Here is a 57,671-nt window from a genome sequence, read left to right on the forward strand (position 1 = left end):
GGCGGCAAGGGCATCATCCTCGGGCCGCGCAACTTCGCCGGCCGCAGCTGGCAGGCCGCACCGATCGCCATCACGGTGGAAGGTGCCAACATCATGACCCGCTCGCTGCTGATCTTCGGCCAGGGCGCCATCCTCTGCCACCCGTGGGTGCTGAAGGAAATGAAGGCCGCGCAGGACGAAGACCGCAAGGCCGGCCTGCGTGAATTCGACCAAGCACTGTTCGGCCATGTCCGCTTCGGCATTTCCAACGCCGTGCGCTCGCTGTGGTTCGGCCTGACCGGTGCGCGCTTCGGCGCCGCCCCGGGCGACGCCTACACCCGCCGCTACTTCCGCAAGCTGGACCGTTATTCGGCCAACCTGGCGCTGATGGCCGACATCTCGATGATGACCCTGGGCGGCAAGCTCAAGTTCAAGGAATCGCTGTCCGGCCGCCTGGGTGATGTGCTCAGCCACATCTACATGACCAGCGCCATGCTCAAGCGTTACCACGACGAAGGCGCACCGCAGGCCGACCAGCCGCTGCTGGCCTGGGCCTTCCACGACAGCGTGCACAAGATCGAGGAATCGCTGTCGGCGGCACTGCGCAACTTCCCGATCCGTCCGATCGGCTGGCTGATGTGGGCGCTGATCTTCCCGTTCGGCCGTCGCGCCGAAGCCCCGGGTGATCGCCTGAGCCGTCGCGTTGCGGCAACGCTGATGGCACCGGGCGAAGCGCGTGACCGTCTGGCCCAGGGCGTGTTCCTGACCCCGTGCGCGAACAACCCGGGTGGCCGCATCAACAGCTACCTGTCCAAGGCGATCATGGCCGAGCCGGTGGAGCGCAAGTTCCTGAAGGCGCTGAAGACCAAGGGTATCGAAGCGCTGACCTTCGCCATCCAGCTGGACGAAGCGGTGGCGGAAGGTGTGATCACCCAGGACGAGCGCAAGCTGCTGGAAGAGCTGCGCGAGATCACCATGGACACCATCACCGTGGACGACTTCGAGCCGCACGAACTGCGTTCGGCCGGCTACTACGACCTGCCGGGCAAGCAGCGCCCGCAGCCGCAGCAGGCCGCGTAAGCCACTACCCAGCAACAACAACGGCGGGCCTGGTGCCCGCCGTTTTCATATCAGGACGCCCTACCCCATGACCGCGCCTTTGTTGTCGCTCTACCGTCGCTGCACCCGCTGGCCCGCCGGCAACTGGCTGTTCTCCCGTGCGGTGTGCTTCAAGGCGCCCTATTTCGCCAGCATCTCGCCGCGGATCACCGTGCTGGAACCGGGCCGCTGCGAAGGCGTGATCCGCCAGCACCGCCGCATCAGCAACCACATCGGCACCGTGCATGCGATCGCCATGTGCAACCTGGCCGAACTGGTCGGCGGGGTCATGGTCGATGCCAGCCTGCCTGCCGACATGCGCTGGATCCCCAAGGGCATGGAAGTGAAGTACCAGGCCAAGGCGCTGGGCGTGCTGACGGCGGTGGCCACACCGGAGCTACCCATCATCAGCGCCGAGCACGGCTATGACCTGCCGGTGCGCGTGCGCGTCAGCGATGCGGCCGGGGTGGAAGTGTTCCAGGCAGTGATCGCCATGTGGGTCTCACCACGCCCACGTCGTACGGATCGCTAGGGCATGCAGATCGCCGAATGGCTGTTGCGCATTGGCGGCCTGCACTGCCTGGCCTTTGCCGTATTCCACCTGGCGTTCTGGCGTTTGTTCCACTGGAAGCATGAACTGGCAAAGCTCGGCACCGCCAACCGCGCGATCATGCAGATCCTCAACCTGCGCCTTGTCTATGTCTTTCTGGGAATGGGCCTGCTGTCGCTGACGTTCACCCGCGAACTGCTCGATACCCGGCTGGGGCACGTGGTGTTGGCTTTCATTGCCTTGTTCTGGCTGGGCCGCAGCGTCGAGCAGCTGGTTTTCCTGCGCATCAATGACTGGCGTGTGCACCTGCTGACCGCCTTGTTCGTGCTTGGTGCGGGGCTGTACGCAGTACCGTTGTGGCTGGGATTCTCGCTCTACATCAGCCGCTGATTACCGCCAATGCCACTGTAGTGCCGAGCCATGCTCGGCAGGGGCTCTACAGGTGATCTGTCGGGAACGCTCTTGCCGAGCTGGCTCGGCACTACCGGTGATCTATCGGTAAGGCTTCTGCCGAGCATGGCTCGGCACTACCGGTGATCTATCGGCAAGGCCTCTGCCGAGCATGGCTTGGCACTACCGGTGATCTATCGGCGAGGCCTCTGCCGAGCATGGCTCGGCACTACAGCGTGCGTAGCAGCAGCGCTGCGATTGCGGGTACCGCCTGCACGTAGAAGATGCGCGGGCTGACGCTATAGGCCCCGTAGGCGCCGGCCACCACTACGCAGAGCAGCGAGAAGGTCACCAGCACCGGCTGTGCCAGTACCAGCCCGGCGATGATGCCGGCTGCCAGGAAGCCGTTGTACAGCCCCTGGTTGGCCGCCAGCACCCGCGTGGCCTGCGCCTTTTCCGGCGTATTGCGGAAGGTCTTCAGACCCAGCGGCCGGGTCCACAGGAACATCTCCAGCACCAGGAAATACACATGCAGCGCCGCCACCAGCGCGGTCACCAGCACGCCGCAGAAAGCCAGTACGTTCATCGGAAAATCGTCCTGTAGACAGGTAGCGGCCAGCCGCCGCCGGGAATAACTCAGCGATCCTGCGGCAGCTTCTTCTCTTCCCGCAAGACGCCCAGCGCTGACAACGTCATCAGCACCGCAACCGCTGCGCCGCCCACGAACACCGCCTGTGACCCCAGCAGCGACAAGCCCTTGTGCACCCAGGCGAAGGTCAGGTCGCCACCGCGGTACACCACCGTGTCGATCGCCGCACCGGCCTTGTAACGCCACTGCCGGTCCACCCGCGTATAGATGGTCTCGCGCGCCGGCTTGCCCAGCGAGAACTCGCTGGCACGCGTCAGCACCTGGATCACCGCCACCATCACCGGCAAGGGCGAGGCCGCCGCTATCGAGAAGCCGATGATGATCGCAATGCCCGGTATCAGCAGCGCCGGTGCCACGCCATAGCGCGACAGCAACCAGCGCGTCAGGCCCAGCTGGATGATCAGGGTCAGCGCGTTCACCGCCAGGTCGATGCGCGAATAGAACGCCGTGCTGGCCGCGGGGTCGGTGATCAGCCGCCGCACGATGGCCGCCTGCTCGTTGTACAGCATGGTGCCCACGCCCACGCCGAACAGCACCATCAAGGCCAGCCAGCGCAGCAAGGGCTCGCGCGCAATGAGCTTCAAACCATCGAACACGCTGCCGCCCATCGGCTGCTCGCCGTCCGCCAGTTGCTGCTCACGCTCACGCTGCACTGCCCACGGCCGCAGCCGCCAGATGCAGAACAGACAGATCGACAGGAAACCGGCCGAAACCAGCATCAGGTTGGCGATACCCATCCGCTGCACCAGCGAACTGGTGATGATCGGCCCGAGGAAGGCACCCACCGTGCCGGCCGCGCCGATGTAGCCGTAGAAGGCACGCGCCTGCGCGTTGGAGAACACGTCGGCCATGAAGCTCCAGAACACCGCCACCGCAAACAGGTTGAATACGGTCGTCCAGAAGAAGAATGCCGCACCCCGCCCCGGCACGCCCGCATTGAACATCCCGTAGAACACGAACAGGGTGACGATGAAAAAGCCATAGACCAGCGGCAGGAACACCCGCCGCGGATAGCGGCTGACCAGCCAGCCGTACAGCGGCTGCAGCACCAGCATGATCACGAACACGCAGGAGAACAGGAACTGCAGGGTGAAATCCTTCAGCGGCATGCCATGGCCAGCGAACCAGGCAATCAATGCCGGCGGGAACAGCGCCTCCATGTCCGCCGACGCCGCCATCGCCTCGCGCACCGGACGCAGCACGTAGTAGCCGCTGAGCAGGCAGAAGAAGTACAGGAACGACCACCACAGCGGCGGCGAGCCACGCAGGGCCTGCAGCAGCCGCGACAGCGGCCCGGAACTGTTGGCAGCAGTCATGCGGCACCCCGGAGCAACGGGCAGCAGGAAGACGGCGGCATCTGGAACTCCCGGGGGCGACAAAGCGCGTACGGTATCTAATGCACTGCAACATCGCCAGTGCGCCAAGGCTTACTCGGATACAACGTGCCGTTCTATCCTGAGTGACCTGGGAGGGGGAACGCTGTGAAGGAATTCGACTACATCATTGTCGGCGCAGGTTCGGCCGGCTGCGTACTGGCCAACCGGCTCAGCGCCGACCCGCAGCGTCGGGTGCTGCTGATCGAGGCCGGGCCGCGCGACTGGCACCCCTTCATCCACATGCCGGCCGGCATCGCCCGGCTGGTCAACAACCGCCGCCTCAACTGGAGCTACGACACCGAGCCGGAGCCGGCGCTGGGCAACCGCCGCCTGTGGTGGCCGCGCGGCAAGGTATTGGGCGGCTCCAGCTCGATCAACGCCATGTGCTACGTGCGCGGCGTGGCCGGTGACTACGACCGCTGGGCGCAGGCCGGTGCCAGCGGTTGGCACTGGGACAACGTGCTGCCCTGGTTCCGCCACAGCGAGGGCAACGCACGTGGCGCCGACGCCCTGCACGGTGCCGACGGCCCGCTGCAGGTCGCCGACCTGCGCCACGTCAATCCGCTGAGCGAAGCCTTCATCGCCGCCGGCCTGCAAGCTGGCCATGTCCACAACACGGACTTCAACGGTCCCCGCCACGAAGGCGTCGGCCTGTACCAGGTCACCCAGAAGAACGGCGCGCGTTGCTCCTCAGCGGCCGCCTACCTGGCGCCAGTGCGCACGCGCAGCAACCTGCAGGTACTCACCGGCGCACTGGTGGAACGGCTGCAGATCGACGCAGGGCGCGTTACCGGCGTACAGCTGCGCGTGGGTGGGCAGCGCCAGCAACTGCATGCCGCCGCCGAGGTGCTGCTGAGCGCCGGTGCGATCAACTCACCGCAACTGCTGATGCTGTCCGGCATTGGCCCGGCCGCTACGCTGCGCGCGCACGGCATCGGCGTGCAGCTGGACCAGCCCGGCGTCGGCGCCAACCTGCAGGACCACCTGGATATCTGCACCCTGTACCGCAGCGTGCCCGGCGTCAGCTACGACCGCGCCAGCGAAGTGATGATCGGCCTGAATTACTTCCTGCGCGGCCATCGCGGTGCCGGCAGCAGCAATGTCGCCGAGGCCGGCGGCTTCGTTCGCTCGCGTTTCGCACCGGACGAGCGCGCCGACATCCAGTTCCATTTCGTCCCGGCAATGCTGGACAACCACGGCCGCAACCGCCTGCCCGGCGATGGCTACACCCTGCACGCCTGCTACCTGCACCCCCGCAGCCGCGGCCACATCACCCTGGCCAGCGCCGACCCGGCCGCACCTGCGCGCATCCACGCCAATTACCTGAGCGATGCCGAAGGCTTCGATCTGAAGATGATGGTCGAGGCGGCGCGGCTGAGCCGCGACATCCTGCAGCAGCCGGCCTTCGCGCCGTGGCGGAAATCACCGCTGTTCCCTGCCGACGAGCAGCTGGACGATGCCGGGCTGGAAGCCTTCATCCGCGCCAAGGCCGAGACCATCTACCACCCGGTCGGCACCTGCCGCATGGGCAGCGATGACGCCGCCGTGGTCGATCCGCAGCTGCGCGTGCGCGGCATCGATGGCTTGCGGGTGATCGATGCTTCGGTGATGCCGACCCTGGTCAGCGGCAACACCAATGCGCCAACCATCATGATTGCCGAGCGGGCTGCGCAACTGATCCATCCGGGCACGACGCGGCCGCACTGAACCCCTGGACATGCCGGATCCTGCGATGCTGGCCGATGTGTGTCAGCCCGCCAGCCACCAGCTCCACGGGCTCCAAGACGCCCTCGGCCAGAATCGCACGCCGCCCGGTCTGACCAAGCACGCCATCCATCACAGAAAAGGCCTGATATATCAAAGCGATGCCCATTCATTCTGCTGCCGTTTGTGCAATGGAGAAAAGCGGCGCTAGAATCACCGCCAGCAGTAGCAAACGGGCACCGATCACGATGAAAGACAAGAGCAAGCGCCGGCACATCCGCCCGGTGGCATCGGGATTGCTGGGGGTATTGATGCCCTTCGCATTGTCGTCTACCGCGCAGACACCGACGCATGCCAGCCTGCCTACCGTGCAGGCGGCTACGGCATTGCCGGTGAACCTGGAAAATGCCCCGCAGCAGTCACCCACCCAGCCCATGCCCTACCGCGTCGCACTGCGGCCGGACCAGGTGCAGCCTTTGCCCGCCGATTTCAATGTCGCGGCGATCGAATCGCTGGCCGAGCAGCTGACCTACGGCAACCGCGTCCCCGGCATGGCCATGGCCATCGTCCAGAACGGCCGCATTCTTTCCGCGCGCGGTTACGGCGTTACCGATATCAGCAACCCGCAGCAGGTGGACGCACATACGGTGTTCCGCCTGGCCTCGCTGTCCAAGGCCTTCGCCGGCACCATGGCCGGCCTGCTGGTCAACGATGGCACGCTGCGTTGGGACAGCAAGGTCATCGATTACGTGCCGGGCTTCCGCCTGGCTACGCCGGAGGCAACCAACAAGTTGACCGTGGCCGACGTGCTCAGCCAACGCGTTGGCCTGACCAGCAATGCCTATGACCGCGATGTCGAGGCCAATGCCGACTACTACACGCTGACCCAGAAGCTGGCCACCGCGCCGCTCAGGTGCGCACCGGGCGAATGCTATTCCTACCAGAACGTTGCTTTCAGCCTGGTGGGTGACGTGGTGTTCGCAGCCTCCGGCAACTTCTACGAGCAGGCGGTGGAGAAGCGCATCCTCAAGCCGCTGGGCATGAATGACGCCAGCCTGGGGCTGGCCGGCATCCAGGCCAGCTCACGCTGGGCCCGCCCGCACGTGCGTAGCCGCAATGGCTGGGTATCGCTGACGCCCAAGCCCACCTACTACCGCGTCGCACCGGCCGCTGGCGTCAACGCCAGCGCCAGCGACATGGCGCAATGGCTGTTGGCACACACCGGGCACCGCCCGGATGTGTTGCCGGCGCCGCTGCTGGCCACACTGCACGCGCCGCTGGTCAACACCCCTGGCGAAATGCGTTCGGGCTGGCGCCACCAGCGACTGGATTCGGCGGGCTATGCGCTGGGCTGGCGCGTGTTTGATTATTCGGGCCATCAAGTGGTCTTCCACGCGGGTGCTGTCCAGGGCTACCGCGGCCTGGTCGCACTGCTACCCGAGCGCGACCTGGGCATCGCCATCATGTGGAACGGCGAGAGCACCCTGCCCAGTGGCATGATGCCGACCATCCTGGATCGGGCCATCGGCCTGCCTGCACAACGTTGGTTGGATGTGGACACCGATTTCGGCAGCGACAACCTGATGGCCGAGGACGCTGCGCCTGCACGTGGCGGCAAGAAGGGCGCCTCGTCCGACCGTGCGGTGGCCTCACCACGCTGAGCTGACGGTCCCGTATCCGCACTACCCGGAAGGCGGCCAATGGCCGCCTTTCTTTTCGACAACCTGCAACCGGCCACTACAACGGCGGAGCAGGCGCGTGCATGGGTGCGCCAAGCGCACCGTGGCCCCCCCCTCCCAACCTTCCCCTTGTCTGCGGCAAAGGGAGGGCCAGTACGTCGCCGTCGGCCAACCCTGTAGTGCCCAGCCATGCTCGGCAGAACTGTCCGCAACATCGCAACGACGGAAGGCACCAATGCAGGCGTAGCACCAGCCGCGAAGCAGACGCCGCAACCGCCCCTCCCAACCTCCACGTGTCTGCGGCAAAGGGAGGGCAAGTGCGCCGGCATCAGCTAACCCTGTAGTGCCGAGCCATGCTCGGCAGAATTGTCGGCAACATCGCAACGACGGAAGGCACCGATGCAGGCGTAGCGCCAGCCGCCAAACAGACAGCGCAACCGCCCCCTCCCAACCTCCGCGTGCCTGCGGCAAAGGGAGGGCCAGTACATCGACGTCGCCACATTTATAGTGCGGAGCCATGCCCAGCAGAATTGTCCGGCAACATCGCAATGGCGGAATAGCTTCGATGCCGGCATGGCGCCAGTCGCGAAGCGGACGACGCAACCTTCCCCTCCCCGCCTGGGCCGCATGAAAGCGAGCGCAGGACGCCACCGCTACCAGCACGCGGGAAGGACAATGGACACGACGCATCCGCTCGGCGACCACCTCTCACCAACCTCGCGGCCAACGCCGCTCCCATCCGGGTAACGCGCATAAAAAAACTCCCTCCCCGCTGGGCAGTCGGGGAAGGAGTTTCAGGTGTTACCTAGCGCTGGATCAGATCAGCGGCGCCGGGGTTGCCGGCAGAGCAACCGGAGCGGCCTTCTTCTTGCGAGCGGCCGGCTTCTTCTTGGCAGCAACCTTCTTGGTTGCCGGCTTCTTGGCAGCAACCTTCTTGGCGGCCTTCTTTACGGTCTTCTTGGCAGCTGCCTTCTTGGCAACCTTCTTCACGGCCTTCTTGGCAGTTGCCTTCTTGGCAACCTTCTTGGCGGCCTTCTTTACGGTCTTCTTGGCCGCTGCCTTCTTGGCAACCTTCTTTACGGCCTTCTTCGCGGTCTTCTTGGCAGCTACCTTCTTGGCAACCTTCTTCACTGCCTTCTTCGCGGTCTTCTTCACTGCCTTCTTGGCAGCTGCCTTCTTCACGGTCTTCTTGACGGCGGCCTTCTTGGCAACCTTCTTCACTGCCTTCTTGGCGGTTGCCTTCTTGGCGACCTTCTTCACAGCAGCTTTCTTGGCAACTTTCTTGACCGCCTTCTTGGCGGCCGGCTTTTTAGCGGCTTTCTTCGTGGCCATGGGATGTTTCCTCGTCAGTGATCTATGGAATTGAAATGCCCAGTTGAAACAAATCCGCGGTGGGCTGCGGAGGACCGACGACGCGTCCTAGCGCATCGTGACGGATACAGAAACACCCGCAACGGGTCCCGCTGCGGGTGCCGGTTTGAAGTCGGGGGGGTGTTTCGCGGAAGGAAGCGAGTCCTGCTCCACCATCAAGAAGATCCTGGCGGACGTCCAAGTTGTGCTTCGCGTCTGAATGTTGATCCGGCTCACTCGCTTCCGCAGGAAAGGTCTGCTGGGCGAAACCTAATCACGGTTTTTTTTACTGTCAACTACTCCGACGAAAAATTTTTCGTCCCTCCGGCCGGCGGACATGCCTGCCCCTGCCCGCCATGAGCAATTGCCATGTGCATCGAACACGCCCACAACCCCAACAAAAAAAACACGAATGCAAAAAATCCCCGGTAAAAGCGCACTATTTTTTTTTTGCATGCGTGCCTCGCACGCGCATGGACATCGTTCTCCGGCAGCATCCAATGCCAACCACAGGCGCCACCGGCATCGACAACCGCCCCTGAATTTTTTTTCCTGGCGGTGAAGCTTTGACCAGCAACAGCATCGATTTGCGCAAACTTTTTAGCACCCAGGCACCGTGTACAACCGCACCGATGACACGCGCCGCGCGCGACGGGGCACATGCATCGAGCGCGCATCGACCTGTCTGTTCCCTTCCCCGCCGGCGACCACATCATCACGCGACGCTGACACCAACGCATAAAAAAACGGCCGCACCAGGCGGCCGTTTTTCTGCGAACGCAGGACTCAGTGGTCCTCGTTCTCCAACATCTCGGCATAGTCGTCCGGGCCGAGCAGGTCATTCAACTGTTCCGGTTCGGACAGCTCCACGACAAACAACCAGCCTTCGCCGTAGGCATCTTCGTTGATGGTTTCCGGCTTGTCAGCCAGGGCTTCGTTGACTTCCAGCACGGTGCCGGACACCGGGCTGTAGACGTCCGATGCCGCCTTGACCGACTCGACCACGGCCACGCCGGTGCCGGCCTGGATGTTGTCGCCCACTGCCGGCAGCTCGACATAGACCAGGTCGCCCAGCAGGCCCTGGGCATGATCGGAAATACCAACGGTGACACGGTTGCTGCCTTCAACACGGGCCCATTCGTGGGACTTGAGGAACTTCAGGTCGCCGGGGATCTCGCTCATGGAACTACTCCGAAAAAACGGTGGTCGGGAAGGATTGCTAGTTTAACCAACCGGGCGCGGGCTGGCGCCCGCCCCGGTCCTGCATCACGGATTGATACCGGCCTGTGCCTGGCCGTCACGCACGAACGGGAACTTCACCACGCGCACCGGTACTTCCTTGCCGCGGATGTCCACGCGCACATCGCCCGGCTCGCCGCCCGGCACGCGGGCAAACGCGATCGCCTTGCCCAGGGTCGGCGAGAACGTGCCGGACAGGATCTCACCCTCGCCATTGGCGGTGAGCACCTTCTGGCCATGGCGCAGCACGCCCTTCTCGTCCATCACCAGGCCGATCATCTGCCGCGCATTGCCTGCGGCTTTCTGCGCTTCCAGCACGCTGCGGCCGATGAAGTCGCGCGGCGTGCCATCGGCCAGATCGTCCAGCGCGACCGTCCAGGCCAACGCTGCTTCGTAAGGGCTGATGGCTTCGTCCATGTCCTGGCCATACAGGTTCATGCCCGCTTCCAGGCGCAGCGTGTCGCGCGCGCCCAGGCCGGCCGGCTTCACGCCTGCGGCGAGCAGCGCATTCCAGAAGTCGACGATCGCATCCTGCGGCAGCAGCACTTCGTAGCCGTCCTCACCGGTGTACCCGGTGCGCGCGACAAACAGCTCCACGCCGTCGGCCGCCTTGATGTCCAATGCCGCAAAGCGGCCCAGCTTGGCCAGTGCCGCGCGGTCGCTTTCCGCCACCAGCCCGGCCACCAGCTCGCGCGCCTGCGGTCCCTGCACCGCGACAATGGCCAGGTCTTCGCGTTCGATCACGTCCACGTCAAACGCCGCGGCGTGCTGACGGATCCAGGCCAGGTCCTTTTCGCGGGTGGAGGCATTGACCACCATGCGGAAGAAATCCTCGCCCAGGAAATACACGATCAGGTCATCGATGACGCCACCCTGCGCATTGAGCATGCACGAGTACAACGCCTTGCCGGTGACCTTGAGCTTGTCGATGGAGTTGGCCAGCAGGTGGCGCAGGAACTCGCGGGTGCGCGCGCCCTTCAGGTCGACCACGGTCATGTGGCTGACGTCGAACATGCCGGCGGCGCGGCGCACAAGGTGGTGCTCATCGATCTGCGACCCATAATGGATCGGCATGTCCCAACCGCCGAAGTCGACCATCTTGGCGCCGAGTGAGCGGTGGGTTTCGTTGAGCTTGGTCTGCAGGGTCATGGCCGTTCCACGAAAAGGGGGCCGCCATTATCCCAGATGGTTACCGTTAAAACCTGCGGCACTGCCACAACGGCAGTGCCGCCGCCGGTTCAGACCGGCTGCACCTTCAGGGTCATGCCATCCACGGCCACCACCCGCACCCGGCTGCCGCTGGGCAGGTCAGGCCCGGACACCACCCACAACGCATCGTCGGCCTTGGCCCGGCCGGTGCCATCGATGATGGCCTGCTCCAGCTCCAGCACGCGTCCGACCAGCTGTTCGGCGCGGCGGTTGAGCAAGGGCTGGTCGCTGGGCCGTGCGCGTTGACGGAACCAAGTGCGGTAGACCTGGATCGCAACAAAGCTGAGCACCACGAACAGGATGACCTGCAGCAGCATCGTCATGCCCTCGAATGCCCATACCAGCAGGAACACGATGGCCGCGGCGATGCCCATCCACAACATGAAGGCACCTGGTGCCAGTGCTTCGGCGGCAAACAACCCCACCGCCAGCGCCGCCCATACCACCACTTCCCAGCGCATGGCTCAGCGCCCCAGCGGCGGCGGGTTGCCGCGTGTGGTCGGCTTGGCGTCGGCCTGCTTGGCGAAGGCTTCCTTGGCCAGTTCGGAGATGCCGGCAATGGAGCTGATCACCCCGGTGGCCTCCATCGGCATCAGCACCAGCTTCTGGTTGGGCGAGCTGGCCAGCTCACTGAACGCTTCCACGTACTTCTGCGCGATGAAGTAGTTGATGGCCTGCACGCTGCCATTGGCGATGGCATCGGAGACCATCGCGGTCGCCTTGGCCTCGGCCTCGGCCAGCCGCTCGCGGGCCTCGGCATCGCGGAACGCGGCTTCCTTGCGGCCCTCGGCCTCCAGCACCGCGGACTGTTTCTGGCCCTCGGCGCGGAGAATTTCGGACTGACGGATACCTTCGGCCTCAAGCACCGCCGCACGCTTGTTCTGCTCGGCCATCTTCTGCTGCTGCATCGACTGCACCAGGTTGGCCGGTGGCTGGATGTCCTTGATCTCGATGCGGGTGACCTTGACCCCCCAGGGGTTGGTGGCGTGGTCGACCACATTGAGCAGCTTGGCGTTGATGGTCTCGCGCTGGCTCAGCGATTCATCCAGATCCATCGAGCCGATCACGGTACGGATGTTGGTCTGCACCAGGGCGATCATCGCCACTTCCAGGTTGGCGACCTCATAGGCGGCCTTGGCCGCGTCCAGCACCTGGAAGAACACCACGCCATCCACGCGCACCACGGCATTGTCCTTGGTGATGACGTCCTGGCTGGGCACATCCAGCACCTGCTCCATCATGTTCACCTTGCGCCCCACCCCGTAGACGATGGGGATCAGGAAATGCAGACCCGGGGTCATCGTGCTGGTGTACTTGCCGAAGCGCTCCACCGTCCATTCATAGCCCTGCGGCACCATCCGTACCGTCTTGAACAGGATGATGATCCCTGCCACCGCCACGACCAATGCCAATACCGCTGCGCCACCGCCCATCACCCACTCCCTGTGCCGAGTCTGCTGTCTGGCGAGTATAGGTCGCCGGCTGCGCTACAGGCGTACGCGCCCGCGCAGGATGTCGATGAACATCACCCAGTCACCGGCAAATGAATAGAAGGGGTGGCGGAAGGTGGCCGGGCGGTTCTTCTCGAAGAAGAAATGCCCCACCCAGGCAAAACCGTAGCCGCACAGCAGCGCGGCCAGCAACCAGCCCCACTGACCACGCCAGAGCGCCATCGACACGCAGCCCAGCACGCCCCAGCTGCCGATGAAGTGCAGGCGCCGGCTGACGGCGTTGCTGTGCTCCTGCAGGTAGAACGGATAGAACTGGCGGAAGCTGCTGAAACGCGACATGGCCGGCCCCGGCGTCAGGAACGGCCAGCATAGGGCTTTCAGCTGCTGCGGGGCGCGAACATGATCACGGCCATGCCCAGCAGGCACAGTGCGCCACCCAACAGGTCCCAGCGGGTGGGCTTGACCGAATCGACCAACCACAGCCACAGCAGCGCCACACAGACATAGACGCCACCATAGGCGGCATAGACGCGCCCGCTGGCAGTCGGGTGCAGGGTCAGCAACCAGGCGAACAACGCCAGACTGGCGGCGGCCGGCAGCAGCAACCATGGGCTGCCCTGCTGGCGCAGCCACACCCATGGCAGGTAGCAGCCGACGATCTCCGCCAATGCGGTCACCAGGAACAGGGCGAAGGTCTTCACTGGCCGCGGCCCTTTTCTGCCTGTTTCACCGCCTGCCACAGTGCTTCCTGCTGCTCCAGCGACAGCGCCTGCATGCCACCGCTCGATTGCGCCTGTGCTTCCATGGCACGAAAACGGCGCTCGAACTTGTGGTTGGCCAGGCGCAGCGCGCTGCCCACGTCGACCTTGGCATGGCGGGCCAGGTTGGCGCAGACAAACAACACGTCGCCCAGTTCCTCCTGCAGGCGCTGACGGTTGTCGGCACCCGCGGCGGCGGCATCGAATTCGGCCTGTACCTCGTCGACTTCCTCGCGCAGCTTGTCCAGCACCGGCGCGGCGCTGGGCCAATCGAAACCGCTGCGCGCGGCCCGCGATTGCAGTTTGGTGGCGCGCTGCCACTCCGGCAGGCCACGGGCTATGCCGGCCAGCACGGAGTTGTCCTGGTCACCTTTGGCCGCCCGCTCGGCACGCTTGATCGCTTCCCAGTTGGCGCTGACCTCACCGGCGCCACTGACCGCCGCATCGCCAAAGATATGCGGGTGGCGACGCTGCATCTTGCTGCTGATCGAGGCCACCACATCGCCAAAATCGAAGGCCCCCTGCTCGCTGGCCATCTGCGCGTGGAACACCACCTGCAGCAGCAGGTCGCCGAGTTCATCCTTCAGCTCCACCAGGTCATTGCGATCAATCGCGTCGGCCACTTCGTAGGCTTCTTCCACCGTATACGGTGCGATGCTGGCGAAGTCCTGTTGCAGGTCCCACGGACACCCGCCCTGCGGGTCACGCAGGCGCGCCATGATCTGCAGCAGGGATTGGATATCGGTCAGTTCGGCCATCTGTTACCACCTTTCATGACGACGACGCCGGCGGAGGCCGGCGCGTTGTATGTGTCAAAGCAATACGAGGCAACCGGCACTCACAGCCCGGCCACCCAATCGCGCCACGGCAACGACGCATCGCCCAGGGCAACGAAATCACCGTTGAGCAGGCGCGGACGCTGGTTGTACTGGAACGGTTCGCCACTGTCGGCCGCCAGCACCACGCCACCGGCCGCTTCCAACACGCACTGGCCGGCGGCAGTATCCCATTCGCTGGTCGGGCCCAACCGCGGGTAGACGTCCAGCGTACCTTCGGCAATGCGGCAGAACTTCAACGAGGAGCCCTGCGCTATCAGTTCGATGTCGCCCATGCGCGCCAGCAGTTCTTCGGTCCGCGGGCTGCGGTGCGAACGGCTGGCAGCCACCCGCAGCGGCAGCGCTGGCGGCACGCGGGTGACAATCGCGTCCTCGCTGCTGCCATCGCGCCGGTAGGCCTTGCCGCCCCGCTGACCGTGCCAGACCACGCCGGTCACCGGCGCCTGCACCACGCCGAACACGGGCAGGCCCGCATCGATCAAGGCGATGTTGACGCTGAATTCGCCATTGCGCTTGATGAACTCGCGGGTGCCATCCAGCGGATCAACCAGCCAGTAGCGCTGCCATTGGCGGCGGGTTTCCCATGGCAGCTGGGCCGACTCCTCCGACAGCACCGGCACATCGGGGGTCAGCGCACTGAGGCCCTGCACGATCAGCCGGTGCGCGGCCAGGTCGGCGCTGGTGACCGGGCTGTCGTCGTCCTTGCGCTGGACATCGAAACCATTGGCATAGACCTGCAGGATCGCCGCACCGGCACGATGGCTGATGTCGATGACCGCTTCGCGCAACGCCTGGTTGATGATCATGCGCCGCGCCCCAGCCATTCACGGGCGATGAACAGCGCCGCCAGCGAACGCCCTTCGGAAAAATCCTCACGCAGCATCAGCTGGTCCAGTTCAGCAAGTTTCCAGGGCACCACTTCCAGCTCCTCCGGCTCGTCACCGGGCAATCGTTCCGGGTACAGGTCACGCGCCAGCACCAGCCAGGACTGGTGACTCATATAAGTAGGCGCAAGGGTCAACGCCCGCAGCGTATCCAGCTGCCGGGCCCCATAACCGGCTTCCTCCTTGAGCTCGCGGTCGGCGGCCTGCAGCGGCGTTTCACCGGCATCGATGCGGCCCTTGACCAGCCCCAGTTCGTAGCGATGCAGCCCGGCTGCGTATTCACGCACCAGCAGCACGGTTTCATCATCCAGCATCGGCACCACCACCACCGCACCATGGCCACGGCTGACCAGGCGCTGGAAATGGCGGCGTTCGCCGTTGGAGAACTCCAGGTCCAGCTGTTCCTGCTGGAACGGACCGATGGTTTCTTCGGTGATGCCGTGGATCTGCGGAAGCCGGCGGCTCATGCGCCACACCCGGCACGACGGCGGTAGACCGATAGAATGTGCATTGGCAGATACGTTTCCATGAACCTGAAATGCTAACAGACCCAGCCCTCCCCCCGTTGCCCCGCCGTCATGAGGATGCAGCATGCGCCTGACCCGCTGCCCCATCGCGCTGCCGTTGGCCGTGGGCCAGACCGTGGCCCTGCCCGAAGATGCCGCCAACCACCTGGTGCGGGTGATGCGCCTGCGCGAGGGCGATGCCTGCGTGCTGTTCAACGGTGACGGCCACGACTACACCGCCGTGGTGGTGGGCCTGGGCAAGCGCGAGGTCACGCTGCGGATCGATGCGGCCCAGCCCATGCAGAACGAATCCCCGCTGGCCATTACCCTGCTGCAGGGCATTGCCCGCGGCGAAAAGATGGATCTGATCATGCAGAAGGCAACCGAGCTGGGCGTGAACGCGCTCATCCCGGTCAATGCCGAACGCACCGAGGTGAAACTGGATGCGGCGCGTGCGGAAAAGCGCATCGCCCATTGGCGCAGTGTGGTCGCCTCGGCCTGTGGCCAGTCCGGGCGGGCGCGCATTCCCGCCATCGCTGCACCGCAGGCGCTGGCCGCTGCGGCAGCATCCTTGCCTGCGCAGACCCTGCGCCTGACCTTGGACCCGGAGGGCGAGCATCGCCTCGCCGGGCTGTCCGCTGTCCCGGCCAACGGCGTGGTGATTGCGATCGGCCCGGAAGGCGGTTGGTCACCGCGTGACCGCCAGGTACTGGCCGAGGCCGGTTTCCAAGGCCTGCAGCTGGGTCCGCGCATCCTTCGCACCGAGACCGCCGGCCTGGCCGCGATAGCTGCCCTGCAGGCGCGGCTGGGCGACCTGTAACCCCACTCGGCAGGCACGCCGCAAGCCGCGAAGCCCGCATGACCGGGCCGCCGTTCAAACGCAGGCATCTCTCATGCGCTTCGCGGCTTCCACCACGCATGCGGTCAAGAAAAAGCCCGGGCTGGCCCGGGCTTTGACGTTCAGCTGATCCAAGGACGCTGTGCCTGTCCGCTCAGGCCGCGATAGTGGCCAGCGCGCTGGTTACTGCCGCCTCGATCGCATCCAGGTCCGGCAGCAGGGCACTCTGTTCGCCCAGCAGCACACGCATGTGCACGCCATCGGGCAGGTTTTCTTCCGATGCGTCGGCCAGCAGGCCGTCGCGCGGCACCGCGATCAGTTGCGGGAAGCTCTGGGTCAACAGCGCGAAGTACGGCAAGTCCGGGTTACCGCCCAGCGCCTTGAGCACCACCACCTTGTTGTTGCTGCCCAGCGACTCACTGCCGTGCCCGCTCAAGCCCGCGTAGGACAGCAGCGGCACGCTCCAGCCATGCCAAGCGATCTGCCCGACCAACCAGGCCGGCGCGTTGGCCAGCGGCTGCACCGATACACGCGCCATCATTTCGGCCACGGTAGCGTTGGGCAACAGCACCCGCTCATTGCCCGACTGGATCAGGACACCGCGTACTTCGTCTTTGTTTGCGTAGCTCATCGTCAGTTCCTAGGCCGGAGCGATTTCAGTTGCCGCAATGGGCAGCCAGTTCCGCCACCAGATGTTCGGGATCACCCGCCAGCATGCCGGCAACCGCCAGCTGGCTGGCAGCGGCCGGGTCATAGCACCCCTCGCCTACCTGGCCGGCAACCCAGCCGCCGCTGCCGGCAAATGCCAGCACCGGCTCGACCATGGCCACGTCCGCACCGCTGAGCAGCAATACCGCGCTGCCTTCGGGCTGCAGTGCTGACAGCAGATCGGAGGTCGCGGTGCTGAACACCAGCCCCGTCGCCTCGGACGCCAGGCCAACGCCATCCGGCAGGATGTAGATATTCCCCTGCTGCAGCCCCTGGCCCGGGTCGGCAAGCGCCACCGGCAGCGCTGCGGCGCGCGACATCTGCTTGACCAGATTGGCATAGCGGCCGCCATCCAGACGCAGTTGCACCAACACCGGGCGATTGAAGTCCTCGGGCAGGCCGGCCAGCACCCGGCGCACCGCATCCGGGCCACCAATACCGGCAACCAGCAGCACCGCACTGCGGCTACCACCGTCGCCGGCTTCTTCCAACTCCACCAGCGACAGCGAACTGTTCAGCAGGCTGGCCAACGCAGGCGGCGGCTCGGCCGCCAGTTCCACTGCCGGTGTGGCTTCGGTATAGGCATCGTCTTCCAGCAGCGACCATTCCGAGAAGCCCTTGCCCGCAACCGGTGTTGCCGGCGTACCCACAGGCTGTTCGGTTGCCGGGGGCAACGGTGGCGGCATGCCGCGCGCGCCTGAATCAACCGATTCCTCTGCGAACTGTGCCGGTGGTGCCGCCGAGGCGATCAGTTCCTCGAACGACAACACCTCAGCAGGGGCTTCGCGCTGCACCGGCGGCGGAGAGAAAGCCGCGCTGGCAAAATCGTCTGCCTCGGCCAGGGCCGGGTCGAACTGCAAAGCCCCGTGCGATTCCGGCTGCGCCGGTTGTTCCTGTTCCTGCGGTTGTTCCTGCCCCGGCGCTGGCGCCTGTTCTGGCGCAGCAGGCGCAACGTCCGCATCGTTTTCCTGGCCTGGCGGCAGCACGTTGGCATGGCCCTGCAGCTTGGCTGCCAGATGGCGTACCCAGCGTTGTGCCTCCCAGCCCTCACGCCGCGCGGCCAACTCAGCCTCCTCGAACATCAGGTTGTACTGGCCGCTTTCCAGCACGGTTTCCAGCTGTTCCAGCGCGTCTTCGATGGCCGGTTCCAACGCCACCAGCACCACCTGTGGTGCGGCGGCCTGCAGTGCGGCCAGATCCAGCGTATTGGGGTCTTCCTCCAGCACGATGTGGCCACCCGCAGCGCTCACCCCTTCGCGCAGGCGATCGCGGGCGACGCCAGCGCGGGCCAGCAAGGCAACCAGGCAGGCAGTGTCATCAGTCGCGTGCACGGGCGATCCCCAGCAGGTCATAGACATTGCGCATCAAATCCAACTCCTGGTACGGCTTGCCGAGATAGCGCTGCACACCGATCTCGAAGGCACGCTGGCGGTGCTTGTCACCGCTGCGCGAGGTGATCATCACGATCGGCACGTCCTTGTAGCGCGGATCGGCACGCATGGCGGTGGCCAGCTCGTAGCCGTCCATGCGCGGCATTTCGATATCCAGCAGCATCAGGTCGGGCACGCGCTCCTCCAGCAGCTCCAGCGCCTCGACGCCGTCGCGCGCGGCGACCACGTCCAGGTTGTGGCGCTCCAGCACGCGGCCGGTGACCTTGCGCATGGTCAGCGAATCGTCGACCACCATCACCAGCGGTACATGCCGCTGGCTGCTGGCGGCGGCCACTTCCACCGGCTGCTGTGGCTGGGTGAGATGACGGCGCACCAGCGGTGCCACGTCCAGGATCACCACCACATTGCCCTCACCGGTGATGGTGGCGCCGTAGATGCCCGGTACCGAGGCGATCTGCAGGCCCACCGGCTTGACCACGATTTCGCGGTTGCCCAGCACCTGGTCGATCGCGACCGCCGCGCGCAGGTCACCCGAGCGCACCAGCAACAGCGGGATCTCGCTCTGGCCTTCGGCCTTGGCGGCCGCCAGGCCGACCAGCGCGCCAAGGTTGTACAGGCTGAAGTCTTCGCCGTTGTAGTGGTAACCGCCCTCACCGGACTCGAAGCGCTCGCGCGAAATGCGGCCGATACCGCTGACCGACGCCACCGGTACCGCGTAGGTGGTTTCGCCAATGCGCACGAACACGGCCTGGGTGACGGCCAGGGTCTGCGGCAGGCGCAGGGTGAAGGTGGCGCCGTGGCCGCGCTCGGACAGGATGTCCACCGAGCCGCCCAACTGGCGCACTTCGTTGCGCACCACGTCCATGCCCACGCCGCGGCCGGCCAACTGGCTGACCTGCTCGCTGGTACTGAAGCCCGAGGCGAAGATCATCTGATCCAGGCGGGTGTCGGCGATTTCTTCGTTGGCGGCCAGCAGGCCGCGCTGCTCGGCGCGGCGGCGGATCGCTGCGCGATCCAGGCCGGCGCCGTCATCGGCCACTTCCAGCACGATTTCCGAACCTTCCCGGCGCAGGCGCAGGGCGATCTCACCTTCTTCCGGCTTGCCGGCGGCAGCACGCGCCTCGGGCACTTCCAGGCCGTGGGCGACCGAGTTGCGCAGCATGTGCTCCAGCGGCGCGACCATGCGATCGAGTACGTTGCGGTCCAGTTCGCCGTGGGTGCCTTCCAGCTTCAGCTGCACCTGCTTACCGGTGTCCTGGGCCGCCTGGCGGACCACGCGACGCAGGCGCGGCACCAGACCGTCGAACGGCACCATGCGTGCACGCATCAGGCCGTCCTGCAGTTCCGAGCTGACGCGTGACTGCTGCTGCAGCAACACGTCATAGTTGCGCGACAGGTCGTCCAGCACGCTCTGCAGGCCACCCAGGTCGGCCGCCGATTCGTTCAGCGCACGGCTGAGCTGCTGCAGGGTGGAGAAGCGGTCCAGTTCCAGCGGATCGAAGGTCTGGTCGGCCTGCTCATGCTCGCGGCGGTAGCGCGCCACGATCTGTGCTTCGGTTTCCAGGTCAAGACGACGCAACTGGTCGCGCAGACGCGCGTTGGTGCGGTCCAATTCGGCCATGGCGCCACGGAAGGCACCCAACTGCTGTTCCAGGCGCGAGCGGTAGATCGCCACTTCGCCGGCGTGGTTGACCAGGCTGTCGAGCAGGTCGGCGCGCACGCGCACCTGTTCCTGGCCACGCGGCGCGGCTTCGTCCTCGCTGCTGGCCTCGTCGATGACCGGCGCCGACAACGGCACGCTCTCGGCCAGCGGCTGCGGCTGCACGTCCAGCTGTTCCACCGCAACCTGCGGGGCACTGTCGCTGACCGCCGCTTCGACCGGGGCCGGCGCGGCCTCGGCACGGCCATCGGTACGCGCCTCGAACGCCTCGATCAGATCCGCCGGCATCTGCACCGCGCGGTGTTCGCCGGTACGGATCAGCAACTGGTGCAGGCGGTCGAAACCGCGCTCCAGCAACTGCAGATCGCTACGGGTGATCTCGGTGCGGTTGGCAGCCACGGCTTCCAACAGCGATTCGATGCCGTGGCCCAGGTCGCCGATGGCATTGATGCCGGCCATGCGTGCGCCACCCTTGAGGGTGTGCAGGTCACGCTGCAGGCCAGCCAGCACTTCGCGGTCTTCCGGCGCAGCGCGCAGTTCGCTGATCAGGCCGTCGCAATGGTCGAGCAGGTCCTTGCCTTCCTCGACGAAGATGTCCACCAACTCGCGATCCAGCTCGTTGAAGTCGAGGTGACCCGCGTCGAACTGGCTGCCTGACGGTTCCAACACCGCAGCCGGCACGCTCTCGAACACCGGCGAGGTCAGCGGCGCCAGCTCGATCTTCGAGACCGTGCTGCCATCCGCGTCCACGGAAACCGGCGCCTCCGCCGCGGCTTGCTGGCCGGCTTCTGCTTCGCCCAGATGCAACCCGGCGGTATCCGCCTGCGAAGCGTCTGCGTCGACAGCTTCTGCTTCGACGGCTTCTGCCTGGACAGCTTCTGCTTCGACGGCTTCTGCTTCGACGGCTTCTGCTTGGACGGTTTCTGCTTCGATGGTTTCTGCTTCGACGGCTTCTGCCTCGACGGCTTCTGCCTCGACATCTTCTGCTTCGACGGCTTCTGCTTCGACAGCTTCTGCTTCGACGGCTTCTGCCTCGACAGCTTCTGCCTCGCCAGCTTCTGCTTCGACGGCTTCTGCTTCGATAGCTTCTGCCTCGATGGCTTCTGCTTCGATGGCTTCTGCCTCGACAGCTTCTGCCTCGACAGCTTCTGCTTCGATAGCTTCTCCTTCGATAGCTTCTGCTTCGATAGCTTCTGCCTCGATAGCTTCTGCTTCGACGGCTTCTGCCTCGACAGCTTCCGCTTCGACAGCCTCAACTTCGATAGCTTCTGCTTCGATAGCTTCTGCTTCGACAGCTTCTGCTTCGACGGCTTCTGCCTCGACAGCTTCCGCTTCGACAGCCTCTACTTCGATAGCTTCCGATTCGCCTGCCTCTACCTGCAGGGCTGCGACCCCAACGTCGTCCGCTTCAACCGCTGCTTCAGCCGCGGTCGCTTCGACAGCATCCACCGGTGCTGTGACCTCGGCCTGATCAGCCGAGCGGGCGCTCAAACCGGCAACGATGGAAAGCGCGGCAGCGACCGCATCCGACGGCGCGCTGGCAGCAGACGGGGTCGGTTCGCCCCAACGTGCGGCGGGTGCTTCGGCCAGCGGCGCCGGGGTTGCCTCCGGCACCACGGGCGCCGTAAACGACGGCAGCTCGCCAAGCGTGTCTTCCAGCATCGACTTGTCGAAATAGGCAGACAGGTCTTCCATCGCGACCAGTTCCGCCTTTGCCGGCGCGGTGACTTCGGCGGTTTCCGGCACGGTGTCCGCCGGCACCGGCGGCAGTTCGTCGTCCAGCGCCATCGGCGGCCACTTGGCGTCCGGCAAACCATCGACCAGGGCCTGCAGGCGTTCAGCCAGGCCCGGGAACGCAGGAATGCGCGGTGACGGTTGGCGCAACGCGGTGATGGTTACATCCACCGCGGCCGCCATCTGCGCCAGCGCAGCCACACCGGCCACGCCCGGCACGATGCCGGCAGCCAGCGAACGCTTGACGAAGGATTCGGCCGGGGTGGTGATGCCGGTGATGACCGGCACATCGGTCATCGCAAAGGCACCACTCATGGTATGGACCGCACGCAGCAGATCTTCCGATACCGCCTGCGGCTGGGTTGCCGACTGCAGCAACCAGGCGTTGACCGTACCCAGATGCACGCCGATCTCGGCTTCCAGGATTTCACGCAACACGCTGTCCACCGACGCCGGCGTGCCATCGAGCACGTCGGCAACGTCCGCCGGCAGCACCGGCACTTCCGTCTGCGGCACTGCTGCAACAGGCGGTGCCGCTGCCTCGCTTGCGCCAGCCACGTAGAACGCCTCTTCACCGGCGGCCACACGGTCGGCCACGTCCTGGATCGCCAGCAGGTCGGAGTGGATGCTGCCGCTGCCGCGCAATGCCGCATTGAGCTCGGGCAACACGTCGTAAGCCTGGCCCACCAGTGCAAGCACCGCCGGGCTGGCCGGGCGGCTGCCATCCAGCACGCGGTTGAGCATGCTCTCGATCTTCCAGCTGAACTCGCCCAGGGTGCGCGCGCCAACCAGGCGTCCGCTGCCCTTGAGCGTATGGAACACGCGGCGCACCGGGCGCAGCCTTTCCATGTTGGCCGGCGCCGCACGCCAGGCCGGCAGCAACTTGCCGAGGTTCTCCAGCTCTTCGTCGAACTCCTCGATGAAGACATCACGGATGTCCTGGTCGATATCTTCGCCGTTGTCGATGAAACCACCGTCCAGTGCCGGCACCGTTGCGGCTGCCACGGTCGTGGTGGCGACAGCGGCTTCGGCGGCCTCCTGCGGCACCACGGCTTCGACGGCGGGCTGCGCGAAGGGATCGAAGGCCGCCGCAGCGGCATCCAGCTCGGCCAGGAAGGCCGCTGCTTCGGCGTCTTCCAGTACGGGTTCAGGCACGTTGTCTTGAGCAGAGGCGGTCACGTCCGGGGCAGCTACCGCATCGCCTTCGGCAGTGACACCCGCCGGCAACGAGCCGTCGGCATCGCGCGCATCATCGTCCGAGGCAACAAACTCCGGCTCGATGTCCTGCAACTGCCAATCGGTCGCCGCGGTGCCTGCGCTGTGTTGCTCCAGCTGCAACGCGCCATCGTCCTGCACGCTGGCGGTGATCTCTTCCAGCTGCCAGGCACCCGCGTTGGGCGAGGCCTCGGCCACGGTGACCGGTTCTTCCAGGTCCGCCTCGAAGAAACCGTCGGCCAGCGACATTTCAACGTGCGCGGGTGCGTGGGTGGCGCCGATCGAAGCGGCCACCGGTTCCATCTCCAGTTCCAGCAGACTGCTGTCGAAGCTGTAAGTGTCGCTGGCAACCGCAGCTGCATCGCTTTCTGCCGCAACCGGATCGAAGCTGCCGTGCAGCGCATCACCCGCCCGGCTGGGCTCGGTGTCCAAATGGCCTTCCAGGGCGATCGGCGCAAGGGTGTAGGTGCTGTCCTGCTGCGCCGGCGCTTCCGCTGCAACCGGATCAAATCCGGTGCTCTGCGTCGCGTAGGGCAACGATTCCGCTGCGGCCTGCGCGATGACCTGCGGCTCGGCGACCGGCACCGGCTTGGCGTTGATGGCGGCACCAAACACCAAGGGATATTCCTGACGTGCAGCTGCCGGGGCTTCCGCCAAAGGCGGCAGCGGCGGCGGCCCGCTGGGCGCTGCGACAGCCGTCTGGGCCGCCGCATCCTGCCCTGCGACGGGAGCTTCTTCGAAAGTTTCCTGCTGCATTTCGGCAGGTGCCAAGGCCTCGACCAGCGGCTCGACGTTCCAGTCGGTAGCGGGCGCAGCAACATGGGCAGTTTCGGCAGCATCGTGCAGCGACGCGATGGCGGGCGATGCCGCAACCGGCTCCACGCTCCATGCGCTGTCCGGCACGTCAGCCTCAATGGCGGCAGATGGCACGTCCTGAACCGGTTCGACGGCATCCGGGCCCGCAATCGGGTCCAGGCCCCAGGCCGGTGCGGCTACCGTTTCAATCGCCGGCGCAGTCGCCACCGGTGCGGCCGATGCACTGGGCAGCGGCCAATAGTTCAGCGCTTCCAGGCTGCTGCGGGTGATGTCGAGGATGTCCTCGCGGCCCGGGCGGCGATCGCGCAGGGCTTCCAGGTAGTACTCAAGGCTGGCCATTGCGTCGGCCAGGGTGTCCAGCTGGCGGCCACTGGGCACGCGCTGGCGCTCGACCAGTTCAACCTTGATGTATTCGCGCACCGCCTGCAGGTAATCCGCCGGTGCCGGCAGGTCCAGCATGCGCAGCGCACCGGCAACCTCGCCAAGCAGGCGTGGCACTTCGGTCAGGCGCTGGTGGTCCCAACTGGTTTCAATGAAGGCGACAAAGGATTCGCGTGCCGCGGTGAAGTTGGCGATGGCTTCGTGGGCCAGCACTTCCACCGTGCGGCGGGTTTCCACCGATGCAGGATCGTCCTCACCCGCGGTGTTGGCGCCAAGGTGGGCAACCTGGTCGTCCAGCGATGCATCCACATAGAGCAGCGCGCCGGCGATATCCAGCAGCAGGTTGTCGTCGATGTTGCGGTTGCCCGACACCACGTCGCGCAGCGCGTCGCGCTGCTGGGCGACGATGCCACGGGCCACGCCCAGGCCCATCACGCCGAGGGTGTCGGAGACAGCACCAAGTTCGTTCACCTGCACCTGCAGGTCGACAGGGTTGCCGCCAGTACGCACGTGCAGGTCCAGCGCATCCTTGATGCGCATCAGTTCTTCCTTGACCGCACCGCCCACCGTGTCCAGCAGCTCGCGGTTGCGTCCGCTCAAGCTGCCACGGGCGTGCTCGAGCTCGGCCGGGCTGGCGTCGCCGGCGTCCGGGTTGAAGGCGAACAGCACGCTTTCGTTGATGCCTTCGGCACCGCGCGCAGCGCGGATTTCATTGAGCAGTGGCAGCAACACGATGGGAATGTCGCGGTGACCGTTCTGCAGGCGCTCCAGATAGTCTGGCAGCAGCACGGTGCCGCGCATCAAGGTGGCACAGGCCTCCTCGCGGTCGGGCACGGCGTCCTCGCGCACGGCATTGGCCAGCAGCTCCATTTCCTCGGCAACCATCGCCGGGGCATACAGCTCCACCATCCGCAGGGTGCCCTGCACCTGATGCAGGTAGCCGGCGCAGAAACGCATGCGGCCGGTGTCGCTGGGTTCCTCGACATAGGCCTCGACCTCGCTGCGCACCTGGCGCAGGGTCTCGTCCAGTTCGGGCTTCACCCAACCCAGTGCCGCGTGGCTCATGGCATCGCGCAAGGTACTCATTGCACTCCCCCGTGCAGGATCATCTGCATGCCGTCCTGGCGGCCCTGCATTGCGGTATGATGAAACTTCATCTGCTGGTTCCTTTGCATCCCCACCTGCTCAGCGCGCCGACGATCAAGCCGGCAGCTTGAAGTCGGCCACCGAACGACGCAGTTCCGCTGCCAACTGGTTCAGCTGGCCCAGCGAATCGGCGGTCTGCCCGGCACCCTGCGAGGTCTGGCCGGTAATCTGCCGGATCACGCCCATCGTTTGGGTGATGTCGGTAGCTGCCGAGGCCTGCTGGTGCGCGGCGATGGAGATGTTCTTGATGAGGTTGTTGAGCGCGTTCGACACGCGTTCGATTTCGGTCAGTGCAGTACCGGCGTCCTCGGCCAGGCGGGCACCGGACACCACTTCGGCGGTGGTCTGTTCCATCGAGGTGACCGCTTCGTTGGTATCGGCCTGAATCGCCTGCACCAGGCCTTCGATTCGGCGGGTCGCGCCGGAGGTACGTTCTGCCAGCCGCTGCACTTCGTCGGCCACCACCGCGAAACCGCGGCCGGCCTCACCGGCCGACGCTGCCTGCACGGCGGCGTTCAATGCCAGGATGTTGGTCTGCTCGGAAATGTCGTTGATCAGTTCCACGATCGAGCCGATCTCCTGCGAGGACTCGCCCAGGCGCTTGATGCGCTTGGAGGTTTCCTGGATCTGGTCGCGGATCTGGTCCATGCCCTGGATGGTCTGGCGCACCACGCCGGCGCCCTCGGTGGCGATCACCACCGAGCGCTGTGCCACTTCAGCGGACTCGCTGGAGTTGCGCGACACCTGCTCAATGGACGATGCGATTTCGCCGATACGGTCCGATGCGCTGGTGATCTCGTCGGCCTGGTGGCCGGCGGCCTCGGCCAGCTGCATGGCCGTCGCCTGGGTTTCCTGTGCCGACACCGCCACCTTCGAGGAGATGTCGTTGATGGTGGTCACCAGGTGGCGCAGTTCATCCACGGCGTAGTTGATAGCGTCGGCGATGGCGCCGGTCATGTCCTCGGTCACCGAGGCCTTCACCGTCAGGTCACCTTCACCGAGCGAGCTGATTTCGTCCAGTAGACGCATGATCGCCTGCTGGTTGCGGCTGTTGAACTCCACCTGCGTCTGGTAGCGCACTTCCTGCTCGCGCGAACGGCTGCGCACCGAGCTCCACACGAAACCGATGATCGACAGCACCGACAGGCCACCGAAAATCACGCTCCACCAGAAGTTCGGGAAGATGCGGGTATCGCGGGCCGAACCGAAGGCCGAGAACGCATCGAACAGCTTGCGGCTGCTTTCCAGCATCTTGTCCGAGCCGGTCGCCAGCGCGGCGGCCGAGGACTGTGCGGCGAACAGGTTGCGCGAGCTGGCCAGGATGGCGTCGGCGTCCTTCTTCATCTTGGCCCACTGGTTGGCCGACTGCTCCAGGGCAACCTGGGCATCGGCACTGCGCACGGCGGCAATACCCATTTCCTGGTTGCCGTGGCGCAGGCCTTCAAGCACCTGCGAGAACACCACCATGTCGCGGGCCAGTGCGTCACCGGCGCCGCTGGCGGCAGCGCCACCGGCGCGGATTTCAGTCACGCGGCGGGCCATGGTGCCCACCACCACCACCTGCTGCAGACCGTTGTAGACCTGCGAGGACTGCGCACCACCAGCGGTCATCGCGCGCACCACTTCGTTCAACTGCGCCTGCAGCTGCGGCACTGCACCCACGAAGCTGTCGGCGTTGCCGGCCAGTGCCAGCACTGCCGGCTCGGAGGCGACGATCTGCTCAGCGTTCTTGGACAGCGGCTTCCAGGTGTCGACCAGGTTGCCCAACGGACCGGACACGCCGCTCTCGTTGCCGTAGCGGCCCTGCAGCTCGCTCACGGTGCTTTCGACCTTGCCGCGGGTGTCCTTGAACGCAGCGTAGCTGTCACGGCTGCCGGCCACCGCCTCACGGCCCTGGTTGGCCAGCTGCTGCGACAGCACCTGCAGGTCGGCGGCGCCGGTACTGGCGCCTGCCAGGCGGCTGCCCTGCCATGTCGCCACGCCGGTATTGGCGCCGAACACGACCATCGACAACACCAGCAGGCCCAGCCAGAAGTTGGTGCCCAGATTGCCAAGCTTGCCAGTCCTGGCGGCTTCGGGAGCAGTACTCATCGTTCGACCTCGGTATCCAATGCGAAGTGGCAAGCCGCCGGTCAGGCGGCGGCTTGCCGGAATTCAGGAGTGCGGGAAAGCAGCGACAGCGAGAACACGCCCCAATCGCGGCCCTCGTCATGGAAGCCGCGCTCGACGAAATGCGCGTAGCGGCCCTGGGCGATATCGCCGGCGGGCACGCCCATCTGCGCCTCGAAGCTGCGCTGGCCATAGAGCTCGTCGATGACCAGCGCCACGTCGCCGCCAGCCTGGCGCATGATCAGCACGCGCTGGCCTTCCTGCTGCGCGGTGCGCTCGCCTTCGAGGAAGTACTTCAGGTCCACCACCGGGAACAGGTTGCCGCGCAGGTTGCCCACGCCCAGCAGCCAGGGCTGTGCGCCCGGCACCGGGGTGACCGGCGGCATCGGCACGATTTCCACCACTTCGCGGAAATCGGATACCAGGTGGCGGCTGCCAACCCGGTAACCCACGCCACGCCAGACATCCTGCGAGAAGCGCCGTTCCGGCAACTGCACCGCATGCGCCAGGCTGCGCCGTTCGTAAGCTTCAAGGATGTCGAATGGAGAGCGCATCAACCCACCAGTTTGTTGATCCGCGCGATCAGTTCGTCCTCACGCGGCGGCTTGACGATGTAATCGGTGGCCCCTTGGCGCATGCCCCAGGCCTTGTCGGTTTCCATGCCCTTGGTGCTGACGATCAGCACCGGGATGTCGCGGGTGGTCTCGTCACGCGACAACGCGCGGGTGGCCTGGAAGCCACTCATGCCCGGCAGCACGACGTCCATCAGCACCAGTTGCGGCCCCTGGCTGCGCGCCAGCTGCAGCCCTTCCTCGGCATTGTCGGCAGCCAGCACCTCGTGCCCGGCCTTGACCAGCCATTGCGTAAACACCGCCCTGTCGGTCGGTGAATCCTCGATCAACAAAATTCGAGCCATTGTGCCTTACCCCCTGGTCAGGCGTTGACGTATGTGCGGATGGCACCCAGTAGTTCGTCGCGGGTAAAAGGCTTGGTCAGGTACTGCTCGGAGCCCACGATGCGGCCACGTGCCTTGTCGAACAGGCCGTCCTTGGACGACAGCATGATCACCGGGGTGCCCTTGAACAGCTGGTTGCCCTTGATCAGCGCGCAGGTCTGGTAGCCATCCAGGCGCGGCATCATGATGTCGACGAAGATGATCTGCGGCTGTTGATCGGCGATCTTGGCCAAGGCCTCGAAACCGTCGGTCGCGGTCACGACCTCGCAACCTTCCCGCTTGAGCAGTGTTTCAGCCGTGCGACGGATGGTCTTCGAGTCGTCGATGACCATCACCTTCAGCCCTGCGAGTTCCCCACCCGCAGCCATGTTTTCAACCATTAGCAATTTCCCCGGACGCGCGGCCCACACCGAACGTGATGCCGCCGCGAAAGCGCATCTATATCCCAGTCCTGCCCCGAACTGTCAAGCAGGGCACATTTGGCCCGGCTCTGCTGTCAGCCTAATGTGATACCAATCCCATTTCGAGCGCAGCTCCATTCAGGCTCCACTGTTCCGTTTTTCCGGCTGTGCGCCCCACGCCCGAACCGCTACCATGACCGCTGCACTGCCGGATTCAAGTCATGCCATTAGATGTCATCGTGGTGATGGACCCCATCGCCCACATCAAGATCGCCAAGGACACCACGTTTGCCATGCTGCTGGAAGCCCAGCGCCGTGGCCACCGCCTGCACTATGTCCGCCCCGGCGGGCTGTCGCTGCACGGCGGCCAGGCCCAGGCCGAGGTTGCCCCGCTGCAGGTGCGTGACGACAAGGCAGGCTGGTTCAGCCTGGGCGAGTTCGCGCCACTGGCTTTCGGCCCTGGCCAGATCGTGCTGATGCGCAAGGACCCGCCGTTCGACGGCGAATACCTGTACGACACCCACATCCTCAGCGTCGCCCAACAGGCCGGCGCGACTGTGGTCAACGACCCCCAGGGCCTGCGCGACTTCAATGAAAAACTGGCCGCGCTGCTGTTCCCGCAATGCTGCCCGCCCACCCTGGTCAGCCGCAATGCGGCCGAACTGAAGGCTTTCGTGCTGGAACATGGGCAGGCCGTGCTCAAGCCGCTGGACGGCATGGGTGGGCGCTCGATCTTCCGCAGCGGCACCGGCGACCCCAACCTCAACGTCATCCTGGAGACGCTGACCGACGGTGGCCGCCACCTGGCGCTGGCGCAGCGTTTCATTCCGGACATCAGCGCCGGCGACAAGCGCATCCTGTTGATCGATGGCGTACCGGTGGACTACTGCCTGGCACGCATTCCGCAGGGCGATGAATTCCGTGGCAACCTGGCTGCCGGCGGCCGCGGCGAAGGCCGCCCGTTGAGCGAGCGCGATCGCTGGATCGCCACCCAGGTGGGCCCGGAAATGAGGCGCCGCGGCATGCGTTTCGTGGGCCTGGACGTGATTGGCGATTACCTCACCGAGGTCAACGTCACCAGCCCGACCTGCGTACGTGAGCTTGATGCCCAGTACGGCCTCAACATCGCCGGCCAGTTGTTCGATGCGCTCGAGGTTGGCCTGGCCTGATGTACTCCCAGCCTGACGTTCTGCCGGCCGCACCCCGGGTCACCGAGCAACAACGCCTGACCGCCACCTTGGTGCTGTCGGTGTTGGTGCATGGGCTGCTGATCCTGGGGGTGGGTTTTGCGGTCAGCGGCAACGCCCCGCTGGTGCCGACCCTGGATGTGATCTTCAGCCAGACCAGTACGCCACTGACACCCAAGCAGGCCGATTTCCTGGCCCAGGCCAACCAGCAGGGCGGCGGTGACCATGACAAGGCCCAGCGGCCGCGCGATGCGCAGTCCGGCATCGTGCCGCAGGCCCAGGACGGGCTGGCTCCGATCCCGCTGCAGGCTCAGGCTGCCGCCGCACCGCCACCGCCACAGGCACGGGTGATCACCAGCAGCACGGCCAAGGACGTGGTTGCCAACGCGCAGTCGCAGCCTCTGCCCGAACGACCCGATGCCGATGCACCGATGACCGCGCGCGAACAGCGCGATGCCGAAATGGCCCGGCTGGCGGCCGAGGTGCACCTGCGCTCGGAACAGTACGCCAAACGCCCCAACCGCAAGTTCGTGTCGGCCAGCACCCGCGAATACGCCTACGCCAACTACCTGCGCGCCTGGGTGGACCGGGCCGAGCGCGTGGGCAACCTCAACTATCCCGACGAAGCCCGCCAGCGCCGGCTCGCCGGCCAGGTGGTGATCACCGTCGGCGTGCGCCGCGACGGAACCGTGGAGAGCAGCCGCATCCTGCGCAGCAGCGGCGTGCCCCTGCTTGATGCCACCGCGCTGCGGGTGATCGAACTGGCGCAGCCCTTCCCGGCCCTGCCCAGGACCGAGGACAACATCGACATCCTGCAGGTCACCCGTACCTGGGTCTTCCTGCCCGGCGGACAGCTGCACGACGATCGCTGAGCAACCGGTCCTCCTGAAACAAGCCGTATGGCGGCCATGCTGAAGGCGCGTACAGCTGCAACGTCATTCAGGCGCTGAGTGCGGCCTGCAGCAGATCATCAGCAACGGCCAGCAGCATCGCGGCGTCATGCAACGTTTGCCGCCACCCCGCCGGAATGCCCTCCAGTCCGTAATAGGCGCCGGCCAACTGGCCGCAGATGGCTGCCGTGGTATCGGCGTCATCACCGAGATTGGCGGCCTTGAGCACAGCGCTGGCGTAATCGTTGGTGGTGGCAAAGCACCATAGTGCAGCCGACAACGCGTCCACCACATAGCCGCTGCCACGGATTGCAGCCGCGTCCACAGCCACATGATCGCGCAGTGCGAGCGCTGCAATCGCCGGCGCATCCGGCGTTGCCCCATGCCCCAGCAGGATGGCCTGTTTGTCGTGACCCGCCAGCGCCATGCGCAACTGCGCGGCAAACAGCACGCAGGCATCCACCGCTTCGGCGGCGGCATGCGTCGTGCGGGAACTGTCAGCAGCCATCGTGGCCACCGTCGCCAGGGGGCTGTGCGCGTAGTACATCGCCACCGGCGCAAGACGCATCAACGAGCCATTTCCCGCACTGCTTTCTGCCTGGCTGCCGCTGAACGGATCACCGCTGCGCAGATAGGCTTCCAGCGCTTGGCTGACGGTGCCACCGATATCGAAACATTCGCCGGTACTGCTCATGTAACCGTGCCGGTACCAGTTGCAATAGCGGTTCATCTGATCGACCGCATCGAAGCCCCGGCAGTGCAGCAGGCTGTGCGCAAGGCACAGTGCCATCGAGGTATCGTCGGTCCACTGCCCTGGCTGCAGGCCGAACGGGCCACCGCCGATCATGTCGGTGAGCGGCGCGAAACTTCCCGGGGCGCGGAACTCCAGGGTGGTCCCAAGCGCGTCACCTACCGCCAAACCCAGCAGGCAGCCGCGGAAACGGGACCGTGCAGGCGCGCGCGCGATCACCCCTTGGCGGCGCGCAGCGCCTGCTGCTCGACCAGGGTCAAGGCGACGTTGTCACGCAGGTAGGCCGGCTGCACCAGTTCCGGTGCAATGCCCTCGCCGCGCGCCATCGCCGGCACCGCAAGCTTGAGCACGTCCGAAGCGCGCGGCAGCGCCTGTGCGTCAACGCTGTGCAGGCGCACCTGCAGGCGGCTGGCAAGCACGCCTTCGCCTGCACCAAAGCCGGTGCCCACACCGGCCCAGGCACGGCCGTCATCAGGCAGTGCATAGGCATCCGGGGCGATCAGCAGTTCGCGGTCCTGCAGCTGCAGGCTGCCATCGGCATCACGCAGGTAACGCGCGGCATAGATCTCGCCCATGCGCGCATCGATGCTGGCCAACACGCAAGGCGCATCCTGCGGCGCACGCAGCGCCAGGGTCTGCAGGGTAGAGACCGGTAGCAACGGCTTGTCCAGCGCCAGGGCAATGCCCTGGGCAATGGCAATGGCCAGCCGCACGCCGGTGAAGGCCCCCGGGCCACGCCCCAGGGCAATGCCATCGAGCTGGCTGCGGCTGATGCCTGCTTCGGCCAGCAATTGCTCGGCCCACGGCAGGCTCAATTCGGCATGCCTGCGCGGCGCCACCTCAAACCGCTCCAGCACCTGCCCATCCACATACAGGGCAACGGAACAGGCTTCGGTGGCGGTTTCAAAGGCAAGCAGCTTCATGGCAACAATCACGACAGGGAAAAGGGAGGGGCAGCAGGGGCCGTGGCTTCCGGCACCGGTTCGGCATCGGCATCGGCCGGCGGCCCATGCTCCGGCGCCCATTGTCGCGCAAAGAAGGCCTGCACATCGGCCAACTCGCGGGTGCGCCGGAACGGCGGCAGGGAATCCAGGAACACGCGGCCGTAGCCGCGTGAAAGCAGGCGGGGGTCGCACAGCACCAACACGCCGCGATCGCTTTCGCTGCGGATCAGCCGGCCCACACCCTGCTTGAGCGCGATCACCGCCTGTGGCAACTGCTCATCACGGAATGGATTGCCACCCTCGCGGCGGATCGCTTCCAGCCGGGCCTCGAACACCGGATCGTCGGGCGCGGCAAAGGGCAACTTGTCGATCACCACCACACTGAGCGCATCACCAGCCACATCCACGCCTTCACGGAAACTGGCCGAACCCAGCAGCACGCCGTTGCCGGATTCGCGGAAGCGCTGCAGCAGACTGGCGCGCGGCGCCTCACCCTGCACGAACAACGGCCAGGGCCCACCGCGCAGTGCCTCGGCGGCCTCACGCAGCGCGCGGTGCGAGGCAAACAGCAGGAACGCCCTGCCCTGCGACGCCTCCAGCACTGGCCACAAGCTGGCGATCAGCGCCGCCCCGAAGCCACGTGCCGCCGGATCCGGCAACTGCTGCGGCAGGTAGCACAGTGCCTGCTGCTGCCAGTCGAAGGGGCTGGGTTGCAGCAGGGTATCCGGGTCGTCCAGCCCCAGGCGCGTGGCCAGGTGGCCGAAATCCCCATTGACGGTCAGCGTCGCCGAGGTGAACACCCAGGCCGCCATCGAACGCTGGCGATGCTCACGCAGCGGACCGGATACATCCATCGGCGTGCGCTGGCAGCGGAACCCGCGCGGGGTCAGCTCATACCAGAGCACATCATTGCCAGGCGCGGCCTGCGGGAACAGCGAATCAGCCTCGGCTGCCGCCAGCTCGGGCGTGGCAGCGTCCGTCGGCGCGGGGTCGACGTCCCATTCGTCCACCGCCGCGATGCTGTCGCCGTCCAGCCAACGCGACAGCCGTGACACCCCTTCCAAGGCACGGGCATGGCAGGCATCCAGTCCCGGCGAGGCCTCACGCAGCAGCGCCAGTACATCGCGCAACTGCGCGAGCGCTGCCGCCACGTCGTCAAAACCGTCGGCCACGGCACGGTCCGCCAACGCCCGCCAACGGGTGCCGCGTGCGGGCAGCTTTTCCATTGCCTCACGCAGCGCGCGCAGCGCCAGCTCCAGCGTCGCCACCGGTTGCTGCAGGCTGGCCTGCGCGCCCGCCACACTGCGGCACTCGGCCAGGCAATCGCGCGCCAGTTCCTGCCATGGGCGCATGCCGAAGCCCTCGCCGAAAAAATTGGCCGCCAGCTCCGGCAATTGGTGCGCTTCGTCGATGACGAAGGCCTGCGCCCCCGGCAGGATTTCACCGAAGCCTTCCTGCTTGAGCGCCAGATCGGCCAGCAGCAGATGGTGGTTGACCACCACCAGGTCGGCCTCCTGTGCGCGCTGGCGGGCGCGTACCACGAAGCAGTCGTTCCAGAACGGACACTCCGTGCCCAGGCAGTTGTCCACGGTCGAGGTGACCATGGGCAGCAACGGCGAATCGTCGGCCAGGCCTTCCAGCTCGGCGACGTCGCCGTATTGGGTGCGCCCTGACCAGGCCACGATGCGCTGGAACTGCGCCACCTGCTCGGGGCTGCTGAAACGCGGCTCGCCGCGCGCCTGGTCCAGGCGGTAGCGGCACAGGTAGTTGGCACGCCCCTTCAGCAGCGCGGCACGATGGCCAACGCCCAGCGCCGCGCGCACCCGTGGCAGGTCACGATGGTAGAGCTGGTCCTGCAGGGCGCGGGTGCCGGTGGAAACAATGGTCTTGAGCCCCGACAGCAGCGCCGGCACCAGGTAGGCATAGGTCTTGCCGGTGCCGGTACCGGCCTCGGCCAGCAACACGTCGCGCTGCTGGAAGGTATCGGCGATAGCCGCGGTCAGCCGCAGCTGCGCCGGCCGCGGCACGAACGCATCCAGCTGGCGCGCAAGCGCACCGCCTTCATTCAATGCTTCACGGCTGGCGGTGGCTAACGAGGACATGGCTGCGGCGCGGTGATTTAGGGATCAGGAGTGGGGATTGGCGTGCAACCCCGCCCGGCGGCTGTGGGCAGCGCTGTGCTGAAACGCCGCGGCTGTCACTTGCCGGTGCGCAATCGCGACGCCCCGCCGGATCAGTACCGCTTGATGCCCGGCACGGTGCAGCCTTCGATCTGCGCATGTGCCGAGACCGCATTTTCCTTCTCGGCCCGTGCCAGACGCGACTGTTCGATGGTGGCCCAGTGTCGACGGCACAGCGGGCCGGTGCGCGAGCCCAGATCCAACGCTTTCCTGGAAAGGGTTTCGGCACGTGCCCAATCGGCCTGCAACAGGGCGATCTCGGCACGCTCCTGGAGGATGCCCGGGTCGTTCTCCACCTGCAGCAAGGCTTCGTTCAAGGCCTCGGCCGCGCCGGCCAGGTCGCCGGCCCTGCGCTTGGCGATGGCGGATTCGCGCAGGTCCTCGACCTGCGGGTCGCGCAAGGGCTGCACCGTCAGCTCGGTGTCGTCGACACCGGCAATCTGCTCCACCGCGGTCATGCGCTGCGCCGGGGTGGTGCTGTCCACCGCTACCGGCGGTGCCGTCGGCGGCGAACTGACGCAGGCACTGAGCAACAGGGAGGCCGCAGTGGCGGCCAGTACATAACGTATCGGGGACATGGATTTCATGTGCTGCATTATCGCGCGGGGGTGTCTGAAGCGGGCGTTGACGCGGCGTCGTCGGGCTTGCGATCCAGCCCGAACCAGCTGCGCCAGCCGCCGCCTTGCTGCTGCGCGCCCTCGCCTTCCACCGATGCGGGCTCGGCCGGGGTGCTGCACGGCACGTACTGCGGCGCAAAGCCGACAACAAACGGAAAACGCCGTGCCCCCGGGCAGCCTTCATCGGTGGCATTGCTGCCGGCCGCTTCCACGTACTGCCAGTCCAGGCCCTTGTTGTTCACATGCAGCGCCTTGCTGGGCAAATTGCGGAAGATGCCCGACCACACCCGCATCGCACCGGAGGCGCCATACAGGCCGGTCTGCTCGTTCTGGTCGTTACCCATCCAGATCACCGCCAGATGGTCGCCGGTATAACCGGCGTACCAGCTGTCGCGACCATCATTGGACGTACCGGTCTTGCCAGCCGCCTGCAGACGCGCCAGGCCGTCGGCGTTGAGCCCGGCGGCGGTACCACTGGACACCACCTGCTGCAGACCCACGCTGATCAGGTTGGCAGCGATGGAATCGCCCTCCTGTGCCGGTGCCGGGCTCTTGTCGTAGCGCTTGAGCAGTTTGCCCTGTGCATCCACCACACCACGCACGGCATGCAACGGCTGGATCTCACCGCCGGACGCCAGGAACTGGTAAAGCTGGGCCATGCCATACGGGCTCTGGTCGGTGGAACCCAGGATCACCGAAGGATTGGATTCTGCCTTCAGCCCGGCCAGCACGTGCATCAACTGGGTCAACCGCTCCGGCCCGACCTGCATGCCTACCCGCACGGTGGCCTGGTTGTAGGAGCGCGCCAATGCATCGATCAGACGCACGGTGCCATGGCTGCGGCGGTCAGCGTTGTCCGGGGTCCAGTTGCGGCCACGGCTGAGCTTGACCGTCACCGGCGAATCATCCACCCAACTGGCCAGCGAGAAGCGGTCAGGCTGCGCCAGCGCCAGCAGGTAGACGAAGGGCTTGAGCAGCGAGCCCACCGGCCGCTGGGCCTCGATCGCCCGGTTGAAGCCCGGCTCGGCCACGTCGACGCTGCCCACCACGGCCAGCACGTCGCCGTTGTGCACGTCGGTGACCACCAGCCCGGTCTGCAGCTCGGGCCGGCGCTTGTTCTGCAGCGCCTTGATGGTGTGCGCCACCGCGCCCTCGGCATAGGCCTGCGCCGAGGGTGACATGCCGGTGAAAACGTTCAGGCCGGCGCCCTGCAGCACGCTTTCCGGGTAGTCGTGGCCAAGCTGGCGGCGCACCAGGTCCACATAGGCCGGGAAGCGGTTGGCCGCGGCAATGCCCGGCGTCTTGGACACACCCAGCGGTGCGGTCAATGCGCGCTGGTATTCGGCATCATCGATCAGCTTGTTCTCATGCAGCTTGCCGAGCACGAAATTGCGCCGGTCCAGCGCACGCTCGGGATTACGCCGCGGGTCGTAGTAGGACGGCCCCTTGACCATGCCGATCAGCAGCGCCACCTGTTCGCTGGTCAGCGCATTGAGGTCACGGCCAAACCAGAATTCGGCACCGGAGGACACGCCATGGATCGCCTGCTTGCCGCGCTGGCCCAGGTAAACCTGGTTCAGGTAGGCCTCGAGAATGGTGGATTTGTCGTAGCGCGCCTCCATTATCAGCGCGTACAGCACCTCGTTGAACTTGCGGGTGATCGTCTGTTCCTTGCCGATACCGAGCAGGCCGCTGCGGGCCAGCTGCTGGGTCAAGGTACTGGCGCCCTGCCGGGTTTCACCACCGGAGCGCAGGGTCACCCACACCGCGCGGACGATGCCACTGAGGTCGATGCCGTGGTGGCGGGCGAAATCCTTGTCCTCCACTGCCTGCAGGCCGGTGACCAGCAGCTCCGGCGTTTCGCTGATGCGTACCAGGCGGCGCTCTTCCTGCTTCTGTCCGTACAAGGTGGCGATGCGGGCCGGATCCAGGCGTGCGGCCTTCAGGCCCTTGCGGTCGGCGCTGTCACGCAGCGAGGCCACCTGCCCGCCTGATACCACCACCTCCACCCGGCGCGGTGCCACGCGCCCGTCGACGTCGACGTAGCCGCGGCTGGCGATATGGAACGTAGCGCCCTGCAGCCGATACGTGCCGGGGCTGCTGCCGGTACCGTCGTCGCGATAACCGGAAGCGGCCAGTTCGGTCTTCAGAGTGGTGGCGTTCATCGCCACACCCGGGCTGAGCACCAGCGGACGGGCATAGACCCGGGTCGGGATCTGCCAGCGCAGTTCGCCAAAACGCTGGGTCACCTGACTGTTCAGGTACAACGTATAAGGGATCAGGAAGCCCAGCCCCAGTGCGACGGCGGCCATGCCCCAGGTGATGAGGCGATTGCGCCAAGGCGAGGTACTGCCGTCGGTATCGTCGTCGAATTCGTCGGAATCGTAGCGTCGGGGCACGGGGATGCGAGAATGTGAAGTGGGACGAGTCTAACGCAGCCGCCGCGCGGTCGGCGTTCGCCCGCCCGCCCCTGCTTAAGCTGGAGTTCCATGGGAATGTCGATGTCGTTGGCCGATGCGCGCTATCACCTCAACCGCATCATCGGCCTGGCCCGCCGCGGCCTGGCCAGCCTGCGCACCCGCGGCTGGCGCGCCACCCTGCACCGCGTGGGCGTGCACACCCGCCGGCAACCACCGGCCGCGCGTGCACCGCTGTACTTTCCAAAGGCCGAGCCGTTCGTGCCGTTCAGCGTGCCCAGCAGCGCGCAGCCCACCGCCAGCATCGTGATCCCGGTCTACAACCACGCCGAGCACACGCTGGCCTGCCTGCGCGCGCTGGCCGCGCACCCGCCCGCCGCCAACTGCGAGATCCTGGTCATCGACGATGGCAGCAGCGATGCCACCGTCGAATGGATGCCGCGCATCACCGGCCTGCGCTACCACGTGCGCCCGCAGAACGGCGGTTTCATCGCCGCCTGCAACGACGGCCTGCGGCTGAGCCGTGGCGACTACGTGGTGCTGCTCAACAACGACACCATCCCGCAGCCCGGCTGGCTGGATGCCCTGCTGGACACCTTCACGCAGCTGCCGGCCGCAGGCCTGGTCGGCGCACAGCTGCTGTATCCGGATGGCCGCCTGCAGGAAGCGGGCGGGGTGGTGTTCAATGACGGCAGCTGCTGGAGCTACGGCCGCTTCGAATCCGCCGAAGACCCACGCTACAGTGCACTGCGCGACGCCCATTACTGCTCCGGCGCCGCCATCGCCCTGCCCCGCGAGCTGTTTGAACAGCTGGGCGGGCTGGACACACGCTACGCGCCGGCCTACTACGAAGACACCGACCTTGCCTTCAAGGTGCGCGCCGCCGGCCGGCGTGTGCTGGTGCAGCCTGCCAGCCGCGTGGTGCACGACGAGGGCACCAGCAACGGCACCGATACCGGCAGCGGGGTCAAGGCCTACCAGGTACGCAACCAGAAGGTCTTTGCCCAGGTCTGGCAACAGACGCTGCAGGCGCAGCACCCGGCGGTGGGCACGGTGCCGTTGCCGGCCTTGCTGCATCGAGGGCAGCGGCAGATCCTGATCATCGACGAGTGCCTGCCGCAGCCGGACCGTGATTCCGCCTCGCTGCGCCAGTTCAACCTGATCCGCATGCTGCTGGCCGAAGGCGCCCACGTGGTGTTCCTGCCCACCCGCGGCGAGCCGGCCAGCGCCGCCAGCGCTGCCCTGCAGGCCATTGGCGTGGAGGTCTGGCATGCGCCCTTCCTCAACGGCGTGGCCGCCTGGATGCGCGGCAACGGCGCCCGTTTCGACGTGGTGATGCTGGTGCGCCATCATGTGGCCAACGAATGCCTGCCGCTGCTGCGCCAGTTCGCACCACAGGCCCGCACCGTCTTCGACACGGTGGACCTGCACTACCTGCGTGAGCGCCGCGGCGCCGAGCTCGCACGCGACCAGCGCCTGCTGCGCAGTGCCGAGCGCACCCGCGCCACGGAACTGGCAATGATGGCCGCCACCGACGTGACCCTGCTGGTCAGCGCCGCCGAAAAGGAGCAGTTGGCCACCGATGCACCGCAGGTAAGGGTGGAACTGATCTCCAACCTGCATGAGGTAGCCGCCGCCGGGCCGGGCTGGACCCAGCGCCACGACCTGGTGTTCGTCGGCGGCTTCCGCCATCCGCCGAACCTGGATGCGATGCAGTGGTTCATCGGCGATGTATTCCCGCTGATCCACGCGCAACGCCCGGACATCGTGTTCCATTGCATCGGCGCCGATATCCCGGACAGCCTGCAGGCGCTGGCCGCCACCCGCCCCGGCGTGAAGATCCACGGCTATGTGCCGGACGTGGTGCCCTACATGCGCCAGGCGCGCATCGCGGTGGCACCGCTGCGTTTTGGCGCCGGCGTCAAAGGCAAGGTCAACCTGAGCATGGCCCACGGCCAACCCGTGGTCGCCACCACCTGCGCGGTGGAAGGCATGTACCTGCGTGATGGCCTGGATGTACTGGTCGCCGACGGCGCACAGGTGTTTGCCGGTGCGGTGCTACGCCTGTATGACGACCCGGGACTGTGGCAGCGCCTGTCCGAGAACGGCCTGGACAACATCGCCAGGCACTTCTCGATGGATGCAGCCCGGCAGGCGGTGCGGCGGGTGTTCTTCGACGCCTAGGCAGGCACGGCCAACAACGCGTCAGGCGCAGGCCCGCTGGTTGCGGGTATACCCACCATGCACCGGGTGCCGGGCGCACAGTACCGCCACCTGGGCGCGCACGGATTGCGTCGCGCGCTCCAGGCCACCGGTCTGCACGGCGTCCAGCACATCGGCCACCAGCTCCGCCAGCTGCTCGCATTCGGCCACTCCAAAACCGCGCGTGGTTACCGCCGGTGTGCCAATGCGCACACCCGATGTCACCATCGGCGAGCGCGGATCATTGGGCACCGAGTTCTTGTTGGTGGTGATCCATGCCTGGGCCAGCGCCGCATCGGCCTGCTTGCCGGTGAATGGCCGGTCGGACAGGTCGATCAACAACAGATGGTTGTCGGTGCCACCGGAGACAATGCGGTAGCCCCGCTGCTGCAACCGCGCCGCCATCGCGCGGGCATTGGCCAGCACCTGCTGTTGATAGCGCCTGAAACCCGGCTGCAAGGCCTCCTTGAAAGCGATCGCCTTGGCGGCGATCACGTGCATCAACGGCCCGCCCTGCACGCCTGGAAACACCGCCGCATCCAGCCGTTTGTTGAATGCCGCATCCTGGCCCTTGGACAGGATGATGCCACCACGCGGCCCGCGCAGCGTCTTGTGGGTGGTACTGGTAACCACATGCGCATGCGGCAACGGGTCCGGATACACACCGGCAGCAACCAGCCCTGCCACATGCGCCATGTCCACCCACAGCAACGCCCCCACCTTGTCGGCGATGGCGCGCATGCGTGCCCAATCCTTGTGCCGGGAATAGGCGGAAAAGCCACCGATCAGCAGCGCTGGGCGCTGTTCAACGGCAATGCGCTCCATCTCGTCGTAGTCCACCAGTCCGGTTGCCGGATCCAGCCCATAAGGAACGATCCGGTAGTGCCGTCCGGAAAAATTGGCCGGGTTGCCGTGGGTCAGGTGCCCCCCCTGCGCCAGGTTCATGCCCATCACCGTATCCCCTGGCTTGGCCAGGGCCAGGAACACCGCGGCATTTGCCTGTGCGCCGGCATGCGGTTGCACGTTGGCGTAATCACAACCAAACAGCGCCTTGACCCGTTCGATCGCCAGCCGTTCGGCCACATCCACATGCTCGCAGCCGCTGTAGTAACGCCGCCCCGGGTAGCCCTCGGCGTATTTGTTGGTGAAGACCGAGTCCTGCATCGCCATTACCAACGGGCTGGCGTAGTTCTCCGAGGCGATCAATTCGATGTGGTCCTGCTGGCGCTGTTGTTCGGCCATCAGCGCCTGGGCGAGCTCCGGATCAAACGCGGCAAGGTCCAACGCAATGTCATGCATGAGTAACGTCCCTGGAGGAAAAATGCGAATACAGCGGCTGCATATGCACACGGCTGGCGGACGGCAACGGGCGCGGGCACTCGCCGGCAACAATCTGCATTGGCAGCAGCAGTTCCGCGGATGCGGCCTGGCCGGTGCGCTGCACTGCCCGCACAACGTGCTCGCAGGCGCTCATTACCGCTGCCTGCAGGCCCAGGCCGCACAGCCAACCGGCATTCAGCGCGGCAGCGAACAGGTCGCCCGTACCCTTGGGCACGATCGCATCACGCCCGTGGGTAAAGCAGTACGCCTGCCCCGCCGTAACCAGCACCACCTGTATCCCGTTCTCGGCGCAGGCCGCCGGTGCGGCGCTGGTCACCGCTATCCAGCGCGTGCGCCCGACCAGCAGGCTGCGGGCCGCCGCCACCACGTCGCCCACATCATTGGTGGGCATGCCGGTCAGGCGCGCCAGCTCGAATCCGTTTGGGGTCATGCCATCCGCCAACCCCAGCAGATGATGGCGGTAGGCCTCAAGCAGCCCATCAGCCACATAGATTCCATGGTCGTAATCCCCCAGTACCGGATCGATCAGCACATGCAGCGCAGGTTGCGTCACCAGCAGTTGCGATAACCAGTCAGCCAGCTGCGCTGCCTGCGCCGGCTTGCCGAGATAGCCCAGCTGCACGGAGCGCAGGGCCTGCAGCGCGCCACGCGCGCGCAGGTCCTGCAACCACCCGCAGAACCACGCGTCCGGCGGTGCCCCACCATGTACGCTGGGGTAATGCGGCGCGTTGCTGAGCAGCACCGTCGGCACAGCCGCCACGCTCAGGCCAAAGGACTCCAGCACCGGCACCGCCACGCTGTTGCCAACCCGGCCGTAGAGCACCTGCGATTGCACCGACACCAGGTCGAAGGACAGTGGCTGCCCCGTTGGTGAGAACCCGGGAGCGTTCATGCAGATCCTCCTTCCATTGCATCCAACCCATCCAGCCAGGCGCCAAACACCGCCCTTGCGGCTGTGGGCAAGTGGGCCCGTAGCTGCAGTGCCTGCGCGCGCAACGCCCGCGGATCGATACCTTCGAGTGCAAGCTCACAGGCATGCCCAAGCAGCCAGTGTTCGATACGCGCGGGATCGACCTCCAGATGGCATTGCAGGGCAAGTACCCGGTGACCCACGCTGAAAGCCTGGTTGGCGCATGCCGGCGTAGCGGCCAGGCAGGTGGCTGCACGGGGGATGCCAAACTGGTCACCGTGCCAATGCAGCACCGGCACCTGACCCAGCAACGCCAGCGGTGACTGCATGCCCTGTGCATTGAGCGACAGTGGGGCAAAACCAATCTCCTTGCTGCCCATGCCCACCACTTCGGCTCCCAGCGCGCGGGCGATCAACTGCGCCCCCAGGCAGATGCCGAGCAGCGGCCGATCCTGCAGCAGCTGGCGATGGATCAACGCCAGCTCGCTTTCCAGCACTGGATGGATGGCCTGGTCAAAGGCACCGATCGGGCCGCCCAGCACCACCAGCAGATCCGCTGCCGGCACCGCATGCAGTTCCGCATCGGCAGCCTCCAGATAGCGCACTGCATAGCCACGTTCCTGCAGCAGCGGCTGCAATACACCCAGATCCTCGAAGTGCACATGACGGATCGCCACTGCGGTCTTCATGGCGTGGCCTGCGTATCGGCGTGCGGCCAGTAATGACTGTCGGGCAGCGGCCGCGCGCCAAAGATCGCCTGACCCACGCGGACCACCGTCGCCCCCTCTTCAATCGCGATCTCGAAATCGCCCGACATTCCCATCGACAGTTCCTCAAGACCGACCCCGGCCGGCGCGTCCTGGCGCAGCCGGTCCCGCAGCTCGCGCAACTGGATGAAGCACTGGCGCACCCGTTGCGCCTGGGCGGAGAACACCGCCAACGTCATCAATCCGCGCACACGCAAGGCCGGATAGGCCTTCAGCGCATGCAGATGTGCGGCCACCTGTTCCGGCGCCAGACCGTACTTGCTGGCTTCGCCGGAGGTGTTGACCTGCACATAGACATCGAGCCCGCGCCCCTCGATCTGCAGCCGGCGCTCCAGCGCTTCGGCCACACGCAGGCTGTCCAGCGCCTGGAACTCGCTGGCAAAGCGCGCGGCCAGCTTGGCCTTGTTGGTCTGCAGGTGGCCAATCAACGACCACCGCAGATCCCCCAGGTCCTGCATGGCCTGCCATTTGGCCGCGGCCTCCTGCACCTTGTTTTCGCCCAGCAGGTCGCAACCGGCGGCGTGCGCCAGGCGCAGGCTCTGCTCCGGTTTGGTCTTGCTGACCGGCAGCAAGCGCACCCCCGCCGGATCACGCCCTGCGCGCCGGCAGGCCGCATCCATGCACGCACGCACCCGCGCCAGGTTGCGGCGGAAGTCCTCCACGCTCGCCGCCTGCGGGTAGCGTCCATGGTGTTCGTGGCGGGTCTGGGTGGCCTCAGGCATTGGCCTTCTCCACCGGGGTCACCGTTCCCCGCGCTGCCACGGCTGGCAACTGCCGTTGCAACCGGCCGTGGAGCAGCGCATGCGCCGCCAACCCGATCACCAACCCCCAGAACGCGCCACCGATGCCCAGCAGGGTGATATTGGCTGCCGCCGCCAGGAAGGTGATCAGCGCGGCCTCGCGGGTGCGCGCATCGGCCAACGCCGTTGCCAGGCTGCCACCTATGGTTCCCAACAATGCCAACCCGGCCAGGGTTGCAATGAACGTAGGCGGCAAGGCCGTGAACAGCGCTGCCAAGGTCACCCCGAATATCCCGACGACGATGTAGCCGATACCCGCGGCCACCCCCGCGACCCATCGCTTGGCCGGATCTTCATGGGCCTCGCGGCCGGTGGCGATGGCGGCGGTGATCGCTGCGATGTTGAAGCCATGCGCCCCGAACGGTGCCATCAGCAGCGAGCCAAGCCCGGTCACCGCGACAATGGGATTGGCACTGGTGCGGAAACCATCGTTGCGCAGCACCAGCATGCCCGGCATGTACTGGCCGGTCAGCGTGATCAGGAACAAGGGCAAGCCCACACTCAACAACGCATTGAGGGTAAAGACCGGCATCGTGAATACCGGAGATGCCAACTGCGCAGTCACCGCGGACAGATCCAGCCGTCCACGGGGCAGCAGGAATGCAAGCCCCAGCAGCAGGATGCCAAGCACCGCATAGCGCGCAGTGAAGCGCTTCAGCAGCACATAGGCGGCGATCAGCAGACCGGCCAACCATGGATCAACATTCAGCCCGGCAAACGCCCTGCTACCGAACTGCAGCAGGATGCCTGCCAGAAGACCGGCCGCCACGCCTGGCGGTATCAGCCGGATGAGCCGTTCAAACCCACCTGACAATCCAAGCACCACAAAGCCCAATGCCGAGACCAGATACGCACCGATCACTTCGGCATAAGGCGTCGTCGCCAGCGCAGTGACCAGGAACGCCGCCGCAGGTGTCGACCAGGCCGTGATGATCGGTGCGCGCAGACGCCAGCTGAGCAGCAGGCCGGTAACACCGACACCGATCGAGAGCGACCACACCCACGAAGCGGTGAGCTGGGGACTGAGGCCGGCCACGCTGGCGGCCTGCAGCACCAGGACGAAGGTGCCGCCATAGTTGACGATGACCGACACCAGGCCGGCAATGACGGGATGCACCAGATCGTGCACGCGCAGGGGCTGGCGCGGGGAAGCTGCTGGGAGCATGGGGAAGCACGGACTCCTCGGGGTGGGATGTGGCTGTTGCGGAGGCCGTTTTATAGATCGGAAATGGCATGATGGCCCCCTCCACTTTTTACATATGGAGCAGACCATTGTTCCGCCATGCACAACTGGAGTCCGTCAAAGCCTGGGTCATGAACCCAGCCCAGCGCGCCTTGCCGCTGCATGTGCGCATCCAGCGCGCCATCCGCCAACTGGTACTGGATGGCGCATTGGATGCAGGCCGTGCGCTTCCCGCCTCCCGAGCCCTGGCGGTGTCGTTGGGCGTCTCCCGTGACACGGTCGAGGCCGCCTATGGTCAGCTGCATGCAGAAGGCTTCATCGAGCGGCGGGTGGGCAGTGGCAGTTTTGTCGCCGAGCGCGCGCGCTGGCTGGACCGGCATGACAGCACCCGTCCGCGGGGCACCGCGCCGCAGCCACCGCGGCTGAGCCAGCGCGGCAATGCCATGTACCGCAATGGCGGGGTACGCGACTTCCTTGCCCCGCGTGCGTTTGCACCCGGCGTCCCGGAGACCCGCACGTTTCCACTGCCGATCTGGGAACGCCTGCAGCGCCAGGTGCTCAGGCAATGGGGCAGCGCCGCCCTGCTGCACAGCCCGCCACAGGGCATGGAAGCGCTGCGACGTGCGATCGCTGACTACGTCAATCTTGAGCGCGGTGCGCATGCCAGCCCGGAACGGGTGCTGGTGGTCACCAGTTCACAGCAGGCGCTGACCTTGTGCGCCAGCGTATTGCTCGATCCGGGCGAACAGATCTTCATCGAGAACCCCGTCTACCACGGCGCACGCAAGGCCTTCGATGCCGCCGGACTGCGCTGCGTGCCGGTTGCGGTAGACACCGAAGGCATGCGCGTGGACCAGTTGGACGATGCCATTGCTGGCCGGGCGGTGTTCCTGACCCCCTCCCACCAGTTTCCCAGCGGTACGACCCTGTCCTTGGACCGACGGCTGCACGCCATTGAATGGGCCCGCAGCCGACAGGCCTGGATCATCGAGGATGACTACGACAGTGAATTCCATTACGCCGGCAAGCCCATGGCCTGCGTGCAGGGGTTGGATCCGCATCACCGCACGATCTACATCGGCACTTTCACCAAATCGCTGTTCCCCGGGCTGCGCATCGCCTTCATGGTGCTGCCCCCGGCACTGGTCGCGCCGATGACCACCGCCCGCACACTGCTCGATGGACACAGTGCCCCCATTCCACAGCTCACGCTGGCCCGTTTCATGGAGGGTGGCCATTTTGGCGCGCATGTGCGCGCCATGCGCGTGATCTACAACCAGCGCCGCGATGCCTTGGCGCAGTTGCTGCGTCGCCACCTGCCCGGGGTGCTGGAGCCACGGGTGCCGGACGGCGGCATGCAGATGCCCTGCCTGTTCCTGCAGGCTATCGACGAAGCCCGTGCTGTGGACGCCGCCCGCCGCGCTGGCATCGATCTGCTCGGGCTGAGCACCCTGTATGCGCCGCACACGCCGACCCGCGCCGGCTTGTTGATGGGGTTTGCCGCGCACACGCCGCAGGAACTGGAGCAGGCGGTGAAAACGCTGGCACAGGTTCTGCACGACATGCGCCGTTGAGCCTCCTCAACCCGGACGTATCAGCCGGCATGTTTGGGCAACTCAACGCAACGCGTTGCGCACCCGATCACTGAAACCGGCGATTTCCGGCGTGGCCGGATCGATCTGCTGGGCCTGCTGCAGCGCCTGCTGCGCAAAAGCGGTGTCACCACCGCCCAAGCGCTCGCTGCCCACCGCTATCCAGCGCTGGGCCAAGCGGCGCCGGGCAATGCCCAGGCTGGAATCACCCGGCGCCAGCGCCTGCCAGGCATCCAGACAGGTACGCGCCGCACGCAGGCGATTGCCGCGCAGGTTGTCTTCCATGCAGGCACGCGCGGCGGGCTGGATACGGGCCGCCGCGCGCTTCACCCGCGGATCCTGCGGCGCCAGCGCCTGTGCCGCCTTGAAGCGGTCATAGGCACTGCTGCCTGGCGGCAACAGCCATTGCTCGCGGGCTTCGGCCTCCTCCAATTGCGCGAGCAGGGCCTTCAAGCGGCGTTCGCGTTCGCTGGGCGACAAGCGGGTATCCATCGCGCGCCGCGCGGTGCGGATGCGTTCCACCGCCTGCGCTGCGGCGGCAACTTCGGCATTGTCCGGCGCCAACTGCTCCGCCTGCTGCAGCGCCCGCGCGGCAGCCTCGAACTGGAAATCTCCGGCCAGCCGCGTGGCCTCCTGTGCCTGCAGCTGCGCCACCCGCGTCAACCCCTGCCGAGCGGCCGGTTCCTCGGCGACCGCCAGCACCTCGCTGAAGGCATCGGCGGCGGCCTCCAGCCGGCCCCGTGCCAGCGCATGCCCGCCCTGCAACCGACGCCGCTCCAGCGAAGCGTTCAACAAGGCCTTGGCCGCAGGCAACTCGACGTGCCCCGGGTCGTAAAACTCCACCCGCCGCAGCGTGGCCGCCGCAGCCTGCAGTTGCCCGGGTCGTTCGACTGCACGGTTGGCCTGCATGACCAGCTCGGCCAGCGCTTCGTCACGCCCTTCCAGCGCCTGCATGCGATCGGGCTGGATGGCCAGTACCTGCTGGTACAGCGGCAACGCGCTGTCGGCGCCGTCGTCCAACCGGCCCTGCGCGTGTGCGCTTTCAGCTTGCTGCAGCAGTTCCTCCACACTGCCCTGCTGGCGCCGCTGCGTGTGCAGCTGCATCTGGATGCGATCGATATCGCTGGACGGTGCCTGCAGCCGCCGCGCCAACTGCAGCGCCTGCTCGCAGGCGCTGTAGTCACCGGCGGCCAAAGCCTTGCGGGCACGCTCCAACGCGGCCTGTGCGGTCCGCGCCAGCGCCTGCTTCACCTCCACCCGGTCAGGGTCCAGCGCCGCCGCCGCCTCGAACAATTCGCCCGCGCCGCTGCCGTCCGCCGCGCTCAGCCGACCCTGCTGCAACGCCTGGCCTCCGGCATCCAGCAGTTTCTGGATACGGCTTTCCGGCCACAGCCAATCCGCCAGCGGCTGCCGGAATATCGCCAGCACGATGCTCAGCAACAGTACGCCGATGCCGATGGCCCGCCAGGCGCGCGGGCTGTTCCAGCCACACGCCACCCACCAGCGCCCATACAGCCGCAGCTTGTCGCCGAGTGTTTCCAGTCCCTGTTGGCCGCGTTGGCGCCAGTTCTCCATGCGCCAAGCTTACCTAGCCCAGCCTTCGGGCATCGTCTACGCCCGGCAAGGCCTCGAGTTTGCCCAGCAGGGTGGATAGCTGCCCGTAGTCGTTGACCTTCAACCGCAACCGCAACTGCACCCTGCCGCTCTCGCGCAGGTTGTCGCTGTTGATCTCGATGACATAGGCGTCTTCCTGGGCAATCAGGTTGGTGATGTCCTTCAGCAACCAGCGCCGGTCGACCGCACGCACCATCACGTCCACTTCATAGGCCGAGCCCTTGCGCCCCCACTCCACCGGCAGCACGCGGTCCGGATGGGCCGCACCCAGCCGCGCCAGCGATGCGCAGTCGGCGCGGTGCACCGTCACCCCGCGGGTACGGGTGAGATAGCCTTGGATGGGCTCACCCGCCACCGGTTGGCAGCAACGGGCCAGTTGCACCAGCAGATTGCCCACCCCCTGCACGGTGAAATCGGATTTGCCGGTACCGCCACGGCGCGCGGTGGGCCGCGGCAGGGCCGGTGCGGCCGGTGCCTGAGCGGCCTTTTCCGCCTCCAGCAAGGCACGGCTGACCTGGTTGGGGCCAGTGTCGCCCAGTGCCACCTGGATGTAGAGATCGTCGACGCTGTCGGCGTGGAACTTGCGCGCGGCCACCATCAAATCGGCCTGCTGCAGCCCCAGGCGCTTGAGCTCGCGCTCCAGCAATTCACGGCCGGCCTGCACATTGCGCGCGCGGTCCAGCTTGTGGAACCAGCTGCGTACCTTTTCGCGCGAACGTGCGCTGGCCAGGAAGCCGTTGGACAACAGCAGCCAGTCGCGGCGTGGGTCGGCCTCCTTGCCGGTCAGGATCTCCACCCGGTCGCCACTGCGCAGCTTGTAGCCCAGCGGCACGATGCGGCCGTTGACCTTGGCGCCCCGGCAGCGGTGCCCGACCATGGTGTGCACGTGGTAGGCGAAATCCAACGGTGTGGCACCGGCCGGCAGGTCCATCACCTCGCCCTTGGGGCTGAGTGCGTAGACCCGGTCCTCGACCAGCTCGGCATCCAGCGCTCCGGCCAGGTCCTCGGGGTTGCCCGGGTCCTGCGCCTGCTCCAGCAACTGCCGCATCCAGGTGATCTTGCGGTCGAAGGCCTTTTCCGCGCCCTTGCTGCCTTCCTTGTACTTCCAGTGCGCGGCCACGCCCAGTTCGGCCTGCGCATGCATCTCGTGGGTGCGGATCTGCACCTCGATCGTGCGCCCTTCCGGGCCGATCACCGCCGTATGCAGCGACCGGTAGTCGTTGGCCTTGGGGCGGGCGATGTAGTCATCGAACTCACTGGGAATAGGCGTCCACAGCGCATGCACCGCACCCAGCGCGGCGTAGCAGGCACCTACGTCATCCACCATCACCCGCACCGCGCGCAGGTCATACAACTGCTCGAAAGCCAGGTGCTTCTTCTGCATCTTCCGCCAGATGCTGTAGATGTGCTTGGGCCGGCCACTGACCTCGCCGCGGATGCCCTGCTCGGCCAGCGCCGCGGACAGTTTCTTCTTCACGGCCTCCACGTAGCGCTCGCGCGCAACCCGGGTTTCGTCCACCTCGCGGGCGATGTGGCGGTAGGTCTCCGGGTCCAGGAAGCGGAATGCCAGGTCTTCCAGTTCCCACTTCAGCTGCCAGATGCCCAGGCGGTTGGCCAGCGGCGCATGGATGTCACGGGTGAGCTGGGCCAGTGCCCGGCGCTCCTCATCCGGCAGCTTGTCGGCCGCGCGCATGCAGGCCAGTTGCCGTGACAGCAGGATCGGCACCACCCGCAGGTCGTGGATGATGGACAGCAACAGGCGCCGCAAGCCCTCGCTGTTGCGCCCGGCATCACGGCCGGCGTGCAGCGCCCAGACCTGGTCGGCGGCCTCCTGGCCATCCAGCAGGCCCGCCACCGCCACCGCTGCCTGCCCCAACGGCAGTTCCGCCAGATGCGCCCGCAGGCCCGGCAGGTCGAACAACAACGCAGCGACGATGACGCCTTCGTCAGCGGACAGCAGCGCGAGCGAGTCCAGCGTGTCGGCCAGCACCGGCCAAGGCAGCCGGGGTACGGTATCGACATCGGGTTGCTGCCAGCACGTGAGCAGGGCCTGCCGCAGCGGTTCGGACAGGGCGCGGGTAGAGGCACGCTGCAGCAGCGCTTCCAGGCCGGGGGAAGAGGAACGGTTCACAGCATTCAATTACGGGCGGATGCCCCTACACTAGCGCCCAACCGTCTCCGGGAACAATCACCCATGAAGCTGCCCCGCCTGGCTGTCCTGCTTGCTGTCACCGCTTTGTCGCTGTCCTTGCTGTCCCCGGCCCACGCGCAGCGCGTGGTACAGGGCGACCTGCAGCAGCAGATGTCCGCCGATGAGTTCAAGGCCGCCGGCCTGGACAAGCTCAGCACGCAGGAGCTCGCCGCCCTCAACAACTGGCTGCAGGGCAAGGTAGAGCAGGCCGCCAGCCAGGCGTTGGAGCAGGCGCGCGAGGAAGGCCGCCAGGAAGTGATCGTCAAGAACCGCGGTTTCTTTGATTTCGGCAGCAACGAGCCCATCCAGGCCACGCTGGAAGGCGAATTCCGCGGCTTCGGCAAAGGCCGCCAATACACGCTGGACAATGGCCAGGTGTGGGAACAGACCGATGACGCCATGGTCGCCGGGGTGCGCAAGCAGGCACCCAAGGTGCGCATCACCCCCGGGCTGATGAACGTGTGGTACCTGCAGATCGACGGGGTCAATACCCGTGCCAAGGTACGTCGCACCAAGTAAACCCTTCGCCCCGGCCGCCGCGCCGGGGCTTCTTCCGCATCAGCGAGCCTGCCCTTTCATGCCCGCCATCCTGTTCATCCTGCTGTTGCTGCTGCCGGCCACTGCCGCCGCCGATGTCTACAAATGCAAAGGCCGGTCCGGTGAAACCATGTATTCCGAGCACCCGTGCGATGCCCGCGCCGAGCCGATGAAGCTGCGCGACACCCGTCCGTCGGAGCCGTTCACGGCAGCTGCCACCGCTGCCGCTGAAAACGGCCAGGCCAGGAACACCGAAACGCCGGCCAGTGCTAACAACAGCAGTGAACTCGAGGCCATGCGCGCCGCCGAGAAAAGCTGCATCGCCGATGCCACCGCGTCCATCTACGGCCCTTCCAACGACCGCGTCGGCACCTTGCAGCAGCAGATGTCCCTGCTCAACGAGGAACTGGCCAAGGCCAACGATGCCGAGCGCAGCCAGGCGCTGCGCACGCGCATGGCCACCTTCCGCCAGGCTATTACCCGCGAACACAACAATGCCCATACGCAGATGGGCAATGCACGCCGGCGCTGCATCGAATTGGCCAAGACCAGCGACCGCTGACCCCCGGCCATGGTGCACCGCCACTGTCGGCGCCGGTGCATGCCTCGCATCAACTACGCAGCGCGGCCACCCGCTGGGCCAGTTTCTTGGCCGAAATGCCGGAGCGGAAACCCAGTTCCTGGGCAAACAAGGCCACCCGCAACTCCTCGATGTCCCAACGCAACGCCGCCCATTCCGGGCGCTCGCTGCGGCCCTGCACGCGGGCCTCGTCCAGTGCATCGACAAAGGGCTTGAGCTCCAGCATGCGCGCCTGGTCGCGCGGCGGATCGCGCTTGGCGCGTTCGGCACGCAGGATCATGGCCTTCAGGTAGCGCGGGAACTGCGCCAGCGCATCGGCCGGCGTCTGCCGCAGGAAGCCGGCATGCACCAGCCCGGCCAGTTGAGCCTCCATGTCATCCAGATTGCCGCGCGCCCACCCCATCAGCGGTGCCTCCAGCTGCGGCTTCAACTCACCGACCAGGCCGAGGATGCTTTCGGCCAGTTTCAGCCGTTGCATGGCCTCGCCGAACAGCTGTTTGGCGGCCTCGGCCCGGCGCAGCTCGAAGGCCTCGGCGCTGCGGATGTCGCCCAACCCCTCGGCCAGCACCGCATTGAGTGCGGCGTCCACAAGATCACCGCGCAGGCGCTCCTGTGATTCGATGGCCGCATACAGCAGGCCGGTCTTGGGCGCGATCGGCAATTGCTTGCGGGCCTGCTTGAGCTTGTCGGCCAACGCGATTTCCAACAACCGACGCACCCCACCGGGGTGTGCCAGACGGGCCTCGTTGCGGTCGGCGAAGATACGCAGGGCAGCGGCCTCGCCGGTATCGACCAGCGCCGGATAGGCCGGTACGCCGGCCTCCCCGGCCACCTGTTCGGGAATGCTGTTGCCGGGGAACTCGCGCAGGTCTTCGGCGGCCAGCGCCTTGCCTGCACGGGCAGCAAACGCATCACCGGCGCGCTCACCGAAGCGCGCGCGCAGGCTGTCCAGGTCGCGTGACATCGCCAGCATCCGCCCCGCGGCGTTGTGCTTGCCCTTGCGCGCGGAGGACGTGTCGCGGGCGGCATCGGGCGCGTCCGCCGGTGCCGCGTCGAACAACCGCAGGTTCATGCGCAGATGCGGCTCCAGCGCCTCGACATCGAAATCGGTGGCCGCCACCGCTGCACCGGTCGCCTTGGACAGAAAGCGCGCCAGTTCGCCGCGGATGTCGTCAGCCGATGGCTGCGGCCAGGCCTCGAAGAACGCACGGCCGAAATCCGGCGCCGGCACGTAATTACGCCGCATCGCCTTGGGCAGGCTGCGGATCAGCGCCGATGCCTTGTCGGCGACAAAGCCCGGCGCCAGCCAGGACAGGCGCGCCGGATCCAGCGCATTGAGCAGGTGCAGCGGCACGTCCAGGGTGACACCATCGTCCTCGCTGCCCGGCTCGAAGCGGTAGTGCAGGGCAAGCCGGGCATCACCCAGCGCCAGGTACTTGGGATAACGGTCCTGCTCGCTGCCCTCGCCCGGCAACAGATCCGTCAGCGACCAGTGCAGGCCACGGCGTTGTTCCGGCGGCAGCGCCTTCCACCAGGCATCCAGCAGATTGACCGAATGGATATGGGACGGCACCCGGTCCAGGTACCAGCGCGCCTGCCAGTCCTCGTCGGCGACGATGCCGGCACGGCGCAGCTTGGCTTCCTCCTCGCGCGCCTGCTCCAGCACCTTCATGTTGTCGGCGACAAACCCGGCACGGGTGTTGATCTCACCGGTCACCAAGGCCTGGCGCACGAAGATGTCATGCGCCTCGCCCGGATTTATCCTGCCGTAGTGCACCGGCTTCTTCGGCGCCAGCACCAACCCGAACAGGCTGATCTGCTCCGACGCCAGCACCTGGCCCTGCGCCCGGGACCAGTGCGGATCGAAATGCTTGCGCGCCAGCAGATGCGGCACTTCGGCAATCACCCAGTCCGGCTCGATCGCGGCGTTGGTCATGCCCCACACGCGCTGGGTATCCAGCAAAGTGGCGCTGAGCACCCACGGCGGCGGCCGCTTGGCCAATGCCGAACCCGGGAACAGATGGAAGCGGCGCTGGCGCGGGGCTTGGAAATCGCCCTTGTCGGTGCGATGCCCCACCTGGGTAGGCAAGCCGGCAAGGATCGCCCGGTGCAATGCCTGGTAGGCCGCCACGCGGACCTTGTCGGGGATGCCGCCGACAACCGAGTCGGCGTCGGGCTTGCCTTTTTTCCCCTCGAGCCCGGCCCGAAGCGCAGGCAAGCCCGCCCCTGCCGCCGGCTTTACACCCTCCCGCGCCAGCCGCGCTGCCTTGTGCAGCTCGCCCCGCGTGGCCTTGCGCTTGGCCTCGGCGTCACCACCGGCAGGCACGGCCGGCGGTGCCGACATCAAGGCCCGGCCGAAGGTTTCGTCCTCGCCCAGTGTCCAGCCCAGTTCCTCGCACAACAGGCGTAGCTGGCGATGCAGTTCGCGCCATTCGCGCATGCGCAGGAAGCCCAGGAAATGACGCCCGCACCAGTCGCGCAGCTTGGACTGGGTGAGCTCCTCGTGCGCGCCACGGTAGGCGTTCCACAGGCGCAGGATGCCGATGAACTCGGAGCGCGCATCGGCAAACAGCGCGTGGGCATTGTCGGCGGCTTCGCGCGCCTCGGGCGGACGCTCGCGTGGATCCTGGATGCCCAGGAACGAGGCGATCACCAGCATCTCGCGCAGGCAGCCCCCCTTCTGCGCCGCCACCAGCATGCGCGCCAGCTTCACATCCACCGGCAGACGTGCCATCTGCCGGCCGATGGCGGTCAGCTTGCGCTCCTCATCGATCGCACCCAGTTCGGCCAGCTGCTGCCAGCCATCGGCAACCGCACGCTCGTCCGGGGCTTCCAGGAACGGGAACTCGTCGATCTTGCCCAGGCCCAGCTGCAACATGCGTAGGATCACACCGGCCAGCGAGGAGCGGCGGATTTCCGGATCCGTGAACTCCGGCCGGCTCTGGAAGTCGGCCTCGGCATACAGGCGGTAGCACACGCCCTCCGACACACGCCCGCAGCGGCCCTTGCGCTGGTTGGCGCTGGCCTGCGACACCGGCTCGATATGCAACCGGTCCAGCTTCTGGCGCGGGCTATAGCGCTTGACGCGGGCCAGCCCCGGATCGATCACGTAGCGGATGCGGGGCACGGTCAGCGAGGTTTCGGCGACGTTGGTGGTCAGCACCACGCGGCGCTTGGCACCGGGGTTGAAGACCCGGTCCTGGTCCTTCGCCGACAGGCGCGCGTACAGCGGCAACACCTCGGTTTCACGGTACTTGCGCCGCTCCAGCGCCTGGTGCGCATCGCGGATCTCGCGCTCGCCTGGCAGGAACACCAGCACGTCACCGCGCGGATCACTGCGGGTGATCTCATCGACCGCTGCAACGATGGCTTCATTGACCGACATGGGGTCGCTGTCGGCCTCGTCACGGCGACTATTGCCGGCTGCCGGCTCGGCTGCGGCCTTGTTGCCTTCCTCCAGCGGCCGGTAGCGCACTTCCACCGGATAGGTACGGCCTTCCACGCTGACCACCGGCGCGTCGCCGAAATGACGCGAGAAGCGTTCGGTGTCGATGGTGGCCGAGGTCACGATCAACTTCAGGTCGGGGCGCTTGCGCAGCAGCTGCTTGAGGTAGCCCAGCAGGAAGTCGATATTGAGGCTGCGCTCGTGCGCCTCGTCGATGATCAGGGTGTCATAGCGCGACAACCAGCGGTCCGAGGCGATCTCGGCCAGCAGGATGCCATCGGTCATGAACTTGATGCGGCTGTCCTCGCCCACCTTGTCGGTGAAGCGGACCTGGTAGCCGACCACCGTCCCCAGCTCGGTCTGCAGCTCCTCGGCCACGCGCGCGGCCACCGCGCGGGCGGCAATACGGCGCGGCTGGGTGCAGCCGATCATGCCGGCGCTGCCGCGGCCTGCAGCCAGGCACAGCTTGGGCAGTTGGGTGGTCTTGCCGGAGCCGGTTTCACCGGCGATCACCACCACCTGGTGGGCGCGGATCAGGGCGCTGATCTGCTCGGCTTCACGCGCGATCGGCAGTGCCTGGTCCATGGTGATGGCGATCGGGCGCGCCGCGCGTTGCTGGCGCTGCGCACAGGAACGCTCCAGCAGCTGCCGGAAGGCGGCCTCACTGGCCGCATCGGGCTTGCCCTGCCAGCGCGAGAGCAGCCCCAGCAGGCGGCCACGGTCGCGGCTCATGGCGCCGTCAATGGCGGTGCGGGCCTCGCGCAGGCGGTTGGGCAGGTTGGTTTCGATAGCGCTCATCAATGGTTCAACGTGAAAACTTGAAATACAGGTATGTTCCCCATAGCGCTATTGTGAAGCCATTCAACCCGCCAAGGAGAAAGCGTCATGGCCAAAGCCAAGAACAGCAGCAAACCAGAAGCCGGCAAGAAGAAGCTGGCAGCCGCCGCGCCGTCCACACCCGGTGTCGATATCGGGATCAAGGACAGCGATCGCAAGAAGGTAGCCGATGGCCTGTCCCACTTCCTGGCCGATGCCTACACGCTGTACCTGAAGACCCATAACTTCCACTGGAATGTCACCGGGTCGATGTTCAATTCGCTGCACAACATGTTCATGGACCAGTACACCGAGCAGTGGACCGCCCTGGACGAGATTGCCGAACGTATCCGCGCGCTGGGCTTCAACGCACCCGGCTCCTACCGTGAGTTCGCCGCGCTGACCTCGATCCCGGAGGAGCCCGGCCTGACCGACAGCGCGGACTGGCGCGAAATGGTACGCCAGCTGGTGGTTGGCAACGAAGCGGTATGCCGCACCGCGCGCAAGGTACTGGACCAGGCCGACGACGCCGACGATGCCCCCAGCGAGGACCTGCTGACCCAGCGCCTGCAGATCCACGAAAAGTATGCGTGGATGCTGCGCTCGCTGCTGCAGTAACGCAGCTGTGTAGTGCCGAGCCATGCTCGGCAAGCGGCCTGCCCAGCAATGCCCCAGCCGAGCGTGGCTCGGCTCTACCAAAAAAAATAGCTGCAGCCTCGTAGTGCCGAGCCATGCTCGGCAAGCGGCCTGCCCGGCAATGCCCCAACCGAGCGTGGCTCGGCTCTACCAAAAAAAGAAATAGCTGCAGCCTTGTAATGCCGAGCCATGCTCGGCAAGCGGCTCGCCCGGCAATGCCCCAGCCGAGCATGCCTCGGCGCTACCAACAACAAACAGCTGCAGCCCGCGTAGTGCCGAGCCATGCTCGGCAGGCGGCTTGCCCGGTAGCGCCCCGCCGAACATGGCTCGGCGCTACATTTGGGGTCGTGCAAACCTGAACCGGATGCTCGGCCGCCACTGACCCTGTGGCGGTCCGTCGGCCCGGGCCGTCAGCGGGTAAACTACGCCGATGTCCCAGAGTCCCGCGCAGCAACTGCTCTCCAGCGTTTTCGGTTACGACAGTTTCCGCGGCGACCAGCAGGCAATCGTCGAACATGTCGCCAGCGGCCACGATGCGCTGGTGCTGATGCCTACCGGCGGCGGCAAGTCGCTGTGCTACCAGATCCCGGCACTGCTGCGCGATGGTTGCGGCATCGTCATCTCGCCGCTGATCGCGCTGATGCAGGACCAGGTGGAAGCACTGCGCCAGGTCGGCGTACGCGCCGAGTTCCTCAACTCCACACTGGATGCCGACACCGCCGCACGGGTGGAACGCGCGCTGCTGGCCGGTGAACTGGAGCTGCTGTACGTGGCCCCGGAGCGCCTGCTGACCGGCCGCTTCCTGTCCCTGCTGGGCCGCGCCCAGGTGGCCTTGTTCGCCATCGACGAAGCGCACTGCGTGTCGCAATGGGGCCATGACTTCCGCCCCGAGTACCGGCAGCTAACGGTGCTGCACGAGCGTTGGCCGCAGATACCGCGCATCGCGCTCACCGCCACCGCCGACCCGCCCACCCAGCGCGAGATCGCAGAACGCCTTGACCTGTCCCAGGCCCGCCATTTCGTCAGCTCCTTCGACCGCCCCAACATCCGCTACACGGT

45 protein-coding genes and 2 pseudogenes (1 of these 47 running past the window's edge) are annotated in these 57,671 nt (G+C 66.3%); 14 read left to right on the forward strand and 33 right to left on the reverse strand.

Translation table 11 applies throughout. The annotated features are described in order from the left end of the window. The 3 genes from B2527_RS16400 to B2527_RS16410 form a co-directional block, all read left to right on the forward strand. On the forward strand, positions 1-1,059 hold a 1,059-nt coding region (locus B2527_RS16400), incomplete at its 5' end, for an acyl-CoA dehydrogenase domain-containing protein (RefSeq protein WP_293716131.1). 67 nt (positions 1,060-1,126) lie between these two features. Further along, positions 1,127-1,609: a hotdog fold domain-containing protein gene (locus B2527_RS16405; RefSeq protein WP_293716134.1), complete on the forward strand. Its 483-nt coding sequence runs from the start codon at positions 1,127-1,129 to the stop codon at positions 1,607-1,609. A 3-nt stretch (positions 1,610-1,612) separates the two neighbouring features. Beyond that, positions 1,613-2,017, forward strand: a complete 405-nt coding sequence (locus B2527_RS16410; protein WP_293716137.1) for a hypothetical protein — start codon at positions 1,613-1,615, stop codon at positions 2,015-2,017. A gap of 229 nt (positions 2,018-2,246) precedes the next feature. Here B2527_RS16410 and B2527_RS16415 read toward each other — a convergent pair whose 3' ends face one another. Further along, on the reverse strand, positions 2,247-2,603 hold the full coding sequence (locus tag B2527_RS16415) for a DUF1304 domain-containing protein (protein WP_293716140.1): 357 nt from the start codon (positions 2,601-2,603) through the stop codon (positions 2,247-2,249). 50 nt (positions 2,604-2,653) lie between these two features. Beyond that, complete coding sequence (locus tag B2527_RS16420) at positions 2,654-3,982, reverse strand: NTP/NDP exchange transporter (RefSeq protein WP_293716143.1); 1,329 nt, start codon at positions 3,980-3,982, stop codon at positions 2,654-2,656. Between the two features lie 165 nt (positions 3,983-4,147). Between B2527_RS16420 and B2527_RS16425 the strand changes: the two genes are divergently transcribed. Both B2527_RS16425 and B2527_RS16430 read left to right on the forward strand, forming a co-directional pair. Next, entirely contained in the window at positions 4,148-5,749 is a 1,602-nt protein-coding gene (locus tag B2527_RS16425) for a GMC family oxidoreductase (protein ID WP_293716146.1), read from the forward strand. A gap of 245 nt (positions 5,750-5,994) precedes the next feature. Next, the gene (locus tag B2527_RS16430; RefSeq protein ID WP_293716149.1) at positions 5,995-7,407 is read left to right on the forward strand and encodes a serine hydrolase domain-containing protein; all 1,413 of its coding nucleotides are present in this window, start codon (positions 5,995-5,997) and stop codon (positions 7,405-7,407) included. 834 nt (positions 7,408-8,241) lie between these two features. Here B2527_RS16430 and B2527_RS16435 read toward each other — a convergent pair. The 10 genes from B2527_RS16435 to nudE all read right to left on the reverse strand — a co-directional run bounded on the left by B2527_RS16435 (position 8,242) and on the right by nudE (position 15,619). After that, positions 8,242-8,757, reverse strand: coding sequence for a hypothetical protein (locus tag B2527_RS16435; protein ID WP_293716152.1), 516 nt, complete (start codon positions 8,755-8,757; stop codon positions 8,242-8,244). A gap of 804 nt (positions 8,758-9,561) precedes the next feature. Next, positions 9,562-9,957, reverse strand: a complete 396-nt coding sequence (gcvH, locus tag B2527_RS16440) for a glycine cleavage system protein GcvH (RefSeq protein ID WP_293716155.1) — start codon at positions 9,955-9,957, stop codon at positions 9,562-9,564. Positions 9,958-10,041: 84 nt separating this feature from the next. After that, complete coding sequence (gene gcvT, locus B2527_RS16445) at positions 10,042-11,163, reverse strand: glycine cleavage system aminomethyltransferase GcvT (protein WP_293716158.1); 1,122 nt, start codon at positions 11,161-11,163, stop codon at positions 10,042-10,044. Between the two features lie 89 nt (positions 11,164-11,252). Then, positions 11,253-11,684 (reverse strand): NfeD family protein, encoded by a 432-nt coding sequence (locus B2527_RS16450; protein ID WP_293716161.1) that lies wholly within the window; start codon positions 11,682-11,684, stop codon positions 11,253-11,255. Between the two features lie 3 nt (positions 11,685-11,687). Next, on the reverse strand, positions 11,688-12,656 hold the full coding sequence (locus B2527_RS16455; protein WP_293716164.1) for an SPFH domain-containing protein: 969 nt from the start codon (positions 12,654-12,656) through the stop codon (positions 11,688-11,690). A gap of 54 nt (positions 12,657-12,710) precedes the next feature. Then, positions 12,711-13,013 carry a DUF962 domain-containing protein gene (locus tag B2527_RS16460; protein ID WP_293716167.1) on the reverse strand — a complete coding sequence of 101 codons (303 nt, stop codon included), beginning with the start codon at positions 13,011-13,013 and terminating at the stop codon, positions 12,711-12,713. 38 nt (positions 13,014-13,051) lie between these two features. After that, positions 13,052-13,375, reverse strand: a complete 324-nt coding sequence (locus B2527_RS16465; protein ID WP_293716170.1) for a YnfA family protein — start codon at positions 13,373-13,375, stop codon at positions 13,052-13,054. Then, on the reverse strand, positions 13,372-14,190 hold the full coding sequence (gene mazG / locus B2527_RS16470; protein ID WP_293716173.1) for a nucleoside triphosphate pyrophosphohydrolase: 819 nt from the start codon (positions 14,188-14,190) through the stop codon (positions 13,372-13,374). Before mazG ends, B2527_RS16465 begins: the two co-directional genes overlap by 4 nt. Before the next feature lie 80 nt (positions 14,191-14,270). Beyond that, positions 14,271-15,074, reverse strand: a complete 804-nt coding sequence (cysQ, locus tag B2527_RS16475; protein ID WP_293716176.1) for a 3'(2'),5'-bisphosphate nucleotidase CysQ — start codon at positions 15,072-15,074, stop codon at positions 14,271-14,273. Continuing rightward, a complete protein-coding gene (nudE, locus tag B2527_RS16480) occupies positions 15,071-15,619 on the reverse strand; it encodes an ADP compounds hydrolase NudE (RefSeq protein WP_293716179.1) in 549 nt (182 codons plus the stop codon). Before nudE ends, cysQ begins: the two co-directional genes overlap by 4 nt. 124 nt (positions 15,620-15,743) lie before the next feature. Here nudE and B2527_RS16485 point away from each other — a divergent pair, with 124 nt between their 5' ends. Further along, positions 15,744-16,478, forward strand: a complete 735-nt coding sequence (locus B2527_RS16485; RefSeq protein ID WP_293716182.1) for a 16S rRNA (uracil(1498)-N(3))-methyltransferase — start codon at positions 15,744-15,746, stop codon at positions 16,476-16,478. A gap of 172 nt (positions 16,479-16,650) precedes the next feature. Here the strand turns inward: B2527_RS16485 and B2527_RS16490 are convergent, their stop codons facing one another. The 7 genes from B2527_RS16490 to pilG form a co-directional block, all read right to left on the reverse strand. Continuing rightward, positions 16,651-17,127, reverse strand: a complete 477-nt coding sequence (locus B2527_RS16490) for a chemotaxis protein CheW (RefSeq protein WP_293716184.1) — start codon at positions 17,125-17,127, stop codon at positions 16,651-16,653. Between the two features lie 25 nt (positions 17,128-17,152). Further along, positions 17,153-18,535 (reverse strand): chemotaxis protein CheB, encoded by a 1,383-nt coding sequence (locus B2527_RS16495; protein WP_293716187.1) that lies wholly within the window; start codon positions 18,533-18,535, stop codon positions 17,153-17,155. Continuing rightward, entirely contained in the window at positions 18,522-25,487 is a 6,966-nt protein-coding gene (locus tag B2527_RS16500; RefSeq protein ID WP_293716190.1) for an Hpt domain-containing protein, read from the reverse strand. The genes B2527_RS16495 and B2527_RS16500 overlap by 14 nt, the downstream gene beginning before the upstream one ends. A gap of 114 nt (positions 25,488-25,601) precedes the next feature. Continuing rightward, entirely contained in the window at positions 25,602-27,638 is a 2,037-nt protein-coding gene (locus B2527_RS16505; RefSeq protein ID WP_293716192.1) for a methyl-accepting chemotaxis protein, read from the reverse strand. A gap of 41 nt (positions 27,639-27,679) precedes the next feature. Further along, positions 27,680-28,210, reverse strand: coding sequence for a chemotaxis protein CheW (locus tag B2527_RS16510; protein WP_293716194.1), 531 nt, complete (start codon positions 28,208-28,210; stop codon positions 27,680-27,682). Continuing rightward, positions 28,210-28,572 carry a response regulator gene (locus B2527_RS16515; RefSeq protein ID WP_293716196.1) on the reverse strand — a complete coding sequence of 121 codons (363 nt, stop codon included), beginning with the start codon at positions 28,570-28,572 and terminating at the stop codon, positions 28,210-28,212. Before B2527_RS16515 ends, B2527_RS16510 begins: the two co-directional genes overlap by 1 nt. A gap of 17 nt (positions 28,573-28,589) precedes the next feature. Then, positions 28,590-28,991: a twitching motility response regulator PilG gene (pilG, locus tag B2527_RS16520; protein ID WP_293716199.1), complete on the reverse strand. Its 402-nt coding sequence runs from the start codon at positions 28,989-28,991 to the stop codon at positions 28,590-28,592. A gap of 242 nt (positions 28,992-29,233) precedes the next feature. Here pilG and gshB point away from each other — a divergent pair, with 242 nt between their 5' ends. Together gshB and B2527_RS16530 are read left to right on the forward strand one after the other, a co-directional pair. After that, a complete protein-coding gene (gene gshB / locus B2527_RS16525; protein ID WP_293716202.1) occupies positions 29,234-30,181 on the forward strand; it encodes a glutathione synthase in 948 nt (315 codons plus the stop codon). Next, positions 30,181-31,071: an energy transducer TonB family protein gene (locus B2527_RS16530; RefSeq protein ID WP_293716204.1), complete on the forward strand. Its 891-nt coding sequence runs from the start codon at positions 30,181-30,183 to the stop codon at positions 31,069-31,071. Before gshB ends, B2527_RS16530 begins: the two co-directional genes overlap by 1 nt. Positions 31,072-31,138: 67 nt before the next feature. Here B2527_RS16530 and B2527_RS16535 read toward each other — a convergent pair whose 3' ends face one another. The 5 genes from B2527_RS16535 to mrcB form a co-directional block, all read right to left on the reverse strand. After that, the gene (locus tag B2527_RS16535; RefSeq protein WP_293716402.1) at positions 31,139-32,056 is read right to left on the reverse strand and encodes an ADP-ribosylglycohydrolase family protein; all 918 of its coding nucleotides are present in this window, start codon (positions 32,054-32,056) and stop codon (positions 31,139-31,141) included. Further along, positions 32,056-32,763, reverse strand: coding sequence for a tRNA (adenosine(37)-N6)-threonylcarbamoyltransferase complex dimerization subunit type 1 TsaB (gene tsaB, locus B2527_RS16540; RefSeq protein ID WP_293716207.1), 708 nt, complete (start codon positions 32,761-32,763; stop codon positions 32,056-32,058). Before tsaB ends, B2527_RS16535 begins: the two co-directional genes overlap by 1 nt. 8 nt (positions 32,764-32,771) lie before the next feature. After that, the gene (locus B2527_RS16545; protein WP_293716210.1) at positions 32,772-34,886 is read right to left on the reverse strand and encodes an ATP-dependent DNA helicase; all 2,115 of its coding nucleotides are present in this window, start codon (positions 34,884-34,886) and stop codon (positions 32,772-32,774) included. 131 nt (positions 34,887-35,017) lie between these two features. Beyond that, complete coding sequence (locus B2527_RS16550) at positions 35,018-35,542, reverse strand: tetratricopeptide repeat protein (protein ID WP_293716213.1); 525 nt, start codon at positions 35,540-35,542, stop codon at positions 35,018-35,020. Positions 35,543-35,559: 17 nt separating this feature from the next. Then, positions 35,560-37,980 carry a penicillin-binding protein 1B gene (mrcB, locus tag B2527_RS16555; protein WP_293716216.1) on the reverse strand — a complete coding sequence of 807 codons (2,421 nt, stop codon included), beginning with the start codon at positions 37,978-37,980 and terminating at the stop codon, positions 35,560-35,562. Between the two features lie 96 nt (positions 37,981-38,076). On the opposite strand from mrcB, the gene B2527_RS16560 reads away from it, so the two are divergent. Continuing rightward, complete coding sequence (locus tag B2527_RS16560) at positions 38,077-40,182, forward strand: glycosyltransferase (protein ID WP_293716219.1); 2,106 nt, start codon at positions 38,077-38,079, stop codon at positions 40,180-40,182. A 21-nt stretch (positions 40,183-40,203) separates the two neighbouring features. Here B2527_RS16560 and glyA read toward each other — a convergent pair whose 3' ends face one another. From glyA to B2527_RS16585, 5 genes are read right to left on the reverse strand one after another with little or no spacing between them, the layout of a single operon-like run. Then, on the reverse strand, positions 40,204-41,499 hold the full coding sequence (glyA, locus tag B2527_RS16565) for a serine hydroxymethyltransferase (protein ID WP_293716222.1): 1,296 nt from the start codon (positions 41,497-41,499) through the stop codon (positions 40,204-40,206). Then, positions 41,492-42,433 carry a pyridoxine/pyridoxal/pyridoxamine kinase gene (pdxK, locus tag B2527_RS16570; RefSeq protein WP_293716224.1) on the reverse strand — a complete coding sequence of 314 codons (942 nt, stop codon included), beginning with the start codon at positions 42,431-42,433 and terminating at the stop codon, positions 41,492-41,494. Before pdxK ends, glyA begins: the two co-directional genes overlap by 8 nt. After that, entirely contained in the window at positions 42,430-43,140 is a 711-nt protein-coding gene (locus B2527_RS16575; protein ID WP_293716227.1) for a glutamine amidotransferase, read from the reverse strand. The genes pdxK and B2527_RS16575 overlap by 4 nt, the downstream gene beginning before the upstream one ends. Then, complete coding sequence (locus tag B2527_RS16580) at positions 43,137-43,940, reverse strand: YggS family pyridoxal phosphate-dependent enzyme (RefSeq protein ID WP_293716230.1); 804 nt, start codon at positions 43,938-43,940, stop codon at positions 43,137-43,139. Before B2527_RS16580 ends, B2527_RS16575 begins: the two co-directional genes overlap by 4 nt. Further along, positions 43,933-45,183 (reverse strand): benzoate/H(+) symporter BenE family transporter, encoded by a 1,251-nt coding sequence (locus B2527_RS16585; protein ID WP_293716233.1) that lies wholly within the window; start codon positions 45,181-45,183, stop codon positions 43,933-43,935. Before B2527_RS16585 ends, B2527_RS16580 begins: the two co-directional genes overlap by 8 nt. Before the next feature lie 149 nt (positions 45,184-45,332). On the opposite strand from B2527_RS16585, the gene B2527_RS16590 reads away from it, so the two are divergent. Beyond that, complete coding sequence (locus B2527_RS16590; RefSeq protein ID WP_293716236.1) at positions 45,333-46,775, forward strand: PLP-dependent aminotransferase family protein; 1,443 nt, start codon at positions 45,333-45,335, stop codon at positions 46,773-46,775. A 42-nt stretch (positions 46,776-46,817) separates the two neighbouring features. Here B2527_RS16590 and B2527_RS16595 read toward each other — a convergent pair whose 3' ends face one another. After that, positions 46,818-48,368 (reverse strand): hypothetical protein, encoded by a 1,551-nt coding sequence (locus B2527_RS16595; protein WP_293716239.1) that lies wholly within the window; start codon positions 48,366-48,368, stop codon positions 46,818-46,820. Positions 48,369-48,381: 13 nt separating this feature from the next. Continuing rightward, on the reverse strand, positions 48,382-50,538 hold the full coding sequence (locus B2527_RS16600) for a RelA/SpoT family protein (RefSeq protein ID WP_293716242.1): 2,157 nt from the start codon (positions 50,536-50,538) through the stop codon (positions 48,382-48,384). Between the two features lie 63 nt (positions 50,539-50,601). Between B2527_RS16600 and B2527_RS16605 the strand changes: the two genes are divergently transcribed. Next, entirely contained in the window at positions 50,602-51,117 is a 516-nt protein-coding gene (locus B2527_RS16605) for a hypothetical protein (protein WP_293716245.1), read from the forward strand. A gap of 58 nt (positions 51,118-51,175) precedes the next feature. Next, positions 51,176-51,697: a DUF4124 domain-containing protein gene (locus tag B2527_RS16610; protein WP_293716248.1), complete on the forward strand. Its 522-nt coding sequence runs from the start codon at positions 51,176-51,178 to the stop codon at positions 51,695-51,697. A 49-nt stretch (positions 51,698-51,746) separates the two neighbouring features. Here the strand turns inward: B2527_RS16610 and B2527_RS19610 are convergent. Then, positions 51,747-53,849 (reverse strand): annotated as a pseudogene (locus B2527_RS19610) (DUF3418 domain-containing protein); the annotation flags it as partial. Between the two features lie 242 nt (positions 53,850-54,091). After that, positions 54,092-55,958: pseudogene (gene hrpA / locus B2527_RS19615) on the reverse strand (ATP-dependent RNA helicase HrpA); the annotation flags it as partial. A gap of 87 nt (positions 55,959-56,045) precedes the next feature. Here hrpA and B2527_RS16620 point away from each other — a divergent pair. Next, entirely contained in the window at positions 56,046-56,594 is a 549-nt protein-coding gene (locus B2527_RS16620; RefSeq protein ID WP_293716254.1) for a Dps family protein, read from the forward strand. 448 nt (positions 56,595-57,042) lie between these two features. Further along, a protein-coding gene (recQ, locus tag B2527_RS16625) for a DNA helicase RecQ (protein WP_293716257.1) crosses the window boundary here: on the forward strand, positions 57,043-57,671 show its start. The gene runs 1,174 nt beyond the window's last position; 629 of the gene's 1,803 nt are visible here — the first part of the coding sequence; the start codon lies at positions 57,043-57,045; the stop codon falls past the right edge of the window.

The organism is Stenotrophomonas sp. UBA7606 (assembly GCF_002477705.1).
Lineage (GTDB): Bacteria > Pseudomonadota > Gammaproteobacteria > Xanthomonadales > Xanthomonadaceae > Stenotrophomonas.

Coding starts and splice junctions, on each gene's coding strand:
- gshB (WP_293716202.1), top strand. CDS start 29,234: ATGCCATTAGATGTCATCGTGGTGATGGACCCCATCGCCCACATCAAG.
- B2527_RS16420 (WP_293716143.1), bottom strand. CDS start 3,982: ATGACTGCTGCCAACAGTTCCGGGCCGCTGTCGCGGCTGCTGCAGGCC.
- B2527_RS16405 (WP_293716134.1), top strand. CDS start 1,127: ATGACCGCGCCTTTGTTGTCGCTCTACCGTCGCTGCACCCGCTGGCCC.
- cysQ (WP_293716176.1), bottom strand. CDS start 15,074: ATGATCATCAACCAGGCGTTGCGCGAAGCGGTCATCGACATCAGCCAT.
- B2527_RS16550 (WP_293716213.1), bottom strand. CDS start 35,542: ATGTCCCCGATACGTTATGTACTGGCCGCCACTGCGGCCTCCCTGTTG.
- B2527_RS16450 (WP_293716161.1), bottom strand. CDS start 11,684: ATGCGCTGGGAAGTGGTGGTATGGGCGGCGCTGGCGGTGGGGTTGTTT.
- B2527_RS16460 (WP_293716167.1), bottom strand. CDS start 13,013: ATGTCGCGTTTCAGCAGCTTCCGCCAGTTCTATCCGTTCTACCTGCAG.
- pilG (WP_293716199.1), bottom strand. CDS start 28,991: ATGGTTGAAAACATGGCTGCGGGTGGGGAACTCGCAGGGCTGAAGGTG.
- B2527_RS16490 (WP_293716184.1), bottom strand. CDS start 17,127: ATGAGCTACGCAAACAAAGACGAAGTACGCGGTGTCCTGATCCAGTCG.
- nudE (WP_293716179.1), bottom strand. CDS start 15,619: ATGAGCCGCCGGCTTCCGCAGATCCACGGCATCACCGAAGAAACCATC.
- B2527_RS16610 (WP_293716248.1), top strand. CDS start 51,176: ATGCCCGCCATCCTGTTCATCCTGCTGTTGCTGCTGCCGGCCACTGCC.
- tsaB (WP_293716207.1), bottom strand. CDS start 32,763: ATGAAGCTGCTTGCCTTTGAAACCGCCACCGAAGCCTGTTCCGTTGCC.
- B2527_RS16515 (WP_293716196.1), bottom strand. CDS start 28,572: ATGGCTCGAATTTTGTTGATCGAGGATTCACCGACCGACAGGGCGGTG.
- B2527_RS16605 (WP_293716245.1), top strand. CDS start 50,602: ATGAAGCTGCCCCGCCTGGCTGTCCTGCTTGCTGTCACCGCTTTGTCG.
- mazG (WP_293716173.1), bottom strand. CDS start 14,190: ATGGCCGAACTGACCGATATCCAATCCCTGCTGCAGATCATGGCGCGC.
- B2527_RS16580 (WP_293716230.1), bottom strand. CDS start 43,940: ATGCCTGAGGCCACCCAGACCCGCCACGAACACCATGGACGCTACCCG.
- B2527_RS16500 (WP_293716190.1), bottom strand. CDS start 25,487: ATGAGTACCTTGCGCGATGCCATGAGCCACGCGGCACTGGGTTGGGTG.
- B2527_RS16545 (WP_293716210.1), bottom strand. CDS start 34,886: ATGTCCTCGTTAGCCACCGCCAGCCGTGAAGCATTGAATGAAGGCGGT.
- B2527_RS16415 (WP_293716140.1), bottom strand. CDS start 2,603: ATGAACGTACTGGCTTTCTGCGGCGTGCTGGTGACCGCGCTGGTGGCG.
- gcvH (WP_293716155.1), bottom strand. CDS start 9,957: ATGAGCGAGATCCCCGGCGACCTGAAGTTCCTCAAGTCCCACGAATGG.
- B2527_RS16435 (WP_293716152.1), bottom strand. CDS start 8,757: ATGGCCACGAAGAAAGCCGCTAAAAAGCCGGCCGCCAAGAAGGCGGTC.
- B2527_RS16430 (WP_293716149.1), top strand. CDS start 5,995: ATGAAAGACAAGAGCAAGCGCCGGCACATCCGCCCGGTGGCATCGGGA.
- B2527_RS16595 (WP_293716239.1), bottom strand. CDS start 48,368: ATGGAGAACTGGCGCCAACGCGGCCAACAGGGACTGGAAACACTCGGC.
- B2527_RS16575 (WP_293716227.1), bottom strand. CDS start 43,140: ATGAAGACCGCAGTGGCGATCCGTCATGTGCACTTCGAGGATCTGGGT.
- B2527_RS16560 (WP_293716219.1), top strand. CDS start 38,077: ATGTCGATGTCGTTGGCCGATGCGCGCTATCACCTCAACCGCATCATC.
- B2527_RS16590 (WP_293716236.1), top strand. CDS start 45,333: ATGAACCCAGCCCAGCGCGCCTTGCCGCTGCATGTGCGCATCCAGCGC.
- glyA (WP_293716222.1), bottom strand. CDS start 41,499: ATGCATGACATTGCGTTGGACCTTGCCGCGTTTGATCCGGAGCTCGCC.
- B2527_RS16455 (WP_293716164.1), bottom strand. CDS start 12,656: ATGGGCGGTGGCGCAGCGGTATTGGCATTGGTCGTGGCGGTGGCAGGG.
- B2527_RS16485 (WP_293716182.1), top strand. CDS start 15,744: ATGCGCCTGACCCGCTGCCCCATCGCGCTGCCGTTGGCCGTGGGCCAG.
- B2527_RS16585 (WP_293716233.1), bottom strand. CDS start 45,183: ATGCTCCCAGCAGCTTCCCCGCGCCAGCCCCTGCGCGTGCACGATCTG.
- B2527_RS16510 (WP_293716194.1), bottom strand. CDS start 28,210: ATGCGCTCTCCATTCGACATCCTTGAAGCTTACGAACGGCGCAGCCTG.
- B2527_RS16505 (WP_293716192.1), bottom strand. CDS start 27,638: ATGAGTACTGCTCCCGAAGCCGCCAGGACTGGCAAGCTTGGCAATCTG.
- gcvT (WP_293716158.1), bottom strand. CDS start 11,163: ATGACCCTGCAGACCAAGCTCAACGAAACCCACCGCTCACTCGGCGCC.
- B2527_RS16410 (WP_293716137.1), top strand. CDS start 1,613: ATGCAGATCGCCGAATGGCTGTTGCGCATTGGCGGCCTGCACTGCCTG.
- B2527_RS16530 (WP_293716204.1), top strand. CDS start 30,181: ATGTACTCCCAGCCTGACGTTCTGCCGGCCGCACCCCGGGTCACCGAG.
- pdxK (WP_293716224.1), bottom strand. CDS start 42,433: ATGAACGCTCCCGGGTTCTCACCAACGGGGCAGCCACTGTCCTTCGAC.
- B2527_RS16620 (WP_293716254.1), top strand. CDS start 56,046: ATGGCCAAAGCCAAGAACAGCAGCAAACCAGAAGCCGGCAAGAAGAAG.